The sequence below is a fragment of the Pseudoalteromonas sp. 13-15 genome (assembly GCF_001468205.2).
GTDB lineage: Bacteria > Pseudomonadota > Gammaproteobacteria > Enterobacterales > Alteromonadaceae > Pseudoalteromonas > Pseudoalteromonas marina.
In genome coordinates this window covers 1,844,672-1,902,342 of sequence record NZ_CP019162.1, presented here as the reverse complement: position 1 = coordinate 1,902,342, position 57,671 = coordinate 1,844,672, and the positions used below count along the sequence as shown (strand labels likewise).

48 protein-coding genes, 10 tRNA genes, 1 other RNA gene and 1 pseudogene (1 of these 60 cut by a window edge) are annotated in these 57,671 nt (G+C 40.5%); 42 read left to right on the top strand and 18 right to left on the bottom strand.

Annotation, left to right across the window (positions count from 1 at the left end; genetic code table 11):
- Positions 1-6: 6 nt before the first annotated feature.
- The 13 genes from dsbC (at position 7) to ATS72_RS08795 (ending at position 12,775) form a co-directional block, all read left to right on the top strand.
- Positions 7-735, top strand: a complete 729-nt coding sequence (gene dsbC, locus ATS72_RS08855) for a bifunctional protein-disulfide isomerase/oxidoreductase DsbC (protein WP_006793140.1) — start codon at positions 7-9, stop codon at positions 733-735.
- Positions 736-815: 80 nt separating this feature from the next.
- The gene (gene recJ / locus ATS72_RS08850; RefSeq protein ID WP_058429731.1) at positions 816-2,537 is read left to right on the top strand and encodes a single-stranded-DNA-specific exonuclease RecJ; all 1,722 of its coding nucleotides are present in this window, start codon (positions 816-818) and stop codon (positions 2,535-2,537) included.
- Between the two features lie 144 nt (positions 2,538-2,681).
- Positions 2,682-3,780, top strand: a protein-coding gene (prfB, locus tag ATS72_RS08845; protein ID WP_096801177.1) for a peptide chain release factor 2 whose coding sequence is annotated in 2 segments (ribosomal slippage) — positions 2,682-2,756 and positions 2,758-3,780 — 1,098 coding nt in all. Because the reading frame shifts where the segments join, the coding sequence is not laid out codon by codon here.
- Positions 3,781-3,806: 26 nt separating this feature from the next.
- A complete protein-coding gene (lysS, locus tag ATS72_RS08840; RefSeq protein WP_006793137.1) occupies positions 3,807-5,342 on the top strand; it encodes a lysine--tRNA ligase in 1,536 nt (511 codons plus the stop codon).
- 426 nt (positions 5,343-5,768) lie between these two features.
- A complete protein-coding gene (locus tag ATS72_RS08835; RefSeq protein WP_058429732.1) occupies positions 5,769-5,951 on the top strand; it encodes a hypothetical protein in 183 nt (60 codons plus the stop codon).
- Between the two features lie 128 nt (positions 5,952-6,079).
- A tRNA-Ser gene (locus ATS72_RS08830) sits at positions 6,080-6,172 on the top strand.
- 35 nt (positions 6,173-6,207) lie between these two features.
- Positions 6,208-6,284 (top strand) — tRNA-Arg (locus ATS72_RS08825).
- A 47-nt stretch (positions 6,285-6,331) separates the two neighbouring features.
- Positions 6,332-6,408 (top strand) — tRNA-Arg (locus ATS72_RS08820).
- 49 nt (positions 6,409-6,457) lie between these two features.
- Positions 6,458-6,534: transfer RNA gene (locus ATS72_RS08815), tRNA-Arg, on the top strand.
- Positions 6,535-7,041: 507 nt separating this feature from the next.
- Entirely contained in the window at positions 7,042-8,217 is a 1,176-nt protein-coding gene (locus ATS72_RS08810) for an exo-beta-N-acetylmuramidase NamZ family protein (protein ID WP_058429733.1), read from the top strand.
- A gap of 9 nt (positions 8,218-8,226) precedes the next feature.
- Positions 8,227-9,879, top strand: coding sequence for a penicillin binding protein PBP4B (gene pbp4b, locus ATS72_RS08805; protein WP_058429734.1), 1,653 nt, complete (start codon positions 8,227-8,229; stop codon positions 9,877-9,879).
- Positions 9,880-10,056: 177 nt separating this feature from the next.
- The gene (locus ATS72_RS08800; RefSeq protein ID WP_006794362.1) at positions 10,057-11,433 is read left to right on the top strand and encodes a Na+/H+ antiporter NhaC family protein; all 1,377 of its coding nucleotides are present in this window, start codon (positions 10,057-10,059) and stop codon (positions 11,431-11,433) included.
- A gap of 259 nt (positions 11,434-11,692) precedes the next feature.
- Positions 11,693-12,775: a hypothetical protein gene (locus tag ATS72_RS08795; RefSeq protein ID WP_058429735.1), complete on the top strand. Its 1,083-nt coding sequence runs from the start codon at positions 11,693-11,695 to the stop codon at positions 12,773-12,775.
- Positions 12,776-12,835: 60 nt separating this feature from the next.
- Here ATS72_RS08795 and ATS72_RS08790 read toward each other — a convergent pair whose 3' ends face one another.
- Genes ATS72_RS08790 through ATS72_RS08780 form a run of 3 tightly spaced genes read right to left on the bottom strand, consistent with a single transcriptional unit; the run spans position 12,836 to position 14,674 of the window.
- A complete protein-coding gene (locus tag ATS72_RS08790; RefSeq protein WP_058429736.1) occupies positions 12,836-13,447 on the bottom strand; it encodes a hypothetical protein in 612 nt (203 codons plus the stop codon).
- Entirely contained in the window at positions 13,434-14,024 is a 591-nt protein-coding gene (locus ATS72_RS08785; protein ID WP_058429737.1) for an RNA polymerase sigma factor, read from the bottom strand. Before ATS72_RS08785 ends, ATS72_RS08790 begins: the two co-directional genes overlap by 14 nt.
- A 14-nt stretch (positions 14,025-14,038) precedes the next feature.
- Positions 14,039-14,674: an energy transducer TonB gene (locus ATS72_RS08780; RefSeq protein WP_008129029.1), complete on the bottom strand. Its 636-nt coding sequence runs from the start codon at positions 14,672-14,674 to the stop codon at positions 14,039-14,041.
- 146 nt (positions 14,675-14,820) lie between these two features.
- Between ATS72_RS08780 and ATS72_RS08775 the strand changes: the two genes are divergently transcribed.
- The 3 genes from ATS72_RS08775 to ATS72_RS08765 all read left to right on the top strand — a co-directional run bounded on the left by ATS72_RS08775 (position 14,821) and on the right by ATS72_RS08765 (position 16,406).
- Positions 14,821-15,327, top strand: coding sequence for a DUF3087 domain-containing protein (locus tag ATS72_RS08775; protein WP_008129031.1), 507 nt, complete (start codon positions 14,821-14,823; stop codon positions 15,325-15,327).
- 21 nt (positions 15,328-15,348) lie between these two features.
- The gene (locus ATS72_RS08770; protein ID WP_010556543.1) at positions 15,349-15,798 is read left to right on the top strand and encodes a low molecular weight protein-tyrosine-phosphatase; all 450 of its coding nucleotides are present in this window, start codon (positions 15,349-15,351) and stop codon (positions 15,796-15,798) included.
- A gap of 95 nt (positions 15,799-15,893) precedes the next feature.
- Entirely contained in the window at positions 15,894-16,406 is a 513-nt protein-coding gene (locus tag ATS72_RS08765; RefSeq protein WP_008129036.1) for a hypothetical protein, read from the top strand.
- A gap of 59 nt (positions 16,407-16,465) precedes the next feature.
- On the opposite strand, the gene ATS72_RS08760 is transcribed toward ATS72_RS08765, so the two are convergent.
- A complete protein-coding gene (locus ATS72_RS08760) occupies positions 16,466-17,578 on the bottom strand; it encodes an energy transducer TonB (RefSeq protein ID WP_058429738.1) in 1,113 nt (370 codons plus the stop codon).
- 600 nt (positions 17,579-18,178) lie between these two features.
- On the opposite strand from ATS72_RS08760, the gene ATS72_RS08755 reads away from it, so the two are divergent.
- The 6 genes from ATS72_RS08755 (at position 18,179) to csrA (ending at position 24,247) form a co-directional block, all read left to right on the top strand.
- Positions 18,179-18,802 (top strand): GTP cyclohydrolase II, encoded by a 624-nt coding sequence (locus ATS72_RS08755; protein ID WP_006794352.1) that lies wholly within the window; start codon positions 18,179-18,181, stop codon positions 18,800-18,802.
- A 77-nt stretch (positions 18,803-18,879) separates the two neighbouring features.
- Positions 18,880-19,668 carry a BPSS1780 family membrane protein gene (locus ATS72_RS08750; protein WP_058429739.1) on the top strand — a complete coding sequence of 263 codons (789 nt, stop codon included), beginning with the start codon at positions 18,880-18,882 and terminating at the stop codon, positions 19,666-19,668.
- Positions 19,668-20,120: a regulatory protein RecX gene (locus tag ATS72_RS08745; RefSeq protein ID WP_058429740.1), complete on the top strand. Its 453-nt coding sequence runs from the start codon at positions 19,668-19,670 to the stop codon at positions 20,118-20,120. Before ATS72_RS08750 ends, ATS72_RS08745 begins: the two co-directional genes overlap by 1 nt.
- A gap of 19 nt (positions 20,121-20,139) precedes the next feature.
- The gene (gene alaS / locus ATS72_RS08740; RefSeq protein WP_058429741.1) at positions 20,140-22,740 is read left to right on the top strand and encodes an alanine--tRNA ligase; all 2,601 of its coding nucleotides are present in this window, start codon (positions 20,140-20,142) and stop codon (positions 22,738-22,740) included.
- A gap of 6 nt (positions 22,741-22,746) precedes the next feature.
- Entirely contained in the window at positions 22,747-23,964 is a 1,218-nt protein-coding gene (locus ATS72_RS08735) for an aspartate kinase (RefSeq protein WP_006794348.1), read from the top strand.
- Between the two features lie 91 nt (positions 23,965-24,055).
- Positions 24,056-24,247 carry a carbon storage regulator CsrA gene (gene csrA, locus ATS72_RS08730; protein WP_004587515.1) on the top strand — a complete coding sequence of 64 codons (192 nt, stop codon included), beginning with the start codon at positions 24,056-24,058 and terminating at the stop codon, positions 24,245-24,247.
- Between the two features lie 51 nt (positions 24,248-24,298).
- Here csrA and ATS72_RS08725 read toward each other — a convergent pair whose 3' ends face one another.
- The 3 genes from ATS72_RS08725 to ATS72_RS08715 all read right to left on the bottom strand — a co-directional run bounded on the left by ATS72_RS08725 (position 24,299) and on the right by ATS72_RS08715 (position 25,312).
- On the bottom strand, positions 24,299-24,766 hold the full coding sequence (locus ATS72_RS08725) for a YcxB family protein (protein ID WP_006794347.1): 468 nt from the start codon (positions 24,764-24,766) through the stop codon (positions 24,299-24,301).
- Between the two features lie 129 nt (positions 24,767-24,895).
- Complete coding sequence (locus tag ATS72_RS08720; protein ID WP_006794346.1) at positions 24,896-25,087, bottom strand: hypothetical protein; 192 nt, start codon at positions 25,085-25,087, stop codon at positions 24,896-24,898.
- A 51-nt stretch (positions 25,088-25,138) separates the two neighbouring features.
- Entirely contained in the window at positions 25,139-25,312 is a 174-nt protein-coding gene (locus tag ATS72_RS08715; RefSeq protein ID WP_006794345.1) for a DUF1328 family protein, read from the bottom strand.
- A 512-nt stretch (positions 25,313-25,824) separates the two neighbouring features.
- On the opposite strand from ATS72_RS08715, the gene ATS72_RS08710 reads away from it, so the two are divergent.
- The 5 genes from ATS72_RS08710 to ATS72_RS18845 all read left to right on the top strand — a co-directional run bounded on the left by ATS72_RS08710 (position 25,825) and on the right by ATS72_RS18845 (position 30,307).
- Positions 25,825-26,070: an OadG family protein gene (locus tag ATS72_RS08710; RefSeq protein WP_006794344.1), complete on the top strand. Its 246-nt coding sequence runs from the start codon at positions 25,825-25,827 to the stop codon at positions 26,068-26,070.
- Between the two features lie 11 nt (positions 26,071-26,081).
- Positions 26,082-27,863 (top strand): sodium-extruding oxaloacetate decarboxylase subunit alpha, encoded by a 1,782-nt coding sequence (gene oadA, locus ATS72_RS08705; RefSeq protein ID WP_006794343.1) that lies wholly within the window; start codon positions 26,082-26,084, stop codon positions 27,861-27,863.
- A 13-nt stretch (positions 27,864-27,876) separates the two neighbouring features.
- A complete protein-coding gene (locus tag ATS72_RS08700) occupies positions 27,877-29,007 on the top strand; it encodes a sodium ion-translocating decarboxylase subunit beta (protein ID WP_006794342.1) in 1,131 nt (376 codons plus the stop codon).
- Positions 29,008-29,146: 139 nt separating this feature from the next.
- Complete coding sequence (locus ATS72_RS08695; RefSeq protein ID WP_058429742.1) at positions 29,147-30,118, top strand: aldo/keto reductase; 972 nt, start codon at positions 29,147-29,149, stop codon at positions 30,116-30,118.
- A 12-nt stretch (positions 30,119-30,130) separates the two neighbouring features.
- Entirely contained in the window at positions 30,131-30,307 is a 177-nt protein-coding gene (locus ATS72_RS18845; protein ID WP_170865578.1) for a hypothetical protein, read from the top strand.
- Positions 30,308-30,454: 147 nt separating this feature from the next.
- On the opposite strand, the gene ATS72_RS08690 is transcribed toward ATS72_RS18845, so the two are convergent.
- Positions 30,455-31,768 carry a peptidoglycan DD-metalloendopeptidase family protein gene (locus tag ATS72_RS08690; protein WP_058429743.1) on the bottom strand — a complete coding sequence of 438 codons (1,314 nt, stop codon included), beginning with the start codon at positions 31,766-31,768 and terminating at the stop codon, positions 30,455-30,457.
- Between the two features lie 323 nt (positions 31,769-32,091).
- Between ATS72_RS08690 and tyrS the strand changes: the two genes are divergently transcribed.
- The gene (gene tyrS / locus ATS72_RS08685; RefSeq protein ID WP_006794338.1) at positions 32,092-33,291 is read left to right on the top strand and encodes a tyrosine--tRNA ligase; all 1,200 of its coding nucleotides are present in this window, start codon (positions 32,092-32,094) and stop codon (positions 33,289-33,291) included.
- Between the two features lie 64 nt (positions 33,292-33,355).
- On the opposite strand, the gene ATS72_RS08680 is transcribed toward tyrS, so the two are convergent.
- From ATS72_RS08680 to folE2, 4 genes are all read right to left on the bottom strand, one after another.
- Positions 33,356-34,300 carry a cobalamin biosynthesis protein CobD/CbiB gene (locus ATS72_RS08680; protein ID WP_058429744.1) on the bottom strand — a complete coding sequence of 315 codons (945 nt, stop codon included), beginning with the start codon at positions 34,298-34,300 and terminating at the stop codon, positions 33,356-33,358.
- Positions 34,301-35,008: a 5'-methylthioadenosine/S-adenosylhomocysteine nucleosidase gene (mtnN, locus tag ATS72_RS08675; RefSeq protein WP_006794336.1), complete on the bottom strand. Its 708-nt coding sequence runs from the start codon at positions 35,006-35,008 to the stop codon at positions 34,301-34,303. It lies immediately after the preceding gene.
- A gap of 113 nt (positions 35,009-35,121) precedes the next feature.
- On the bottom strand, positions 35,122-35,715 hold the full coding sequence (locus ATS72_RS08670; protein ID WP_006794335.1) for a DUF2726 domain-containing protein: 594 nt from the start codon (positions 35,713-35,715) through the stop codon (positions 35,122-35,124).
- Between the two features lie 106 nt (positions 35,716-35,821).
- A complete protein-coding gene (gene folE2 / locus ATS72_RS08665) occupies positions 35,822-36,742 on the bottom strand; it encodes a GTP cyclohydrolase FolE2 (RefSeq protein ID WP_058429745.1) in 921 nt (306 codons plus the stop codon).
- Positions 36,743-36,956: 214 nt separating this feature from the next.
- Between folE2 and arcB the strand changes: the two are divergent.
- Positions 36,957-39,274 (top strand): annotated as a pseudogene (arcB, locus tag ATS72_RS08660) (aerobic respiration two-component sensor histidine kinase ArcB).
- A 7-nt stretch (positions 39,275-39,281) separates the two neighbouring features.
- On the opposite strand, the gene arcA reads toward arcB, so the two are convergent.
- The 4 genes from arcA to trmB all read right to left on the bottom strand — a co-directional run bounded on the left by arcA (position 39,282) and on the right by trmB (position 43,999).
- Positions 39,282-39,998 (bottom strand): two-component system response regulator ArcA, encoded by a 717-nt coding sequence (gene arcA / locus ATS72_RS08655; RefSeq protein WP_006794331.1) that lies wholly within the window; start codon positions 39,996-39,998, stop codon positions 39,282-39,284.
- Positions 39,999-40,450: 452 nt separating this feature from the next.
- Positions 40,451-42,055: a sensor histidine kinase gene (locus ATS72_RS08650; protein ID WP_039038229.1), complete on the bottom strand. Its 1,605-nt coding sequence runs from the start codon at positions 42,053-42,055 to the stop codon at positions 40,451-40,453.
- A gap of 147 nt (positions 42,056-42,202) precedes the next feature.
- Positions 42,203-43,228: a methyltransferase gene (locus ATS72_RS08645; protein ID WP_058429746.1), complete on the bottom strand. Its 1,026-nt coding sequence runs from the start codon at positions 43,226-43,228 to the stop codon at positions 42,203-42,205.
- A gap of 45 nt (positions 43,229-43,273) precedes the next feature.
- On the bottom strand, positions 43,274-43,999 hold the full coding sequence (gene trmB, locus ATS72_RS08640) for a tRNA (guanosine(46)-N7)-methyltransferase TrmB (protein ID WP_006794328.1): 726 nt from the start codon (positions 43,997-43,999) through the stop codon (positions 43,274-43,276).
- A gap of 162 nt (positions 44,000-44,161) precedes the next feature.
- Here trmB and mutY point away from each other — a divergent pair, with 162 nt between their 5' ends.
- The gene (gene mutY / locus ATS72_RS08635) at positions 44,162-45,223 is read left to right on the top strand and encodes an A/G-specific adenine glycosylase (RefSeq protein ID WP_039038226.1); all 1,062 of its coding nucleotides are present in this window, start codon (positions 44,162-44,164) and stop codon (positions 45,221-45,223) included.
- Between the two features lie 34 nt (positions 45,224-45,257).
- Positions 45,258-45,530 carry an oxidative damage protection protein gene (locus ATS72_RS08630; RefSeq protein ID WP_006794326.1) on the top strand — a complete coding sequence of 91 codons (273 nt, stop codon included), beginning with the start codon at positions 45,258-45,260 and terminating at the stop codon, positions 45,528-45,530.
- Positions 45,531-45,592: 62 nt separating this feature from the next.
- Here ATS72_RS08630 and ATS72_RS08625 read toward each other — a convergent pair whose 3' ends face one another.
- Positions 45,593-48,367 carry an ATP-binding protein gene (locus ATS72_RS08625; protein WP_058429752.1) on the bottom strand — a complete coding sequence of 925 codons (2,775 nt, stop codon included), beginning with the start codon at positions 48,365-48,367 and terminating at the stop codon, positions 45,593-45,595.
- Between the two features lie 339 nt (positions 48,368-48,706).
- Between ATS72_RS08625 and ATS72_RS08620 the strand changes: the two genes are divergently transcribed.
- The 9 genes from ATS72_RS08620 (at position 48,707) to ATS72_RS08580 (ending at position 55,529) form a co-directional block, all read left to right on the top strand.
- Positions 48,707-48,782: transfer RNA gene (locus tag ATS72_RS08620), tRNA-Phe, on the top strand.
- Between the two features lie 57 nt (positions 48,783-48,839).
- Positions 48,840-48,915: transfer RNA gene (locus tag ATS72_RS08615), tRNA-Thr, on the top strand.
- Positions 48,916-48,964: 49 nt separating this feature from the next.
- A tRNA-Phe gene (locus ATS72_RS08610) sits at positions 48,965-49,040 on the top strand.
- A gap of 57 nt (positions 49,041-49,097) precedes the next feature.
- A tRNA-Thr gene (locus tag ATS72_RS08605) sits at positions 49,098-49,173 on the top strand.
- Between the two features lie 49 nt (positions 49,174-49,222).
- Positions 49,223-49,298 (top strand) — tRNA-Phe (locus ATS72_RS08600).
- Between the two features lie 57 nt (positions 49,299-49,355).
- Positions 49,356-49,431: transfer RNA gene (locus tag ATS72_RS08595), tRNA-Thr, on the top strand.
- A gap of 317 nt (positions 49,432-49,748) precedes the next feature.
- Positions 49,749-51,164: an efflux transporter outer membrane subunit gene (locus ATS72_RS08590; protein ID WP_058430213.1), complete on the top strand. Its 1,416-nt coding sequence runs from the start codon at positions 49,749-49,751 to the stop codon at positions 51,162-51,164.
- A complete protein-coding gene (locus ATS72_RS08585; RefSeq protein ID WP_058430214.1) occupies positions 51,154-52,449 on the top strand; it encodes an efflux RND transporter periplasmic adaptor subunit in 1,296 nt (431 codons plus the stop codon). The genes ATS72_RS08590 and ATS72_RS08585 overlap by 11 nt, the downstream gene beginning before the upstream one ends.
- Entirely contained in the window at positions 52,446-55,529 is a 3,084-nt protein-coding gene (locus ATS72_RS08580; RefSeq protein WP_010557864.1) for an efflux RND transporter permease subunit, read from the top strand. The genes ATS72_RS08585 and ATS72_RS08580 overlap by 4 nt, the downstream gene beginning before the upstream one ends.
- A gap of 159 nt (positions 55,530-55,688) precedes the next feature.
- Here the strand turns inward: ATS72_RS08580 and ssrS are convergent.
- Positions 55,689-55,871: non-coding RNA, 6S RNA (ssrS, locus tag ATS72_RS08575), on the bottom strand.
- Positions 55,872-56,064: 193 nt separating this feature from the next.
- Between ssrS and ATS72_RS08570 the strand changes: the two genes are divergently transcribed.
- Together ATS72_RS08570 and pepP are read left to right on the top strand one after the other, a co-directional pair.
- Positions 56,065-56,628 carry a UPF0149 family protein gene (locus ATS72_RS08570; RefSeq protein WP_008131954.1) on the top strand — a complete coding sequence of 188 codons (564 nt, stop codon included), beginning with the start codon at positions 56,065-56,067 and terminating at the stop codon, positions 56,626-56,628.
- Positions 56,629-56,661: 33 nt separating this feature from the next.
- Positions 56,662-57,671, top strand: the 5' portion of a protein-coding gene (gene pepP, locus ATS72_RS08565) for a Xaa-Pro aminopeptidase (RefSeq protein WP_058430215.1). It continues 313 nt past the right edge of the window; only the first 1,010 of its 1,323 coding nucleotides appear in the window; its start codon is at positions 56,662-56,664; the stop codon falls past the right edge of the window.

Below are 57,671 nucleotides of genomic sequence, written 5' to 3'. Positions count from 1 at the left end.
GAAGTTATGAAAAAATTAATGTTAGCAGGTGCCATGTTGTGCACAAGTATGAGTGCATTGGCAAATGACGTTGCAGTAACGCCAAATGCTAATGATCCTATTGTTACTAAGTTTGCGGCACTTGGCGTTACGGTTAAGCAAATAAATCCAAGCCCAGTAGCTGGTTTAAAAGAGCTAATTACAAATAAAGGCGTGTTATACGCAAGCCCAGACGGCCAGTTTTTAATGCAAGGCACGTTAATCGATTTAGACAACCGTAATAACCTAACAGAACAAGCTTTAAATAGCGTGCGTGCTGAAGGTATTACAGAATACGAAGAGTCGATGATTGTGTACAAAGCACCAAACGAAAAACACAGCATCACTGTATTTACCGATATTAGCTGTGGTTATTGTCGTAAATTACACCGTGAGCTAAACGATTTACTTGATGCGGGTATTACCGTTAAGTACTTAGCGTTTCCGCGTGGTGGCCTACAAGGTTCAGGCTATGCAGATTTAATGAATGTATGGTGTGCAAAAGATCAACAAGAGGCGTTAACAGAAGCTAAAGCTGGTGAGAGTACCACGGCAGTTGCAGGTTGTAGTGCACCCATTGCTGAACACTACCAGCTAGGCCAGAGCTTTGGTATTAGTGGTACGCCAGCCATTATTTTAGACGATGGCACAATGATCCCAGGTTACCAACCTGCTGCTGCATTAAAAGCAGCGTTAGATGCTAATAAAGCATCTTAATAACGTGTTTACGTTTACAAAAAGGCCTTAATGGCCTTTTTTTGTCTTTTTAATACGATTTAATAAGTTAAAAAAACTGCATGAAAAAACTGATCATTGCGCGCGAAAACGTTAACGACTCGCACTTACCGAGTCATTTGCATCCGGTAATAAAACAAATTTACGCGACTCGTCGTGTGGTTGATGCCCAAGAGCTCGATAACGGTGTTGCTACGCTTCACGATTATAAATTGTTTAAAGACATCGACAAAGCAAGTGCGTTACTAGTCGATGCGCTTAAGGCGCAAAGCCACATTTTAATTGTGGGCGACTTTGATGCCGATGGCGCAACCAGTACTGCAACCTTAATGCAGGGGTTGCAAATGTTTGGTTTTCAAAATTTAGATTACCTCATTCCAGACCGCTTTAGCTTAGGTTATGGCTTAAGCCCCGCACTGGCCGAACAAATAGTACAAATAAAGCCCGATTTAGTGATCACCGTAGATAACGGTATATCCTGTATTGCCGGTATTGATATTTTAAAATCGGTAGGTATAAAAGTGTTGGTTACAGATCACCATTTACAAGGTGAACAGCTTCCCAATGCCGATGCCATTGTAAATCCAAACAGACACGAGTGTAACTTTCCGTCAAAGTCTATTGCTGGTGTAGGCGTTGCGTTTTACTTATTAATTGCACTAAGAAGCCTAATGCGCGAACAAGGTTACTTTACGCAACAAACACCGCCTAACTTAGCAAACTTATTAGACATAGTTGCACTGGGCACAGTCGCTGATGTAGTTGCACTTGATGCAAATAACCGAACATTAGTACACCAAGGCTTAGCGCGTATTCGCAGTGGTAAAACACGCCCAGGTATTACAGCACTTATTGAAGTGGCCAACAGAAATGCAGCGCGTTTAAGCGCCAGCGATTTTGGTTTTTCACTTGCGCCACGTTTAAACGCAGCAGGGCGACTAGATGACATGAGTTTGGGCATAGCGTGTTTACTGAGTAACGATATAAACCAAGCAAGGCGTATCGCAAGCGAACTCGACAGCTTAAACCATGCAAGGCGTGAAATAGAGCAAGGTATGCAAGCTGAAGCACAAGCCGTGCTTGATAGGCTCGCCTTTACCGACGATAACATTCCTGATGCTATTTGTTTGTTTCAAGATGACTGGCACCAAGGCGTAATTGGTATTTTGGCTGGCCGTTTAAAAGAAAAGTACCACCGCCCAACCGTTATTTTTGCCGGTGGTGAAAATGGCGAAATTAAAGGCTCGTGCCGCTCTATTGAAGGGCTGCATATGCGTGACCTACTCGAAGGGTTAAATACCGCCACGCCCCATTTAATAAATAAGTTTGGTGGCCACGCAATGGCTGCGGGTTTAAGCATAGACGAGCAAAATTTTAACGACTTTAAAAACGCGTTTGATGCCGCAGTCAGTGCGCAATTAAGCGAAGAAAGTAAGCGTTGCATTGTATTTACCGACGGCGAGCTGCCAAACGACTGCTTTACCATGGAGTTTGCCCAATTATTAAAGCAATCAGGCCCATGGGGGCAGCAATTTCCAGAGCCTGTGTTTGAACATACCTTTGAATTAATTCAGCAACGTATTGTTGGTGAAAAGCATTTAAAACTGGTGCTTAAACATCAATCAGGGCGATTAGTTGACGCTATTGCTTTTGGTATAGACGTAAAAGAGTGGCCAGATACCGAAGCACGCTTTGTTAAAGTGGCTTATCAACTTGATATAAACGAGTTTAGAGGTAAATTTAGCTTGCAGCTAATTGTACGAGAGCTTGAAAAAGTGCACTAAAAAATATGCACAATACATGCATAAAAGGCTAATAAAGCGCGCGATTTTTTGTTAAAATCGGGCGTTTTTATCATTTGACGATAATTTATTGCGGATATTCCTCAAGTCGGGCCGTAATAATCTAGCCATTTTGGAGTAATGTACATGTTTGAAGTGAATCCTGTGATTAATCAAATCAAGGAAATTCGCGATCGTACTGAACTGCTTCGGGGGTACCTTTGACTACGCTCTTAAACAAGAGCGCCTAGAAGAAGTTAACGCCGAACTTGAAGATTCAGCTGTATGGAATGAACCTGAACGCGCACAGGCACTTGGCCGTGAAAAGTCAGCATTAGAGGCGGTTGTTGAAACAATCGACAACTTAGTTGCTGGCGCTGATGACGTTGAAGGCTTGCTTGAGCTTGCAATAGAAGCGGAAGACGAAGACACCTTTGACGAAGCAAATGCAGAGCTTGAAGGCCTAAACGAGCAATTAGAAGGTTTAGAGTTTCGTCGTATGTTTTCGGGCACTCACGATGCAAATGATGCATACCTTGATTTACAATCAGGTTCAGGCGGCACTGAAGCTCAAGACTGGTGTAACATGTTACTTCGCATGTACCTACGCTGGGGCGAAGCAAAAGGCTTTAAAGTTGAGTTAGTAGAAGCAACCGATGGCGATGTGGCCGGAATAAAAGGCGCAACAGTTCGCTTTGTTGGTGAATACGCTTACGGTTGGTTACGTACAGAAACAGGCGTACACCGTTTAGTTCGTAAAAGCCCATTTGACTCAAGTGGCCGTCGTCATACATCGTTTGCCTCTGCGTTTGTATACCCAGAAATAGACGACAACATTGAAATTGATATTAATCCGTCTGACTTACGTATAGACGTGTACCGTGCATCGGGCGCAGGTGGTCAGCACGTTAACACCACCGAATCGGCAGTACGTATTACTCACGTGCCTACAAACACGGTAGTGCAATGTCAAAATGAGCGTTCGCAGCATAAAAATAAAGCCCAAGCAATGAAGCAATTAAAAGCTAAATTATTTGAGCTTGAGCTACAGCAGCAAAATGCTGAAAAACAAACGCAAGAAGATGCAAAATCAGATATTGGTTGGGGCAGTCAAATTCGTTCATACGTTCTTGATGACTCGCGTATTAAAGATTTACGCACCGGCGTTGAAAACCGCAATACCCAATCGGTACTTGACGGTAACCTAGACAAATTTATTGAAGCCAGCCTTAAATCTGGCTTATAACCACCAAGCTAATAAAGAGCTAAAAAATGACTGATAAAATCCAAGACGAAAACAAGTTAATCGCTGAGCGTCGCGGCAAGTTAGATGCTATTCGCGAAAATTGCCCAGCCAACGGTCATCCAAACCAATTCCGTCGTGAACATTACACGGCTGATTTGCAAGCTGAGTTTGGTGATAAAACAAAAGAAGAATTAATTGAGCTACAGCACGTAGTATCAATTGCTGGTCGTATTCTTGCTAAGCGTGGTCCATTTATGTCTATTCAAGATATGAAAGGCCGTGTACAAGTTTACGCATCAAAAGACGTACAAAAAGACTTAAAAGCAAAATATGGTCAGCTTGATATTGGCGATATTATCGGTGTTAAAGGCCCACTTAATAAATCAGGTAAAGGCGATTTATACGTAGATATGGCCGAGTACGAATTACTTACTAAGTCACTACGCCCATTACCAGAAAAGTTTCATGGCCTTTCAGACCAAGAAACAAAATACCGCCAACGTTATGTTGATTTAATTACTAACGAAGCAACGCGCGAAACGTTCCGTATCCGTTCACAAGTAGTTGAAGGTATTCGCCGCTTTTTAGCAGATCGTGACTTTATGGAAGTAGAAACGCCAATGCTGCAGGTTATTCCTGGCGGTGCGTCTGCGCGTCCATTTGTGACTCATCATAACGCGCTTGATATCGACATGTATTTACGTATTGCGCCAGAGCTTTACTTAAAGCGTTTAGTGGTAGGTGGTTTTGACCGCGTATTTGAAATTAACCGTAACTTCCGTAACGAAGGGTTATCAACGCGTCACAACCCAGAATTCACTATGATTGAGTTCTACCAAGCATACGCCGATTACATCGACCTGATGAACATCACCGAAGACATGCTACGTACCGTTGCAACAAACGTTTTAGGCAGCCCAATTGTTGTTAATACAACGAAAGATGAAAACGGCGAAGTAATCGACTCAGTAGAGTACGACTTTGGTAAGCCGTTTGAGCGCCTAAGCATGGCTGATGCTATCTTAAAATATAACCCTGAGTTTGATGCTGCGGTATTTAATGACCCAGAAAACCACTTTGAAGAATTAAAAGCGTACGCGAAACAAGTGCACGTTAAAATTCCTGAAAATTGTGTTTGGGGCCCAGGCAAGTTTTTATGTGAAATATTTGAAGAAACGGCTGAGCACATGCTTATCCAACCTACATTTATTACAGGTTACCCATGGGAAGTGTCGCCACTTGCACGTCGTAACGACGACAATGCATTTGTTACCGACCGCTTTGAATTTTTTGTTGGCGGACGTGAGCTTGCAAATGGTTTCTCGGAGCTTAACGATGCACAAGACCAAGCAGAACGCTTTACTCGCCAAGTTGAAGAAAAAGACGCAGGCGATGATGAGGCAATGCATTACGATGAAGATTACATACGCGCACTAGAGTACGGTTTACCGCCTACTGCTGGTGAGGGTATTGGTATTGACCGATTAGTAATGTTGTTTACTGACTCATCTACAATTAAAGATGTTATTTTATTCCCGCATATGCGTCCGCAAGCTGACTAAGCTTAACGAAAATAACACCTTGAAACGCCGCTTAATTGCGGCGTTTTTGTTTTAAAAAATTAGTATGCTGGCTCGCTCTTAACTTGAGGTAATTAATTTATATTAAGCAGCTAACATTAGTGTTAACAGATCTGATTTTCCCGCGATAGGGAAGTTTATGCCATGTAGATTTTATTTGTTATTACCGTAAGTATTTTAACCCGTATTCTGGCGAATTAATGAGGCGAAGATGCACATTTTAAGCTGTTGATATTTAGTTGTAATTTTTTTATGAAAAATTTTATGTGTATATAACAAATTAATGGGTAACTTTTAAACATTATGTTGTATTTTTGTAACTTTATTAGCTACACTATGGCCAAATTTTAAACGGCCTAATTTCTTTAGGTGCTGTAAATAATAAAAACGGATTTACAAAATAATAAAATGACAGATAAAACTATCGAAGAGTCGGAAGAACTCAGTCAAACAGAGCGAGAGCGAGAAGCTTTTTACCGAGCATGCATTGCAGAGTTTCAACAACTAGGTTATCAAGAGCAGTACTTGGCTAGTTTAAAAGATAAATGCGTACCAACCGACGACACACTTACGCCTAACGAAGAGAGTTAATTAGCTTAAAAATTAGGCTTCTTTAATATAAAAACATAACATATGTGTGTTCTGTAACCATATAGACACTTTTGATAGAAAAGTGTTTGACATATTTTCTGAAATCTTTATTATACGCCCCACAAGACGGAGAGGTGTCCGAGTGGCCGAAGGAGCTCCCCTGCTAAGGGAGTATAGAGTTTGTAGCTCTATCGAGGGTTCGAATCCCTCCCTCTCCACCATTTTTTAAATGGCGAAATCTTGTAAACGTAAAGATGGGCGCATAGCTCAGCTGGATAGAGTACCTGGCTACGAACCAGGCGGTCGGAGGTTCGAATCCTCCTGCGCCCACCACTCTTTACACACTCTGCTTAGAGTATAAAAAAGCAAATAGTAAAAGTGGGCGCATAGCTCAGCTGGATAGAGTACCTGGCTACGAACCAGGCGGTCGGAGGTTCGAATCCTCCTGCGCCCACCACTTTTACACACTCTGCTTAGAGTATAAACAAGTAAAAAAGAATGAAAGTGGGCGCATAGCTCAGCTGGATAGAGTACCTGGCTACGAACCAGGCGGTCGGAGGTTCGAATCCTCCTGCGCCCACCACTTTCATACATAAGCCGACGCTAAGTCGGTTTTTTTGTGCCTGAAATAAAGTGAATATGGGAAAATAGCAAGCCACGAACCCGACGGTCAGAGGTTCACTCTTAGAAGGTACTTCCTGCGCCCACCATTTTCATAAATAAGCCGACATTAAGTCGGTTTTTTTGTGCCTGAAATTTGAGAAAGCTTTCAGATATCAGTTAAACCTAATGATACATACTGCCAAATCTTCCATTTAGTCACTTCTTTATAAGCACAGCGCCTGCAAATCTCCTTGTGGAAAATTTGTCTTAAAAAAGAACTGCACAAAGAGAAGTGAAAGAGGAGTAAATGAGTAGTTCAAAACCACTATGAGTAATTAAACGCTGAAGCTTAAATCGTCGTAGACGCAGAACTTGTTCGCGTGAGAAGCGTAGCTTCTAATTACTTATGTATCTACTCAAAAGCATTCGCTGCTCTTTAACTTAAGCTGTGGTATTTTAAACACCTTGTTTAAAAGGATCTTGCTGTATGTTTAAAACCGTATTTTTTATATTTTTATTGAGTTTAAGTGCGCTTTTTACTATTACCACACACGCGAATGAAGCAAAGCATTCAGTAACCGTAGGGGCTGAACAACCGGCAGTGTACTTACCGCAATTACAAAATAAACGTGTTGGGTTAGTGGTAAATCAAACATCTTTAGTAGGGCAAGCACACTTGGTTGACAGCCTGCTTAGTAAAAATATAAACATAACCAAAATTTTTGCACCCGAGCATGGTTTTAGAGGCGATCACGACGCCGGTGCTCATGTTAAAAACGCCATTGATAGCAAAACCGGTATCCCGCTTGTTTCTATTTATGGCAAAAACAAAAAGCCAAGCGCTGAAGCTCTTAGCGATGTAGATGTTATTGTTTTTGATATTCAAGATGTGGGTGTACGTTTTTATACTTACATAAGCTCTATGCATTACATGATGGAGGCTGCGGCTGAGCAAGGTGTTGAATTTATAGTGCTTGATAGGCCAAACCCCAATATTGCCTATATTGACGGGCCAATTCTTGAGCGCGAATTTAAATCGTTTGTAGGCATGCACCCAATCCCAGTATTGCATGGTATGACGGTAGGCGAGCTGGCTTACATGATCAAAGGCGAGGGCTGGATCAATAAAGCCACCGGTCTAAAGCTCACCGTGATCCCCGTTGATCGTTACACACGCACAACCCGTTATAGCTTACCTGTAAAACCCAGCCCTAATTTACCAAACGATCAATCAATCGCGCTTTACCCATCGCTGTGCTTTTTTGAAGCAACCCCTGTGAGCATTGGCCGCGGCACCGATTTTGCGTTTCAGGTTATTGGTTATTCGCCGGTAAAATTAGGGGATTTTAATTTTACACCGCGCGCTATTAAAGGCGCCGCTTTAAACCCTAAATTTAAAAATACAACGGTACATGGCCTTGATTTAAGGCAAGTAAACGCCACAGGACTAAATTTAACGTACTTAATAAGCGCCTACGCCACCCTTAATAAACATAACGTCGACTTTTTTGAACGCGCTGGTTTTATGGATAAATTGGCAGGTACTAATAAACTGCGTTTAGCTATAGAGGCAGGGCAGTCGGCTGCGCAAATAAAGCAAAGCTGGCAACGCGGCCTTACACAATTTAAAGCGCAACGAGCGCCTTATTTGTTATATGAGTAAGGCTTAACCATGTTATTTATTTTAAAAAATACTCGCTTCATAAAAAACGCATGGTTAGCCGCTTTGAGTTTAATTATTGTAGGCTGCAGTAGTACACATAACTCATTAAAATCGCAGCCAGTGCTGACTAAAAGTCAGCTAATAGAGCTGCCAAACGCACAAGTTGTAGCCAGCTTTCCTGAGCCAAATCCAAGTAGCCGGTTTTATGTAAACAACCGTGGCACATTTAAAGCGTATAAAGGACGCGGCCAATTATTAATACAAAACCACAGCGCCGAAAGTGCCGATATTTACATAAACAATCAAAAACTTGCTACCAATACGTTAACCACTAATACGCTTTATAATTACAGCTTAGCGGCGCATACTCATAATGGGGTAAACACATTTAAGGTAGAAAATATTTTACCTAAAGGCGCAAGCTTAACGCTGCGTTTTGCATTTCCTACATTAAATTTAACGCCTAACAAGCCAGTTGATTTTACTGACGTTGATGAACTTATTGAGCGTGATATTAAAGCGGGGTTTCCTGGTGCAGTGCTGGCGGTTGTTAAAAATGGCGAGCTAATAAAACTTACAGCTTATGGTGATGCAAAGCAGTACCAGCAAAACGATCTAATGCTACTGCGCCCAGAGCCTATGCAAACCAATACTCTATTCGACTTAGCCTCAAACACTAAAATATTTGCCACTAACTTTGCACTCATGAAACTAATAAGCGAAGGGCAACTCAATATAAACAACCCCGTGCAAACTTATTTAACAGAATACATCGGCGGTGGGCGAGAGCAACGCACAGTAAAAGAGTTACTTACTCACAGCGCAGGCTACCCACCCGTGTTTGATTTTCACCGAAAAGATACACAGCAAGGCGATGCATTTTATTCTCAAAATAGCCAAACCACTAAACAGCTTTTGCTCACCAAAGTGCCGCTTAATAACAAAAAGCCAATGCAACATGTGTATTCTGATATTGATTACATGATTTTAGGTGTATTGGTTGAGCGCATAACAGGGCAGCCACTAGACGAGTACTTAGAGCAGCACGTTTATAAACCCCTTGCACTGAGTAACACGCTATTTAACCCACTTAAAAAAGGCTTTGAGCGTAGTCAATTTGCAGCCACCGAACTTAGCGGCAATACCCGCGATGGGCGTATTACTTTTGATAATATTCGAACACATGTGTTGCAAGGCCAAGTTCATGACGAACGCGCATTTTACTCGTTTGGCGGCGTTGCTGGGCATGCCGGGTTATTTAGTAACGCCCACGATTTAGCTGTGCTTTGCCAGCTACTATTAAATAATGGTGGCTACGGCGACCAACAATTATTTAGTGCAAGTGCCTTAGCGCAGTTTTTAACGCCGCAAAGCACTAACGAAACGTACGGCCTAGGTTTTAGGCTTGCAGGCAATAACCAAGCACGGCGTTGGCACTTTGGCCCTTATGCCAGCTCACAAGCGTATGGCCATACCGGTTGGACAGGCACCGTAACAGTAATCGATCCTGCTTACGACTTGGCCATTGTTTTGCTTACTAACGCGCGCCACACTGCAATTAAAGGCACACAAAAACTTTATGAATTTACAGGCAAACAATTCGAAACCGCACAATACGGATCTGTGGTATCGCTTGTTTACGAAGCGCTGTTAAATCAATAAATTATCGTATAGGTTAAAATGGGCTAATACAGTTACGCCCAATGGCTTATTTGCAGGTGACTTGGCAACATCAATCCATTAAGCTAGGCGGTTTACTCCATTAAGCCACTTTTTAAGTTTTGGGCTTAACATATAAGCGTTTAAGCGCGGGTTGTTAATAATTAAGGTTAACTTTTTATGCATTGGTATTCTATTTTACCGCCGCTAATTGCGATTGCTATCGTGTTTTGGCGCAAAGAAGTCATTATGGCGCTGCTAGTTGCCGTGGCGTCTTCTGAGTTTTTACTTGCCCTACAAGGGGAAGGAAATAGCGTATTTACAACATTTTTAAATACCATAGAGCGTATTATTTCGGTGGCAAGTTCGCCGGGTAACAGCCGCATACTCATATTTAGTATTTTAATAGGTGCCTTACTTGCCTACATTCGCGAATCTGGCGGTGTGGCGGCAACGGTTAACTTATTAATGAACAAAGGGGTTGCAAAAGGTAAGCGCCAAGTTGGCTTTTTAACTATGTTTACTGGCGTTGCGGTGTTTATAGAGTCAAACCTAAGCGTGCTTACGTCGGGTATTTTGTCGCGTGGCCTGTTCGACAAATTTAAAATGAGCCGTGCACGCCTTGCCTACATTATAGATAGTACCAGTGCCCCTGTGTGTATTTTAATACTACTTAACGGCTGGGGGGCATTTGTACTGGGCTTATTAGGTAATTACGAATTGGGCGAATCCGCGGTATCGGTATTGTGGGGCAGCGTTGGGTATAACTTTTACGCCATAATTACCTTGGTTATTGTTTTTTACACCATTGCATTTGATAAAGTACACGGCCCAATGAAAGAGGCCGAACAAAAATTAGAGCTACAAACTAACGAGCTAAAAGAAGAAGTAAAAGGCTCTAAAGCGCGCTTTATGTTAGTGCCATTATTTACGCTAATTGCCAGCATGGTAGGCTTTATGTTTTACACTGGTAACGGTGTGTTGGCAGAAGGTAGCGGCTCTAAATCGGTATTATATGCAACTGTGCTCGCGATTGTGGTTGCTTACTTACTAATGATTAGTTCGCGCCAATTTACCCACCACCAATTGGTTGATACTGGCTTTAAAGGCATGGGTGAATTACTCCCGTTAGTAAGCATTGTTTTGCTTTCGCTTACGCTAGGTGCAAGCTTAAAAGAGCTAGGTACGGGTGTGTTTGTTGCGTCATTGGTGGGCGACTACTTACCTATTTACTTAATAGTGCCCGTGCTGTTTTTAACAGGGGCGGTTATGTCGTTTACTACGGGGACATCGTGGGGCACGTTTGCCATACTTATCCCCATTGGCGTACCGCTCATACAAGCACTGGGTCTACCACCTTCATTGGTTGTAGGCGCTATTTTGGGCGGCGGCATATTTGGCGATCACTGTTCGCCTATATCCGACACCAGCGCGGTATCGGCGCTTGCATCGGGGTGTGACTTACTCACTCACGTTAAAACGCAGCTACCGTATGCGTTATTTGGTGGCGCACTGACCTTTATTGCTTATTTGGTTATTAGCATTATTGTGCTGTAAAAACTCGGAACTCAAATATTTAAAAGCCTGCTTAATCGCAGGCTTTTTTGTTCTATATTGCAAACAATGCATAAGTTAAATAGGTTTATCACATCATTTACAATTATGTGTTGATAAAATTAAGCCCGATAATGTAAATCTGTATTTTATAAAGGCACAAATAAAGCCAGCCACTTATAAAATTTCCCTTATAAATTCCTGCTGAAACTGAAGCCTAGTTATATTATTATCAAATTTAACAACAGTATAAGGACTTACAATGCAAGCTGACCTTGAAGCCCAAAATAGTGCATTTCAAAAAATAAAAAATCAAACATCGCTGTCGGCAGCGTTAGGTGCGGCCTTTTGGAGTATGCCAATTTTAGTACTATGGGCATTTATTTATCAGTTAAAGCCGGGCGCGGGTATTGCCATGCTTATTATAAGCGGCGTGTTAATTGGCTTAGCTGTGCGAATTCATGGACGAGGCTATGAGCGTATATTTGCATTTATTGGAGTGTTGGCGCACTTTTGTGTGGTTTTTTCTGCATTGCAATTAGACATGCTATTAGGTGGTAATGTCCTTGCTGTTATTGTTGTCGGTGTATATATAGTGGGTGCGTGGTGTGCTATGTATTTTTCACGTATTAACATCTCTTTTCACGAATATAAAGCGTTTGATAGCGTGTTCGAATCAGACGAATACCAACAACAAAAACAGTTTAAAAACCGCTGGTTTGTGGTGCTTCCCTTAGTAACGGGGTTGTCTTTAGCAACTGGTTTTCTAACCGTTGTAAGCGTGATTATTTTTAAAGAAAATAAGGCCATAGAATTCGAACAAGCGTATTACGATGAACAAGCACAGCAGTTTAGAAACAAACACATCAATACTGACGATGAAACCCTTGCGGGTATGAGCATAAAAAAAGCACTAACATACGCTTATGCGTATTATTCAGGCCGTCACTTTGACGAGAAAGGACAATATCATGGTGATTTTCCGCAAGACAGCTTTCAGGCTGAAGTTATACTGCGTTACTTAGCTGATAAACAATCAGACCCGCGGGCTCAATTTATCCTTGGCCGTATTATTAATAACGACAGAGGACAAGCGCTGCTTTTACAAGCAGAAGAAGCAGGAGATAAATTTGCAAGGTTATTTGCAATTTATAATTTTGGTTGCCTTGTTGATGCTAAACAAGGCCGCCAGCTATTATTAAGCTTTGATAAACATGTTCAAGAGCAAGCGATTATAAACGACATTCAAATGATGCTCAGTGATGATTTTAAGAGTTATTGCGACGAGCTTGATAACAATACATTCGTCTATCGTTATATCCGACACTACAAGCCTGCGGAGTAGTAAGCTTTGTTAAATAACCACTTAAATATTGGCTAGGTTTTTGGCAAATTACCTTTAAACCTAAGCCTTACATTGCTTCGCCCCAACCCCGGCATGTTTAAGTCCTACAATCTGCCCTTTGCCGTTATGCGCCATGGCCAGCATATCGCCGGTGTTTATATTACTCTCTACTGCGTGCCTTCCCTTTAAATCACTTAAGAGCGACTGTTTAATTTGCACGAGTACCTCGTCATTACAGCTGGCTATGTACCAGTCGTTGTCGACCTTTACGAGCGTGCCGTATTCTATGTGGCGTTGCTGGTGGCGGCGTAAATCGTTTGCTAATTGGGTGTCGAGCGCGCGTTTTTGTTGCGTTATGGCGCTTGCATAGCTGCCTGTTTGATCTATTTCATGCGTTGTTATAAACGAGTAGTCGTGAATGTCTATGGTGTTTAATACGGTTTTAGGGGCGGTATTTATCACGTTGTTGCTGTCGAGCACTATAAAGGCCAGTAAGCCCAGAGCGCAGGTAAGGCTTGTGAGTTGCAGGGCAAAGCCTAACTTTTTAGGTTGTTTTTGAGCTAGGCTGTGTTTTAACGCCTGTTTTTGAGCATGCGAAAGGGTGGTACGTGCTTTACGCGCTTTAAAGTGGTTTGTAAGCTTTTCATCAAACTGCTCATCAGGCTTGTTCATTATAATCTCCTAATAATTGTTTTAGGTTTTGTTTGGCGTAGCGCAGTCTTGTTTTTATGGTTTGGGCGTTGCTTTGCGTTATAAGCTCTATGTCGGCAAGGCTAAAACCTTCTTGTTGTAAGGTGATGGCTTCGCGCTGCACAAAGCTCAGTTGCTTGAGCGCCGTGTTGAATGCTTCGTAACTAATATGTGTGTCACCTATGTGCGAGTCACTACGTGCTAATTCGCTTTGATTGCTACTTTGCAAAGGTTGTAGGCTGTTTTCGTCTAGCTCCACAAAGTGTTGCTGTTTACGGTATTCGTCTATTAGCGTGTTACGTGCGAGTTTAAACAACCACGCTTTAGGCGTGGTTTGCGCTTTGTAAAGGTGGCGCTTTTCAATTACTTTTAGCCACGTTTGCTGGCTTACGTCGTATGCTAAGTGAGTATTAGATTGCGTAACTAGGTAGTGGTATAAATCGTTACTGTAGAGGGCAATAAGCTGCTCTAAATGACGGTTTTCTCCACTTTTTGCATAACGCGCCATGCAGTCTTTGCTGGGCGTTTCAAATAACCAGGTTTTAATACTCATTAGCATAGGCGTTTAGTCCGTTAAATAGAGTTATCTAATTTAAAATCAAGTTGAACCGTTTGATCTGTTTGTAATTGTGCCACACCTTCAATTACTTTTGGGCGGTATTTCCAACGTTTAATAGCGCGTAGTGCTTCGCGGTTAAAAATACGTTTTGGTTCGGCGTTTAAAACTACCGCGTCAATTACTTCGCCAGTGGGCGAAATATTAAAGCTAAGTTGTACCCAGCCTTCTATTCCATCACGCGCAGCGGTGGTTGGGTACTTTGGATTTATGCGCACAATGGGTGAGGCATCTCCCGTTGGGCGGTTAAGGGTATTGTTAATGCCGTCACCAAAGTCATCCATTATTAATGGCGGCGCCGTGTTGATTGCCATAACGGGGTCGGCACTCGGTGTTACACGCGGTGGCGCTTTAGGCGGCATTTTTGGTGTAGGTGGTTCTGGCATTTTATCTATGTGTCTTACTTTTGAATCTTCAGGCACTTTAAATATTTCAACCGTTATTTCTTTGCCAGGGTCTAGTGGTGCGCGTTGGTCGCCACTGATTAGGTATTGCATAAATGCAAAGGCGGCAAAGGTCATTGCTGCACCACCAATTACGGCGGTTGATGTTTTTATAAATGTTGGGTTATTTGGGGTTTCAAGTGTGTGCATAAGCCGCTCCTAGTTAACTCATTATGTGGTTTTCAGAGCTATAACGGGTGGCAAATCAAAAAGGGGTGAAATATTTTTATAAAAAATGCGGGGTTTAGTTACAATAGCGTTTCGCATTCTTTTACTTATTAACTTTTTAGGCTGTTATGCAACTCATTGAAATAAATAAAGCGCGTTACCGTAAGCATTTAAATCGTGTCATTGTGGGCTGTGCGGCCTCGCTTGCGGCGGGAAGCTTAGCTATATCGCAAACGCTGATTGCGTTGTTTCCGGATGAAAGCGGAAGCCATTTTCATTGGAACTTAACTGGTGTGGTTATTACAAGTTTAGCCATAGGGTGGTTGTTAAATAAATACCGTACTCATCCTTATATGACCGAAGTGGTTTATGTATGGGAGCTAAAACAGGCACTTAATAAAATAACCCGTAAAATGCCAAAGTTAAAAGCGGCTGGGCGCGAAGGTAACCCTGCTGCACTATTAGCCATTCATTACAGTTATGCGGGATCGCGTTTATTGTGGCAGCTAGATGACAACCTCATAACAATGGAAGACCTAGCCATTAAACAAGCTGAGTTAGATTCGGTTGCCGCGCAGTTTAATTTAACGCTAAATGCTGACGATTACGAAGAGAGCATATTAAAACAGTTTTAAAGCCTAATTTAAGGAGCCGCTATGAAAAAGGTACTGATTGTATGTTTAGGTAATATTTGCCGTTCACCTACTGCTGAGGCGGTTTTAAAAGCGCGTGCAAAAGCCTTGGGTGTAAAGGTGGTGGTCGATTCTGCAGGTACAATTGGCTATCACGAAGGAAAATCGCCCGATAGCCGTTCAATGGCGGCGGGTGAAAAGCGCGGCTATAGCTTTAAAGGAATACACTCGCGTAAAGTTCGCACTAGCGACTTTACCGAGTTTGATTTAATTTTAGCAGCCGACAAACAAAATTTAACTGATTTAAAAGAGCAGTGCCCAACGCATTTACACTATAAGTTAGCGTTGTTTTTAGAGTATGGGGAGCAAAGCACAAGTGCCATACCTGATCCCTATTACGGTGGTGACGACGGCTTTGAAAACGTACTTGATTTAATAGAAGCGGCCAGCGATAACATACTTGCTAAAATGTAAGTGCCTCTTATCAGTTTGTTACATTACCGAACATTTGTTTTATTGCCCTTTGTTCCTTAATTGAGTACGATTTATCCTTACTCAAAAGGAATATTATGAATACAAAAATATTACTACTGGTTTTATCACTTGGTTCGGGTTCTGCTTTTGCTAATGATGTGAGCTTTTCGATTGGGGGTGGCTATCCTTACTTGGTTGTACCTGAAGTGTCGTTATCGGCAGATAACAATTCTCAGCGCTGGTACGCAAACTATAAAATTGGCCTAGATGATGGCTTTTCAGTGGGTTTTGAACACGCAGTTAGTGATAACAATAAACACGCATTGGGTGTGTTAGTTGGGGCTATTGGCGCACGTGATACCGACCAACCATGTGAAAGCACAAACACTGACGACATTGCTAGCGAGCTAGGTAATATTTTTGGATGTGCGCTAGGGCAAATATTTGATGATGAAACCACAAATGGTATTGGGCTTACATACAGTTATAACTTTAACGGCTTAAATAATAGTGGTTTTAGACTAATACTTGATGCAGGCTATGGTAAAACAAGTGACAGTAACGAAAAAAGAGCCGATGGTGCTATTCGTATTAGTTACGAATTTTAGGGCGTCGTGAATAAAAATAAAAAAGGCGCTAAATAGCGCCTTTTTTATTTGTAAAACCGCTAGCGATTTATTTTAAAATCTATTTGCACCTGGGTGCTTGCTACTACGGGGCTTCCGTTTTCAAATTTGGGTGCGTAACGCCATTTTTTAAGTGCCTCTAATGCTGACTTTTCAAATGCGTGGCCACCTTCTGAGCTTATTACTGATGAGTTTTTTACAAATCCGGCAGTGTCTACATCAAACTGAAGAACAACAATACCATCTGTATTTTGGCGTGCTTTATTTACTGGGTACTTAGGTGGTTGGCGGTATACCGGTGTTTGTTCTTGTGAGTCTTTCCATGGCACCATTTCGGCAATAGCTAAACAATGTTTAGTTGCTTGTTCGCTTTGACCTGTTTTTTCGTAAAGGTTTACAAGTTTTGAGTGCGCGGTAAGTTCGGCGTTATGATCAAAGCTTAGGTTGCTATCAAATACCGAAACAACATGATTTAAACGCTCAATCGCTTTTTTATATTTTCTCTTACTTTGCGCAAACGAGGCGACTAAAAAGTCTGTTTTGATTCGCTCAACCGTGTTTTCGTCTAAATTTTCACGGTAGTACTCATCGGCTTCGTTCAATAACTTTTGCGCTGCACGAAACTTTTTATGTGCAAACTTACTTGCTAACAACGACGCGGCTTCAAATTGCATATCGGCAACAAATTTTGGTTTATTTTGTGCTTTAGCAATATCGATTATACGTTCGAGATGATCTTCTGCCAAAGACGCTGATTTAGCATTTTCGGCTTTACCTAAAAGTGCGTCGAGCGTTTGTAATGCATTTTTGCCGTGGTTATCCGCTAAAATTGTATACGCTTGCGAGTAAAGGCTATAACGCTGCTGCCTTATGTTTTTTTTGTTGCCTGTTGTGCTTGGCGGTGTAATGGCTTTAGCATAATTAATAGCAAGGTTTGCTGTGTTGTCGCTTTTATCGCCGTAAAAAGTAAGGCCTGTAGTGTAAGCTCGTTTTGCGGCTTGCTCAATATCGTGTTTTGTTTCTACTGCGTTTAGGTAACTTTGATAGGCAGTTGAAAAAGCCGCTTTAGCGTTGTCAGTTTGGCTAGCAAGGGTATTATTTGTAAAGGCAGATAAGCTTAATCCAACAAATAGGGCTAGGTGTTGTGGCTTCATAATGATCCTTATTAATTGTGAACCTGAACTTTGAATAATAACTCTATGCTAAGTGGTAATTACAGCGCTAACTTTAAATTTTATTCACTAAAAGCGTTGGTTAAAAAGCAGTAGACTTAAATGTCATTACTCTCGTGATATTAAACGTTTTATTTAAAATTCAGATAAATTTAACTAAAAATAACTTACTACAGATGATAGTTATTGTCATTAAATAGGTACGAAAAGCCAATGTTATATGCTGATTTAATGTGTTTTTTACTTAACAAGAGCGCTGGTTAAGAGACTTGTTAAAATATTGAAAAGTAGTGATATTTTAGGTTTTTTCTCTAGCCAGATGTTTTCAATGAAAACAAGGCGAGTTTATGCGTCAATAGCTGGCCTATTGCAAGTAAATTCAACGCAGTTAGCGCTGAAAATAGCTGCTAGAGATAGGTTTATTATCCCGAGTTCGGGTTAATTAAGGTTAGTCATTGAAAACAGGCGCTGTCGTCGCCATATAATTGCGATAAACAATGTTGTACTACGATCTAATTTTACTCCTTTGTGATATTATCACTTTATTGTCGTGTCGTAGTTATTTAAATATTTGGATTTGTCGTGGCGCAAGTAAGAGCAAGAGTCCAACTTAATGTTGGCAAAAATAGTGATATCCCTGCAGAAATAGTGTCATTTACTGACCTAAAAGATGGCCAAGAGCATATTGCTATGGTGTTTAACAACGCCGATACCGAGCAAGATGTACCGCTTATTCGTATGCATTCGGAGTGTTTAACGGGGGATGTTTTTCATTCGTCACGCTGTGATTGCGGCGAACAGTTAAACGAATGTATTGAAATGATGCACGAGCAAGGCGGTATTTTGCTTTACTTACGCCAAGAAGGCCGCGGTATTGGTTTATACAATAAAATTGATGCTTACGTACTGCAATCGCAAGGTATGAATACTTACGAGGCCAATAACCATTTAGGCTTTGCAGACGACTTACGCGACTTTTCGGATGCGGTATTAATGCTTAATGCGCTTAACTTAAAGCACGTTAAATTAATGACCAACAATCCTAAAAAACTCAATGCTTTGAAAGATGCGGGTATTGAAGTTGATACAGTTATTGGTACACACGCACACATAAAGGCGGGTGTAGCAGGTAATAAAGCCTACTTAGAAACCAAAATAAAGCATGGCGCACATATGCTAGATATTAAAAAAATTAAAAAACCTTAATATTACTGGTCTGCCTCTGTGATCCCACCCAACGCCAAGTTATACTTGGCGTGTTTCGTTATAAATTAAGAGCAAGTATGTCTACACAATTACGAGTATTTAAAGCAGATGCCGGGCTAAAGTGGTTAAAAGCGGGATGGCTTATTTTTAAAACCCAGCCAATGACGTTTATTTTTATGCATTTATTTATTGGCATTGTGGGCTTACTGTCGTTGTTTTTACCTTTACTACAAGTGGTTGCTGCACTGGCTACGCCTTTTTTAACTGCCGGATTTTACCAAGCAGTGCTGACCAAACAGCAAGGCGGTAAAATAATGTTAGCTGATATTCTTAAGCCATTTTCAGCTAAAGGAAACCGTTTAGGTTTGGTGCGTTTGGCGTTATACCAAATGGGGGCGGGTATTTTAATGGCGTTATTAGCAAACGGTTTATTTGCCGATGCCGTGGCAATTATGAGCCAGCCAGGGCTTGAACCTCAAGCTGCACTTGAGCAAACTATTGCGAGTATTTCGGGTGCGAGTGTTATTTTATTTTTTATTGCCATGCTTATTTATTTAACGGCCTTTGCCTATGCGGTACCGCTTGTTTATTTTAATAAAGAGCAACGTATTTTAACGGCGCTTAAGCAATCGCTTATGGTTTTTTATCATAATTTGTTTCCGTTGAGTGTTTTTGGCGTTATTTGCGTACTATTTATGGCGGTTTCTATGTTCTTATCGTTCTTACCACTGTTGATTTTAATGCCGATTTGCTACATTAGTTTTTTTGTTTCTTATCAGGCGATTTTTATGCCGATTGTCCCGCCAAGTGACGACAAAAATGTTAAGCCACTAAGCAGTGAAACAAGCGGACGCTTTGACGCTTAATGGATGATAAGTTAAAACAAAAATTAAAAAATTATGTACTTTGGTTACTCGGGCGCCAAGAATACTCGCGTCGTGAGTTAACCTTTAAATTACAGCAAAAAGAAGCCACAGATGAGTTTATCGAAAACTTGCTTGATTGGTGCGAAAAGCACAATTTTATAAACGAGCAACGTTACTGTGAAGGCTTTGTAAGAAAACACATTTTTAAATGCCATGGGCTTAAGCGAATTCAAAGCGAGGCCATGGGTAAAGGGATTGACCGTTCGCTACTTGAAAGAGTAGTTGAAGAGCTTGAAATAGACTGGTTTGAGCTTGCGCAGGATGCGTATAACAAAAAATATTCAAATACACCGGCAAACCTCGATTACAAAGCCAAGGCTAAGCGCGTGCGCTACTTAATGTATCGAGGTTTTAGCTACGAACAAATCGATTTTGCAATGCAATCACAGTAAATACAGGTGAGATTTTCACATGCAGCACATGACTACCGCACAAATTAGGCAACAGTTTTTAGACTTTTTTGCCAGCAAGCAACACCAAGTTGTTCCTTCAAGCTCGCTTATTCCGGGTAACGATGCCACGTTATTGTTTAACAATGCCGGTATGGTGCAATTCAAAGATGTATTTTTAGGCGCAGAATCTCGCCCATATACACGTGCAACAAGCTCGCAGCGTTGTGTGCGTGCCGGTGGTAAACATAACGATTTAGAAAACGTGGGTTACACGGCGCGCCATCACACATTTTTTGAAATGTTAGGTAACTTCAGTTTTGGTGACTACTTTAAGCAAGAAGCAATTAAGTTTGCGTGGGAGTTTTTAACTGAGGTTGTTAAATTACCTCAGGAAAAACTGCTTGTTACTATTTACCATGATGATGAAGAAGCGTTTGAGTACTGGTCAAAAGATATTGGCTTAAGTGAAGATCGCATTATTCGTATTGCTACCTCTGATAACTTTTGGTCTATGGGTGATACAGGCCCGTGTGGTCCGTGTTCTGAAATATTTTACGATCACGGTGAGCATATTTGGGGTGGACCTCCAGGCTCTCCAGAGGAAGACGGCGACCGTTTTATCGAAATTTGGAACCTCGTATTTATGCAGTACAACCGTCAAAGCGACGGTACTATGCTGCCATTACCTAAGCAATCTGTTGATACGGGCATGGGCCTTGAGCGTATTTCTGCTATTTTGCAGGGCGTGCATTCAAACTACGAAATCGATTTATTCCAAGGCTTAATTGCGGCGGCGGCGAGTGTCACTAACGCGCAAGATATGGACGATAAGTCGCTTCGCGTAGTAGCGGATCATATTCGCTCATGTGCGTTTTTAATCTCCGACGGTGTTATGCCATCTAACGAAGGCCGTGGTTACGTACTTCGTCGTATTATTCGCCGTGCGGTACGCCATGGTAATAAGCTTGGCGCACAAGGCGCGTTTTTCTTTAAATTAGTTGCTGCACTTATTGAGCAAATGGGTCAAGCGTACCCAGAGCTTGCTAAGCAACAAGAAATTATCGAAAAAGTACTGCGTATTGAAGAAGAGCAATTTGGTAAAACACTTGAGCGTGGCTTAGCTATTTTAGAAGAAAGCTTAAGCGACCTTAAGGGCGATGTGATCCCAGGCGATTTAGTATTTAAACTTTACGATACGTATGGTTTCCCTGCCGATTTAACCGCCGATGTTGCGCGTGAGCGCCAAATGACCATTGATCATAAAGGCTTTGAAGAATGCATGGCTGTACAGCGTAAAACTGCGCAGCAAGCTGGTAAATTTGGTGCCGATTACAACGAGCAGTTAAAATCAGAAAAACACACTGACTTTAAAGGCTACGACAGCACGCATTACAGTGCAACAGTGGTTGAAGTGTTTGCTGGTGGTGAGGCCGTACAGTTATTAGAAGATGGCCAAGAAGGCATTGTAATACTAGATCGCACACCGTTTTACGCAGAATCTGGTGGCCAAACGGGTGATACCGGTACAATTACAGTGGCTGGTGGCGAGTTTAATGTGACTAACACTACTAAACTAGGTAATGCATTTGCGCACCACGGTACAGTACAAGGCCGTATTGGTGTTAACGATAAAGTGGATGCCACTATTGATGATGCTCGTCGTGAGAACATCAAGAAAAACCATACAGCTACGCATATTTTACACGAAGCATTACGTCAGTTATTAGGTGAACATGTAAGCCAAAAAGGCTCGTTAGTTCAAGCGGATCGTTTACGATTTGATTTCTCGCACTTTGAAGCCGTAACTAAAGACGAACTTCGTGACATTGAACGTGTAGTTAACGACGAAATTCGCCGTAACTTTGCACTTAACACTGAGCTTATGGCTATTGATGATGCTAAAGCGAAAGGTGCAATGGCGCTGTTTGGCGAAAAATACGACGACGAAGTACGCGTAGTAACCATTGGTGATTACTCAATTGAGCTTTGTGGTGGTACACACGTTGAACGCGCGGGCGATATTGGCTTATTCAAAATAGTATCTGAAAGCGGTATTGCTGCAGGTGTTCGCCGTATAGAAGCAGTAACTGGCGCAGATGCGGTTGCTTATGTAAGTGAGCAAGAGCAACAGCTTAGCGATGTAGCAGCGCTTGTGAAAGGCGATAGCGCATCGGTACTTGAAAAAGTATCAGCGCTTCTTGAGAAGTCTAAAGGCCTTGAAAAGCAAATTGCTCAGCTTAACGATAAGCTAGCGAGCGCAGCAGGTGCGTCGTTACTTGATTCGATTGTAGAAATTAATGGCGTTAAGTTATTGGTTGCAAATGTTGAAGGCACTGAGTCTAAAGCGCTTCGCGGTATGGTTGACGACCTTAAAAATAAGATTGGCTCAGGTGTTATTGCCCTCGGTGTTGCCAGCGGTGAAAAAGTAAGTCTAATTGCCGGTGTGACTAAAGACTTAACTGGTAAAGTAAAAGCCGGTGAGCTTGTAAACCACATGGCTTCTCAAGTAGGCGGTAAAGGTGGCGGTCGTCCTGATATGGCACAAGCGGGTGGTTCTGAGCCACAAAACCTTGCTGCTGCACTTGATAGTGTTACTGCTTGGTTAACTGAGCGTACTTAAGCCTAAGTGGCGTTAATTGTACAGAAGTATGGCGGCACGTCGGTTGGCTCAATAGAGCGAATAGAAGCGGTCGCCGACCTTGTTGTTAAAACTAGGCAACAAGGTCATCAAGTGGTTGTGGTGCTCTCGGCTATGTCGGGAGAAACCAACCGCTTAATTAATCTTGCCAAACAAATAGATTCTCGTCCTAGTAACCGCGAGCTCGACGTACTAATTAGTACCGGCGAGCAAGTATCGGTTTCGTTATTGGCTATGGCTATTATCAAACGCGGCCATTCAGCCGTTAGCCTATTAGCTGATCAAGTTAATATTCAAACCGATAATATGTTCGGTAAAGCCCGCATTACAGACATTGCAGCTACACGTTTAAAGCATGAACTTGAGCATAACCGTATTGCTATTATTGCCGGATTTCAGGGGCGTGATGTTGAAGGCAATATAACAACCCTTGGTAGAGGCGGTACTGATACGTCGGCTGTAGAAATAGCTGCGGCTATAAAAGCTGATGAATGTCAGATCTATACTGATGTTGACGGCGTATATACTACAGATCCTCGGGTTGAGCCTAACGCACGAAGAATGAGCCAAGTGACCTTTGCTGAAATGCTAGAGTTAGCAAGCTTAGGTGCTAAAGTATTGCATATTCGTTCTGTTGAGGCGGCAGGTAAACACAATGTTCCATTAAGGGTGCTTTCGAGCTTTAACCCCGATGAAGGAACATTGATTACGTTTGAGGAAGACGATATGCCAAGTAAAGTTGTTTCGGGTATTGCATTTAATGCTGATGAGTGCTTAATTAAGGTACAGGGTGTGCAAAGCGGCACTCAAAATCTTGTAAAAATATTGAAACTTTTTGCTGATAACGGCATCGAAATAGATATGATTAATCAAGTTAATCATATCTTTGAAAAAATAGACTATGCTTTTACTGTGCACTCGAACGACTACCCGCAAGCACTTGAGTTACTAACCGAGCAAAAGGTGTCTTTAGGTGCTGAAAATATAATCGGGCTAACAACCATTGCAAAAGTATCTGCTGTTGGTATGGGAATGAAATCGCACTGGGGTGTTGCTAGTTTATTTTTTGATGCCTTAGCAAATGAAAATATTAATGTAGTTTTAGTGTCTACATCAGAGATTAAAATTTCAGTTTTAATAGATGAAAAGTACCTCGAACTGGCTGTTCGTGCATTACATAAAGTATTTTTAACGGAAAGTAGATAGATAGTGAGTTTTTACTTACTTTTTAGTCTATTTTTCATTAATATGGATAAGCGGAATCATATAATTTTTATTGGAACATGGGAGCAAGAGAATGCTAATACTAACTCGTAGAGTAGGTGAAACCCTTATGATCGGTGACGAAGTAACAGTGACCGTTTTAGGAGTTAAAGGAAATCAAGTTCGAATTGGTGTAAATGCACCAAAAGACGTTTCAGTGCATCGTGAAGAGATTTACATGCGTATACAAGCTGAAAAGTCTAACCCTAATCCGGGCAATGCTTAATCAACACGTATACTTAACTAAATAATTTATTTAGCTAAGCCAAAAAGCCACTCATTGAGTGGCTTTTTTGTTTATAAAGTCGAGCATTTCATCTGTGAGTATTTGCTTAGAGATATATTGCATGTTGTTTTTATTTTTTATCAATAAGCCCTGTGGTGTTTCGATTACGTCAGTGATGTCTTGCCAAGCGAGCTGGTAGCTTTTGTAATGGTTTGCCGATTTAATGCCTTCATCATCAAAAGTGAGCGTAACCTCTGAGCCTGATGCTCTGCTAAACATTTGTCTGGTTACCCACCATGGCCTGCGATAATAAAAAGCAACGCATTCGAGTACAGCAACCATGATCAAAAATGTTCCTAAATAATGATCAGCTAAACCGTAAATGCTAAATAAACCAAGCGAAACTAATAGTACCAGTAAAAAATACTTAGGCTGCGCGCGTTTACTGTAAGGAAGTGACTCGTCAAAGCATTCATAAAAGTAGGGTTTATCAAGTGTGTAGGTAGTTGAAAATGACATAGTGCCTTGCTTTAAAAATCGTTTTGTATATTTTAGCAAGTTCGCTTATAAATGAGCAGCTTTATAATGCGTGCATTTATTTCGGGCACAAAAAAACGGCCAGGTGGCCGTTTTTTAATATACTAACTATTAACAGTTAGTTTCTTCAGCGTTTACGCCTTCTTTTACTTCTTCACACGTATCTTCAACAGAGTTTTGTACATCTGTTACTACTTCATCAATACGTTCACCGGCTTCTTCTGCGTTGTTATCTTGGCAACCCATGATGAAAAAACTTGCGAAAAGACCAATTAGTGCTGCTTTTAAAGTTGTAGAGTTCATAATGTAATTCCTTGCAAATAAATAAAATTGTAGTGTTAGTTGAGTATATGCCTACCTGGGCGATTTACCACGCAGCGCACCTGAAACTAACGAAATAACTAAAAGTACTATAAAAATAAAGAATATAATTTTTGCTATACCAGCTGCGGCACCCGCGATGCCACCAAAACCTAACACTGCAGCGATTAAAGCAATAACTAAAAATGTGATTGTCCAGCGTAACATTGTTTTCTCCTTGGTTATCAAATTTGTACACAATAGTTAATGCTAGTTGCGTGCCATGATATATTTTTGTTTAATATCAGTTGTTTACGTTTTTTCTCTGTGTTTTTGAGTTTGCTTGATTGGTAACTTTTACGTTGGGTTGTGTAACTTATTCACACACAAAAATATATCGCCACCGAAAAGCTATGTTTGGTAAGACCAATTAACAAATTTTATTTTCTCTACACTTTATGGCTCACAGTAGGTTTAGTAGAGTACGCAAAAATAGGCTTTGTTTAAACTTTACCTATAGCTTATAGATATAGTGAGTATTTTTTCTGTGTATTATGGGGTGTTGATGAGTAAGGGTTTTTACTGTGGTTAATAAATTTGGTTATATGTTATTTTTATTTTAATTGGTTTTACCAATTTACAATGGCTAGACAAAGGTATTTGTTTTGTTATTATCTAGTGAATAAATATTTAACTAAATCGACTTTTTATTTTTCGATATGGGTTTCAAGGGGAGAAGAATGGATATAGGTGCTGTACTTGCAACTGCTGGTAGCTTAATGCTAACAGGAATGGTTGGGGTGTTTGTCTTTCTTTCAATATTAATTGGCGCAGTTACAATTATGTCTAACTTGGTGGCGCGTTTTAGCCCTGCTGACGTTGCGGCTCCAGTTAAATCACCATCATTTAAATCTCAAGGTGTGCCAAATGAGCACATCGCTGCTATTAGTGCTGCCATTGCTCAGTACAAATCAAATAACAAATAAGGGGCTCACACATGGCTAAATTAAAATTAACAGAATTGGTTCTACGTGACGCTCATCAGTCATTACTTGCCACTCGTATGCGTTTAGACGACATGCTACCGATTGCCAGCAAACTAGATGATGCTGGTTATTGGTCAATTGAGTCGTGGGGTGGGGCAACATTTGATTCGTGTATTCGCTATTTAGGTGAAGATCCATGGGAACGTATTCGTGCGCTAAAAAAAGCGATGCCAAACACTAAACAGCAAATGCTATTACGCGGTCAAAACTTATTAGGTTACCGCCATTATGCTGATGATGTAGTTGAAAAGTTTGTAGAGCGCGCACATAAAAATGGCGTTGACGTGTTCCGTATTTTTGATGCAATGAATGATGTGCGTAACTTAGAAACTGCGATTAAAGCGGCTGTAAAAGTAGGTGCTCATGCTCAAGGTACTATTTCGTACACGGTAAGCCCTGTTCATACACTTGATATGTGGTTAACTTTAGCTAAGCAACTAGAAGAGCTTGGCTGTCATTCAATTTGTATTAAAGATATGGCGGGTTTATTAAAACCGTACGATGCAGAAGAGCTTATAAAAGCGCTTAAAGAAACGGTGTCTATTCCAATCGCTATGCAGTGCCATGCTACAACAGGTTTAAGCACCGCTACATATCAAAAAGCTATTGATGCCGGTATTGATATGCTTGATACCGCTATTTCTTCTATGAGTATGACTTACGGTCACTCAGCAACGGAAACAATTGTAGCGATTGTTGAAGGTACCGCACGCGATACCGAACTCGATTTAAACCAACTTGAAGAAATTGCTGCTTACTTTAGAGATGTACGTAAAAAATACGCTGCATTCGAAGGTAGCCTTAAAGGGGTTGATGGACGAATCTTATTGGCTCAAGTACCTGGTGGCATGTTAACTAACATGGAAAACCAGCTTAAAGAGCAAGGTGCAGCCGATAAGCTTAACGAAGTGTTGCTTGAAATACCGCGTGTACGCGAAGATTTAGGCTTTATTCCACTTGTTACGCCAACGTCGCAAATTGTAGGTACGCAGGCTGTGCTTAACGTGCTAACCGGTGAGCGTTACAAAACAATCACAAAAGAAACCGCAGGTGTATTAAAAGGTGAGTACGGTTTAACTCCAGCTCCAATGAATAAAGAGCTACAAGAGCGAGTACTCGATGGTAGCGACGTTATTACGTGTCGCCCAGCTGACAATATTGCGCCTGAACTTGAAACGCTTGAAGCTGAGCTATTAAAAGAAGCGCAAGAACAAGGTTTAACACTCGCTGATGATAAAATTGACGACGTACTTACTTATGCACTGTTCCCGCAAGTTGGTTTGAAGTTTATCAAAAACCGCAATAACCCAGATGCGTTCGAACCAGTCCCTAGCGTAGAAGATAATTCAAGTAAGTCACCAGCTAAGGTGTCAGCCAAAGGTAACAGTGTTAAGGCTGAGCAATATAGCGTTAAGGTAGACGGTAAGGTTTACGACGTTGTAGTAGCGCAAGGCGGTGAGCTTAAAGAGGTAACGTTAAAAGATTCTGAGCACTTACCTCAGTCTGCTTCAGTGGCTTCGGGTGAAACGTTAAATGCACCTTTAGCAGGTAATATTTTTAAAATAAAAGTAAAAGCCGGCCAAGTTGTAAACGAAGGTGATGTTGTTGTGATTATGGAAGCCATGAAAATGGAGACTGAAGTTCGCGCAATGCATACTGGTACCATTGCTGAAGTGCTTGTGTCTGAGGGTGACTCAGTGACCACGGGCGACGCAATTATTGCGCTGGCTTAAGGAGTAAATGTAAATGGAAGGTCTTTTAAACCTTTGGCAGGCTACTGGTCTTGCTAACTTTACGTTTCCTGGTTTGGTGATGATTGCAGTAGGCTGTTTGTTATTGTTTTTAGCGATATCTAAAAACTTTGAGCCACTGCTTTTATTACCAATTGGCTTTGGCGCGATATTAACTAATATTCCGGTTGCTGGACTATCAGATCCTGGTGGGCTTTTATACTCAGTTTACTATGTGGGTATAGATACCGGTATTTTTCCACTATTAATATTTATGGGGGTTGGTGCACTAACTGACTTTAGTGCGTTAATAGCAAACCCTCGTATGTTATTGCTGGGAGCTGCGGCTCAGTTTGGTATTTTTGCGACCTTATTTGGCGCAATTCTACTTAACTTTATTCCGGGTTTTGAGTTTACCCTTCAAGATGCATCGGCTATTGCTATTATTGGTGGCGCTGACGGCCCAACGGCAATATTTTTAGCCTCAAAATTAGCGCCTGATTTATTAGGTGCCATTGCGGTAGCTGCTTATTCATACATGGCGCTAGTTCCAATTATCCAGCCTCCTATTATGCGTGCACTCACAACACCAGAAGAGCGCCAAATTAAAATGCCTGAGCTACGTAAAGTATCTAAAAAGGAAAAAATTATTTTTCCACTTATGGTACTTACTGCAACAGCCATGTTTTTACCAGCGGCAATACCGCTAGTAGGTATGTTCTGTTTGGGTAACTTAATGCGTGAGTCGGGTGTTGTTGACCGCTTAAGTAACAGTGCGCAAAACGAAATTATCAATATAACCACTATATTTTTAGGATTGGCGGTTGGCTCTAAGCTCGCTGCAGATGACTTTTTGACAGTAGAGACAATTGGTATTTTAGTGCTGGGTGCGCTTGCTTTTGGTATTGGTACAGCATCAGGTGTGTTTATGGCTAAAGGCTTAAATAAAATATCAAAAACCCCTATCAACCCGTTAATTGGTGCCGCTGGTGTGTCAGCCGTTCCTATGGCTGCGCGTGTAGTTAATAAAGTAGGGCTTGAAAATAACCCACATAACTTTTTACTTATGCACGCAATGGGCCCTAATGTGGCGGGCGTTTTAGGCAGTGCTGTTGCCGCAGGTATTTTGTTGGCACTTGTTGGCTAAATTGAGATTTAATTTCAACCAACCATTGAGCGCAGTTTACTGCGCTTTTTTTTGTCCGAAACTTCTGTTCGTTAATGGTTTCTTGTTTTGAGGTTTTTGTTTAAAGTGGTGGCTCTTCGCAATTTTAAGGATAGTCATTATGCTTCACACTCCATTAGCTCACTACTTACCTAATGTTAGTAAACTTGTATTTGGATGTATGGGGTTGGGAGGTGGTTGGAATAAAGACCCGATTACCAGCACACACCTTAAACAAACCCACGAGTGCATTGATAACGCGATTGAAGGCGGTATTAATTTTTTTGATCACGCAGATATATACACTTTTGGCAAAGCAGAGCAGGTATTTGGTCAAGTACTCAGTGAGCGGCCAGAGCTTAGGGAGCACATATACATTCAGTCTAAATGCGGTATAAAGTTTGCTGATGAACAAGGGCCTAAGCGATATGACTTTTCAGCCGATTGGATTGAACAGTCTGTAGAAAACTCACTTAAGCGATTAAATACGCAATACCTTGATGTACTCATGTTACATCGCCCAGATCCTTTGATGGAAGTTGATGAAGTTGCACGTGTATTTAGCTGTTTAAAAGAAAGTGGCAAAGTAAAGCATTTTGCCGTATCAAACATGCAGCAACACCAAATGAACTTTTTGCAGCATGCTCTTGATATGCCTATTGTAGCTAACCAAATAGAGGCCAGCTTACAAAAACATCAATTTATAGATGAAGGCTTGTATGCTGGTAATAGCGACGGGAAAGACATTAACTTTACGCCTGGTAACATTGAATATTGCCGCAGCTTTGACATTCAAATACAAAGTTGGGGGAGCTTGTGCCAAGGTTTGTATACCGGCGGTGATTTATCAAATGCGTCGCAAGCCGATATCAATACAAGTATTTTAGTAAATAAACTTGCTGCAATTTATGGTACCTCTGCAGAGGCTATTGTACTTGCATGGCTACTGCGCCACCCAGCGTCGATTCAACCCATTATTGGCACTACTAACGCTAAGCGTATTAAGGCATCGTGTGAGGCTATAAATGTTCATTTAAGCCGAGAGCATTGGTATGCCTTATACGAAAGCGCTAAAGGCTGCGAAGTACCATAAAAAGGCTTTCCAATGAATGTAATTATTATTTTAGTTTGTTTATTTGTAGCATTGGCAATACTGATCCCATTACTTGAAAAATATCAAAGCAAAATGGGGCTGGAAGGGGCGACAAAATACAGCAAGTATATTTGGCCATTAGTGATGGGGTCTTTAGTTATTCAGCTTATTTATGTGTTAATGAATTAGGCATGTATCGCTATTGCAGGAAAATTAAGATCAGAAGCCTTTAATATAGAGCACCCTTGTGAGCTAACTATTGTTAATAAACAAAAAGCACAAAAAAGCCCTTGCAGGTTAAACCTGCAAGGGCTTTTTAATACAGTGATAGCCTGATTACTTAAGTGCCAGTTGTAACTCGCGGTTACGCTCTAACTGAGCAATAAAGTTATCAGCAATAGGTTTAAACTTAGCAAGCTCAGAGAGTGGTAAAGGCTCTGACTTTGGTAATTTAACTGTTTTAGGATTACGGTGAACACCATTAACCAAAAACTCATAATGTAGATGCGCGCCAGTTACGCGACCTGTAGCACCTACAGTACCAATTTTATCACCCTGTTTAACCTTTTGACCTGTTCTAACAAGCTTTTTATTAAGGTGTAAATACTTAGTGACATACTGTGTGCCATGGCTAATAAATACATAGTTTCCGTTGTATTTGCTGTAACCTGCCTTAACAACCTTACCATTACCCGATGCAACAACGGGCGTGCCAGTTCGTGCAGCGTAATCAATACCACGGTGTGCTTTTACTTGCCCAGTAACTGGGTGTAAGCGACGTGGATTAAAACTCGAGCTAATATACTTAAAATTAACGGGGGCACGTAAAAATGCTTTTTTCATACTGCGGCCTTCTGGGGTGTAGAAGTTTCCATCAGTATGTCTAATTGCTGTAAAGCGCTGTCCTTGGTTAATAAACTCAGCCGCTATAATTTTACCAGTACCTATAAATTCGCCTTCAACATAGTGCGACTCGTAAATTAAGCCAAATTGATCGTTTTTACGAATGTCGTTAGCAAAATCCACATCCCAGCCAAAAATGTCAGCAAAGTTCATAATTTGGCGTTCGCTTAAACCCGCTGCAATTGCAGAAGTCCAAAAGTTGCTAGAAATTTCGCCGCCAGCTGTTTTGGTCAGGGTTTCTATTTCTTTACTATCTATCGCTGTATTGTAGTTACCTTCGTCGTCTAAGGTTACATACAGCGTATCTGTTTTAGAAATAACGTAACGCAATTGTTCAAGTGCGCCGTCTTTACCTGTTGCAAAGCTCAGTACTTCGCCTGGGTGAATTTTAGTTAGCTTGCGGGTTTCTGCGTTTGTGTTGATTAGTTTATGAAGCGTTTGCGCTGAAAAGCCCGCGCGTTTAAATATAATTGCTAAGTTGTCACCCGTTTTTACTTTGTGGTCGACTAAATCGTACTCTGGAAGCTTTTCTGCTGCTTGCTCTGAGTTTAACTCGGTAAGTTTTTCGTTGTCATCGACTTTAACTTGAAGCTCGTAGCGTTTGCCAATCTCTAATGCATTTGCATTGTTGTCTTTGGACGCTGTTGCTTTCTCAGATGGAAGAAACGTTAAAGCGGCAATAGCAGAAACCAAACATAAGATAAGCAATTTGTGTTTTTTGGGGAGGGTATTAACCACGTGAACCATAACGTGCCTTTTTCTGCTGTCAAGATAATAAATACATAATATTGCAGGATATACCTAATATTGTGCGAATACCAGTGCTTTGTAGATTTTAAATCGCGCTGAATTACGCTAAAATCGGGCTTTATATGCCTTTTTAGCGCTTAATTTATCTCAGACTGTGCGCATTTTATTTAGTTGCATTAATCACTTAAAAAGTTGTTTTAATTAGGTAGAAATTTGTTATGTTAGTTGCACATATAAGTTTGATTTAGCCCTTGTTAAACTAAGGTTATACAAAACAACTAGTAGCCCTCTTTGTTGGCAGAATTTTGGAGTAATAGACTGTGGATTTACAAACCGCTCTTGCAGAGATAAAACGCGGTGCAGAAGAAATATTAATTGAAGACGAGTTAGTTGAAAAACTAAAGTCGGGCAAAAAGTTAAAAATCAAAGCGGGTTTCGATCCAACAGCGCCAGATTTACACTTAGGGCACACAGTACTAATTAATAAAATGAAAACTTTTCAAGACTTAGGTCATGAAGTTATTTTCTTAATTGGTGATTTTACAGGAATGATTGGTGATCCAACCGGTAAAAATGTGACGCGTAAACCGCTTACCCGCGAAGATGTTCTTGCCAATGCCGAAACGTATAAAGAACAAGTTTTCAAGATTCTAGATCCGGCAAAAACAACCGTTGCTTTTAATTCAACGTGGATGGAAAAGCTGGGTGCTGCAGGCATGATTAAATTAGCTGCAAACCAAACAGTTGCGCGTATGCTTGAACGTGATGACTTTAAAAAGCGTTACAATGGCGGGCAGCCAATTGCAATACATGAATTTTTATACCCGTTAGTGCAAGGTTGGGATTCGGTTGCATTAGAATCTGACGTAGAACTGGGTGGTACCGATCAGCGCTTTAATTTACTAATGGGTCGTGAGCTTCAAAAAGTTGAGGGCCAAAAGCCACAGACTGTTTTAATGATGCCATTACTTGAAGGTACTGACGGCGTTCAGAAAATGTCTAAATCTTTAGGTAACTATATCGGTATTACTGATGCACCAAATGACATGTTTGGTAAAGTTATGTCGATTAGTGATGTTTTAATGTGGCGCTACTACGATTTACTAAGTGGCCTTTCGATTGAGCAAATAGCAGCACAAAAAGAACGTGTAGAGCAGGGGACTAACCCGCGCGATATCAAAATTGAACTTGCTAAAGAGCTAATTGCACGTTTTCATAGTGAAGAAGATGCACAAGCTGCGCACAACGATTTTATTCAACGCTTTCAGAAAAAAGCGCTGCCAGATGAAATTCCTGAGCTGACAGTAACCATTGCAGAAGACACTATTTTAATCGCTAACTTATTAAAAGAAGCTAATTTAGTTGCAAGCACATCAGAAGCGATGCGCATGATAAAACAAGGTGCAGTTAAACTGAACGGTGAAGAAAAAATCACCGATACCAAACTAGAAATAGCAAAAGGCACAACCGCTATTTATCAAGTAGGTAAACGTAAGTTTGCAAACATTACCGTAGCTTAAGTGTGCGGGTAATAAAAAACCAGCTTAGGCTGGTTTTTTATGCTCAATTTTTACTAAGTAAAGCTCAAATGCTTTTTAGAATTTCAATACACACAATAACGAGTACCCAAAAGGCGCGCGCCTGATTAAGCCGATTTAAAACCGCTGGTACATCGTCAGCATTAGGTAGCCTATCTGTACCAACTCGCATTTTGTTATGCCGTTTATGAAAGTACATAGCGGGTCCACCTAGTTGCACGCCAAGTGATGCAGAGCATGCACTGAGTAACCAGCCTGTATTTGTTTGATAGAAGTGTTGGCCATAGTGTTTTATGTAGTGAACACTTTGTTTTGTGGCCTTACTCGCAGCAATTGTGAGTGTAAGTAAACGCACCGGAATATACTCAATAACAAATAAAACAAGCTTTAATGGTTTTAAAAATTCGCTGTTTGGTGAAATATCACCACGCCATGCTTGCTGCATTAAGGTAAGCAGTCGGTAACCAAGTGCTGCAACTGGCCCTAAAAGTAAAAAAACAAATATAACCACAAAGTAATAACGAGCAGTACGAAGTATTAAGCTTTCAATGAGGGCTTTAATAATTCCTGTGGTTGAAAGCTTGCTGACTTCACGAGCAAGCAGTGGTTTTAATAGCTCGCGTGCGGCTGACTTTTGGTTTTGTTTAGTGAGCTTTGCAATACGAAGGGCTTTTTTATTGAGGCTTTGGCTTTCAAGGCAAAGGTATAAAATAAGGCCCGCAAGTAGCTCTGGGTAAAATGCAAATTCAAGTAGCAAGGTAACAATTAGTAAAATAACACTGAGCACCAGCACGCTTGCAAGTATGGCTGCTAAATAGTGGTAGCTGTTTGTATTTTGTTTATTATAAATACGTTTGCCCATGGCGTTAAAAACAGCCACTAAAACGGTATTCGGGTGGTACCAACTAACAAGTGGTAAAAAGCGCTCAGCAAGGAGCGCTATTATAAATACAATAAAGTCCAAATGGTTTTGAACAATATTGCTAAGCATTTACAGTGTTACAGCTGTTAGCTTTTCAAGCAGAGCAACAACCATTTTAGATGAGTTGATTGATGCTGTTTCTAAGTATTCTTCAAACGACTGTGGCGATTCTTTGCCAGCAATATCAGACATTGAACGAATAACAACGAAAGGAGTTTCAAGCGTATGACAGGTTTGCGCAATAGACGCACCTTCCATTTCTACAGCAAGCATTGAAGGAAAGTCGCTGCGGGCTTTATCAATACGAACAGGGTCACACATAAAGGTATCGCCAGTACAAATAAGGCCCACTAACGTTTTAACTTCGCTAATTTGCGCAATAGTTTGCTCGGCTGCTTCAACTAATTTAGGGTGTGCAGCAAAACCTGCAGGCATTTGTGGTACTTGGCCAATTTCGTAACCAAATGCAGTTACGTCAACATCGTGGTGACGAACTTCTGACGATATAACGACATCGCCAACACTTAATGATGGATCAAAACCGCCAGCAGAGCCGGTGTTAATTACGCAATCAGGCTTAAAATTATCAATAAGTAATGTAGTTGCAATGCTTGATGCTACTTTACCAATACCTGATTGAACAAGAGTTACTGTGCAGCCCGCTAATTCACCAGTGTAAAATGTAAAACCTGCTTTAGTTAAAATAGCTGGGTTTTGCATTGCTTCACGCAAAATTTTCACTTCTGGCTCCATTGCGCCAATAATACCAACATTCATAGTGTTTGATTCCTGAGTTTGAATAGCTTGATTATACGTGAAGTTAGCAATAAAAAACAAAAAAGCGAGACATTTAAAATGCTCGCTTTAATGCAAATTTAGTCACCTGATAATTATATTTCGGCTAATGCTGTTGAGTGGGCTTTAGCTTGTGAGGGAGATAAAACAGCAGGTTTGTGAACTCGGTTACGTAATGGGCGCTGTGCTGTTGGTGCTGGTTTACCCAGTTTGAACATAATGGCATCGCGTACTTCTGATGGGCGATAGCCCGCTTTTACCTTCATGCGAATGTGTGGAATGCCTGCAGCTTCTAAGGCGCCATTTACAAACCAGTCGCGCTGGGCTTTGTGGCCATCTTTATTTGCGTTATTTACTAAATCAACAGCTGCTACGATGGTCATTTTTTCTTTGTCGATTAACACAAAATCAAGCTGCTTATTTTTGGCTTTAGCAATAGCGGCACGTTTTGATTTAGGTGATAAACCTTCTTTACAGTCGATCACATCAATAAGCTTAACTCGACTCACTATTTTATATTGATCGCCAATAGCGCGTTCTAACAGGTTTAAAAAGGCGCTTTCTACTTGCGTAAATACACTTTGTTTACGTTTAAAAGGATAAGGATTACCGCCGTCGTCACTAAATTTTGACGCGGCAATTGATGCACCTACCACTAATACTAAAATCGACAATAAAGCGAATTCCATACGGTAACTCCATAACAACAAATTGACACTGTTTTGTTAAAGCAAGTACCGTGCCCAAATATTGTATGTGATTTACCGAATGGTGATTTAAGTTAACGCAGGTGTTTTATGCCTTATACCCGCCATTAATACCTTTAACAGCAACCGCCACAGCATCGTGGGCGTGAAGCGATTCGTAATGGTTTATTTGTAGCCAGTAATCTGCGTAACCGTCTGTTTCTAATATTGCTTTAATTTTACGCGCAGCATCTTCGCAGAACATTAAATTTTGCCCATTCAAACGGGCAAATTCTTGTTCATCTTCACGCTTTACTGCCGCTTGCACTGGCGTCTTGAGCTCGCCTTCAAGGGTATTTATTAAGTTAACTACATCAAACTCATTAATGTTGCTATTGAGTTTAACTTTTACGTTAGCAATTGAGCGCTGCGAGTGAGGGGTTGCCACAATGCCTTGTGTTGTGCCAAGCCACTCAAGTACCTCTTTTTGGTTGAGCGTGTCTTGCTTAAATTTCTCGCTAAATGCGTTTTGTATTAGCTGGCGTGCAAGAGCCGCCGAGCAAGGGCAAGTTGATGAGTAGGTAACATCAACGGTTAGCTCGAAACTAATAATATTGTTTTCAATTGTACTTGTAAGTGTGATTGGATAGCTTTTCCAGCCAGCTTTGCCACTCAATAGAGACTTACGGCGAAGTGGTAGCTCAAATTTAAACTCAATCTGTGCCTTATTACTCAACCCTTCATGGCTAGATATAAACGTATTTAGTGCTTGGCTAATTGTTTGAGGATTTACTTGTTGCTCTGTTGAGAGTAAATCAAGCGCTAAAAATAAGCGCGACATATGAATGCCTTTGGCGTCTTCTTTGTGCAAGTTAACAAATGCGCGGGCTTTGGCATTAACAGTAACAGGGCTTAAATCACGCGATTCAAAAATAAATGGCAGTTCAATTTCACCCATGCCAACCCAGTCTAATTTACCTGTTTGTAATGCAGGAGCGGTGTCAGCTATATCGGGCATATTGGTTTGCATGCTATGTTACTCGTTATTGGCAATGATAAGGCGCATTATTTTACACGAAATAATCAATGGCTGAAACGAGGACTTTACTGTCCGCTAAAATTGCGTATGAATATTTTCTGTTTTTGTCGCACAACATGAAAATAGCGAATAGAAAAATGCTAAAATCTGTAAATAGCATTGCCTTTCTTATATTTAAGCAAACAGCAAAGAGATAAAACTACGTATGACCGATTATTCTTTGAGCCCTTGGGTTCGGGTGCTTTCAAGTTCAATAGCGCGATTTGGTGAGTTAAAAACAGCTGCCATTTGTTACGCTTTATTTTTAGCGGCGTCTCTTATTTTATCGAGCATGTTTTACTACGTAGCTATAGGCGAATTGTTTCTTGTAGATATTTTGGCCGTGGTGTTTTTTTCAGCTGTTGTGTCACCTTTAATTATAAGCGTACTTATTAATTCAATTCGTCAGTTAGATGCTTCCTACGCCTACTTAGATAGCGCAACTAAACAAGAAAAACTATTAAACCAAACACTTAAAGATAATATTAGTCGGCTTAATATTGAAATAGATGAACGTAAAATGGCTTTTCATGCTAAGCATCGCGCCATTGAAGAACTACGTAGAGAAATTGCCGAGCGTAAAAAAACACAGCAAGAGCTTGCTCAGCAAAGCATGTTGCAACGCTCAATTGTTGATTCATCCCCCGTCTATTTTATTACCGCGATAACAATGGGGTATTTGCTGGCTGCAATAAAATGTTTGAAGAAGTAATGGGTAAATCAAGCAGTGAGCTTATAGGTAAAACGGTTGAACAAATATTCCCAAACGACTTTTTATCTGAAGTATTACGCACAGATAAAGAGGTAGAGCAAACTCACAAAGCACTCACCATCGATGTAGGTTATGAAGTTGATGGTGCAACGCGCTGGTTTGAGCTACGAAAACTTCCCTTTATAAACGATGAAGGCGACTACATAGGTTTACTTGGTTTTGGGCGTGATATTACGAGCCGTAAAGAAGCGGCTGAGGCGCTTGAAACCGCATATAAAGATAAAGGGAAATTTATAGCCACATTGAGCCATGAGCTGCGTACCCCGCTTAACGGCATTGTGGGCTTAACACGTATGTTGCTCGATACCGATCTAAATAAGCAGCAACGCAGTTGGTGTAACACGGTTTTTTCAAGTGCTGAAACGCTCGGTAATATTTTTAACGACATTATAGATTTAGATAAAATAGACAGAGAACAGCTCGATATTGCCGCCAACTCTATTAATGTATCTGATTTTATAAACGATGTTGTGAATTTTGCAGGGTTAATAACTGAGCAAAAAGGGCTTGAGTTTGATATTGAGCGAAATGGCATGCTTGATATATATGCATTGCTTGATCCTACTCGTTTACGCCAAGTGGTTTGGAACCTGATAAACAACGCAGTGAAATTTACCCAGCATGGAAAAGTAGTTCTTGAGTGTAGCCGAGAAAACCGCCCTGAAGGCCCGTGGTTAGTTATTAAAATCTCAGATACAGGGCAAGGTATTCCACAAGAGCAGCTTTCTCGTATTTTTGATATGTACTATAAAGCACCTGATTTACAAGGCACTAATGCAATAGGTTCAGGTATTGGGCTTGCGGTAACTAAAGCGCTAGTCACGGCTATGAAAGGCAGTATTACAGTAAACAGTACAGAGGGTGAGGGCAGTTGCTTTACAGTGCAAATACCGCTGAGCTTATGTATTGCGCCTACAGAGCAAAGTTACGTTGGCCGAGAGCTTTATATTTTACTCGTTGAAGACGTACCACTTAACGCCGAAATAGCCACTAATTTATTGGAGCAACGCGGACATGAAGTGCTATGGGCTGAAACGGGCGAAGATGCACTTTCGTTTGTTGATACCGAAGACGACCTAGATTTAGTATTACTTGATATGCAGCTACCCGATATAAATGGCGATGAAGTTGCAAGGCAAATCCGTGCTGATAGCCACTTTGATAACCTGCCTATTGTTGCACTAACCGCTAATGTGAGAAGTGCAGAAGAAGAGCTTGAAGGTATTTCTATTCAAGGCGCTTTAGCTAAACCTATTAATACAGTAAAGCTTGATAAAATGCTCGCTGACTTATTTGATATTAAGCAAGCTCAATGCAACGAGCCACAGCTAAAAGTAACCGACGAAGCACTTAAAAATATCGATGCGCATTTGCTAGATGTTGAAACAATAGAAGACTTTGTTAATTCTATGGGGTTAGTTGTGTTTAGGCGCAGCAGTCAGTTGTTTGAAAAGCTAAATCCGCAATATCAACAAGAACTGCTTACGTCATTAAATACAGGCGACAGGGAAGAGTACAAATCGGTTGCGCATAAGCTTAAAGGTGCCGCAGGTTCTGTTGGTTTGAACGATGTTCAACTGCATGCAAAAGTAATGGAATATGGCGCGATAGATGAGAGTGATGAAGTGCTTAAGGAGTGGCTGCTGGTGTTGGCAGATAAAATAAATGAAGGACAACGTGCCCTTCATTTATTTCTACAGCAATTAGAATAAACGCTAATTAGCTGTCGATTTTACCAATAAAGCGGTAGCCTTCACCATGAATGGTGCTGATAAGCTCTGATGTAGAATTATCGCTTTCAAAATGCTTACGAATACGGCGAATAGTTACATCAACAGTACGGTCGTTTGCACGTAGCTCACGGCCTGTCATATGTTTAATTAGTTGTTCACGGCTAAAAATACGACCTGGAGAATCAAGCATTAATCGCAGTGCTCTGTACTCACCTTTAGGCAAGCGCTTAGCATCGCCATTAGGAGATGTTAAACAGCGGCTATTTTCATCTAATTCCCAACCGTTAAATGTAATAACACCATTAGTTTCAAGTGCTGATTCATCATCGCTTAGGCCTGTACGCGTAATAAGGTTACGCGCTCTAATAGTCAATTCACGAGGGTTAAATGGTTTAGTAATGTAATCATCAGCGCCAATTTCAAGCCCTAAAATACGATCAACATCGTTATCACGACCTGTTAAGAAGATAAGGCCTACTTTGCGTTTTTGGCGTAATTCACGGGCTAATATAAGGCCGTTTTTGCCTGGAAGATTGATATCCATAACTACGAGATTAACGTCGTCGTTATTTGTAAGCTTGTCATGCATGTCATCGCCATCAATGGCTTCAATAACTTTGTAACCTTCAGCTTCAAATAAACTAACGAGGTTTAGTCGAGTTACGTCTTCATCCTCTACGATTAGAATGACTGGCGTTTGCATTATTAATTAACCTTTTTGGAATATTTTATTTACAAAAAATCGGTATTTAGTATAAATCCGACTACTAGAGATTATAGGATTATATCCAATTGTTAACAAGAAAAAACAAGTTGGATAAAAATAAAACAGTAAGAGTTCAAAGTTTGCTCAAAAAGCCCGTGCAAAAACTACTGTTAAATCGATCAATACACGTATGAAGTTCATTTACTTTGATAATTTATGGACCGGCTGACTACGCAAAGCTGTTAAATAATCAGACTAATTCAAAGTTAAATTATATCACTATCTAATCTTTCATCAATGTATGTGATATCGCAAAAGTAATAAAGTTCAAAAAATTGCGCTATATAAACGATAACTATTACACTTGTTTACCACATGAAGCATAAATAGGGTCAATAAGTAGTAATTCAAGGAATATAAGTAAATATATGTGTTTGGTTACTTCACTTTTAAGGGATGGTTATGATGAATCGCGCACCGCGTTTTTTTTCTAAATCAATTAATATATGGCCGCCTAAAGCTTGGGTTACTAAATTGTAAACTAAGTGCATGCCCAAGCCACTTGCCCCTTGTCCTCTTTTTGAGGTTACAAATGGGTCGAATATTCTGTGTTTAATTTTTTTATCTACGCCTTGGCCGTTATCGCTGTAAATAATAGTGAGTTTTTTTCCTGTTAACTCTACATCAAATTGTATTTCATTATTTTCATTACCAACGAACCCGTGTAGTAGTGAGTTTGTTATTAGTTGTATAAGTACTTGTTGTAATGGTTCTGACTTGCTTTCTACGGTTAAATCGGTTGCACAATTTATGTTTATAACCGGTTTTTTCTCTTCAAGCTCCGAGCTTATTGATGTCAAAACATCTGTTATTAACTTATGAATATTGATGTAGGTAGTTACGTCATCATCTTGAAAAACAGCTACCTTTTTAAAGGTTGAAATTAAGTCGGCTGCACGGTTTAAGTTACGGTAAATCAAATCTAGGTTTTCAATACCGTCGTCAATAAAGCGTTTTAATTGATTTGAAGTCAGTTTTTTATCATCAAAGCTAATTTGTAAATCGGCTAACTTATCGCGCAGCAAAGTAGAGCTTGTAATACCAAGGCCTATTGGGGTGTTAACTTCATGTGCAACACCGGCAACCATTTGACCAAGCGATGCCATTTTTTCATTTTCAACAATCTGCGTTTGATACTGATGCATACGCTCAAGGGTTGATAATAACTCTTGATTTGCCTCTCGAAGGGCTATGGTTCGTTGGTTTACTTTTTCTTCTAGCCCTTGGTTAAGCTGTTTAATTTCTTCTTTGTCTTTTTCATGGCGAGTCAATTGTTTTTGGGTGCGTGTAAGCATGATGTTTAAACTGTTAGAAAGCGCTGATATTTCTTTTACGTCGGTTACTGGTGCGCGTACATCGTAGTTATGATTTTTTGATACGTCTTGTAATAGCATGCTAAGCCGCTCTATCGGTCGAGCTATTCTTTTTTGAACATTTATTGCGATAAAATACACAACAACAAGTATCAGTAAAGTCAGTAAGATATCTACAACTATTTTTTGTTTTATATAATCGTCTAAGCTTTCAAGACTTCCACGCATGTATACATGACCAACAAGCTTTTCATTATGAAAAATTGGCTTTATTAGTTCGATATCTTCGTGGGTTATACGTGGTGTTTTTAGTTCTTCAATGCTGTCGGTTCGAAGGGGGACTGGTGGCGTTTTTTTTGCATTAAAACTTATAAAAAAAACAGGTTTTTGAGATGCTTGCTCAATAGAATATACATGTATGTTTTTAACTAAAGGAGTTTTTTCAAAGTATTTAAGGCGTTTCTCTTCTGTTTCTCTGTCATCTTCAAAAACTGATTTTCCAGCGTCAAAAGCAACTATTTCCGCCAAAATAACGAGCTTACTCACTATTAATTGTTTTTGTTCTTTAACACTTAAATAAGTTGATATAGAAATCGATAATGACAAGCAAATAGCAGTTATAAGCATTATTAGATTTATGAGTGCTTTACGAATACTGCTTTGATGAACTTTTCTAGGCATTATTTGAGTGTCGCCTGAGTCATTGAGTTTTATTATTTTATTAGTCTAGCAAAGAAGAAACACTGTGGTGCAAAAAAATAAAAATAATAGGTAATATTTTATTGCTAAGTTGAGCACGCAGAATGCTCAACTTAAAATATAAAAAATTTAACTACTATAAACGGCAAATTTATTGTTTTTGAAAATAGTTTGATAAGTTTCAAATTGTGTTTCTAAAATTGGCGGATATTTTAAAAAGCTGTTTGCCACAATGGTTAGTTTTCCGTTTTTAGTTAAATGTTGTTTTGCGTTAGCTAAAAACGTTTCAGCAACGCTGTAGTCTGTTGCAATTCCTGTGTGAAACGGCGGGTTGCTCACTATCAAATCAAACTTACCACTAATATTTTTAAGGCCATCACTGAGAATTGCTTCACCAGTTACCCCGTTTAACTTTAAAGTTTGAGTTGTTGCGTAGGTTGCAAGTGCGCTTACGTCACTACATACAAATTCAAGAGCTGTATTTTTTAAACCCAGAAAGGTCGCAATTAAGCCAGCACCGCAACCAAAGTCGAGTACTTTACCTTGTTTGGTTGAAGGGGCATTTTCGAGTAGCATTTTGGTACCAGCGTCTAAACAGCCATGGTTAAACACGCCAGGTACGCTGATAGCTGAAAATGATGTATCGGCAATACTAACGGTAAATGTTTTATGGTAATGGCTAATATCAAATTGCGCATTAAGCTCAATTTGAGAAAATGAGTAAAGTACGCAGTGTTTAGCCGAATCAATCTTATTACTATATTGAGCTTTGCCTGCTAATTGTTTTTCAATCGATTTAACACCACTCTTATTTTCGCCAACCACTAATAACTCGGCATCGCTTGTTATTACCGCGCGTATGTTATCAAGCGCCATTAGCAATTCTGGTTTTGACTTAGGGTAATAAAGAATAACTAAGTCATAATCGCTACCGGTAATGGTGTGGTTAACGCTCACATCAACGCCATGAGTGTTTTTAGCAAATTCACCATTAGCATGGTTATAGCTAAACGCTGTAATTTTGCTATTTGGATTCAGCGTTTTAAGCTCAGCTAAAAAGCCATCTTGAACAAAGTTGACCACCAATATAGATTTACCCGTTAATGCCTCGCTATTTCGAAGTAACAGTAAACTTGGGTTGGTTAATACGCTCATAAATGGCTTTGCCTTACTATGTGTTAAATTAATATAAATGTGTAATTACTTGGTGCGCTCAAACATTAAGTCCCAAACGCCGTGACCTAATCGGTGGCCGCGTTGCTCAAACTTAGTAAGAGGGCGTAAATCTGGGCGAGGTACGTAGTCGTTTGTTTCTGATTGGTTTTTATAACCCGGAGCCGCTTGCATTACTTCTAGCATATGTTCTGCGTAGTTCTCCCAATCAGTAGCCATATGAAAAACACCGCCTATTTTTAATTTTGAGCGAAGCTTTTCAGCAAATTCAGTTTGCACAATACGGCGTTTATGGTGGCGCTTTTTGTGCCATGGATCTGGGAAGAATAATTGCAATGTAGTTAGGCTTTCATCGCTTAAGCAATCAGCAAGCACTTCTACAGCATCGTGTTCAAACACGCGTAAATTAGTTACGCCCGCTTCGTCGGCATCCATTAAACATGCACCAACGCCAGGGCGGTGTACTTCAATACCAATAAAGTTTAGGTGTGGAGCATTTTTAGCCATTTCTACAAGCGACTTGCCCATACCAAAGCCTATTTCTAGGACTACATCATTGTTGTTGCCGAATACTTGGCTTAAATCAAGCATGCCGTTTTTATGCTCTAAGCCCATTGTTGGCCAGCATTTTTCGATTGCAGCGGCTTGGCCTTTGGTTAATCGACCTTCGCGTTTTACAAAACTGCGAATGGTGCGGATGTATTTACCTTCTTGCTTAGCTTGCTCTAGGTTGGTATTGCTTGATTCACTCATATCTAATTGGCCTGACAAAACAATGTGTTTAAAAATGGTTGCATATTATCCCTGACGATGGCTTCAATCACAAGTATTAGCTGGTTTTACAGCCTCTATAGCTTGATCTTTTTACTCACTGCAATAGACTGACCCGCCATTGAGCATGAGTAAAAGTATAATATGTTGGACTTAAATAAAGAGCAGTCTCACTGGTTTTCAAAGCAAGTAGTTGATTGGTATCACCTTCATGGCAGAAAAACGCTGCCGTGGCAATTGGGTAAAACACCTTATAAAGTGTGGGTTTCTGAGGTTATGCTCCAGCAAACTCAAGTTGTTACTGTGATCCCATACTTTGAAAAGTTTATGAAAAGCTTTCCTGATATTATCGCTTTGGCGAATGCCGAAGAAGATCAGGTTCTTCACCACTGGACTGGTTTAGGTTATTACGCCCGCGCGCGAAACCTTCATAAAACAGCAAAGATAGTTCGCGATAAATACAACGGGCTGTTTCCTCAAACGCTTGAGGAAGTTATGGATTTGCCCGGTATTGGGCGCTCTACAGCAGGGGCTGTATTGTCATTGTCGCTTGGTCAGCATCACCCCATTTTAGATGGTAATGTAAAGCGAGTATTGGCACGCTATTTTATGGTGGAGGGCTGGTATGGGGTAAAAAAAGTAGAAAACCAGCTTTGGCATTTATCGTCGCAATTAACACCTAAAAATAATGTGACTGAATTCAACCAAGCTATGATGGATTTAGGTGCAAGCTTATGTTCACGTAGCCGCTTTGATTGTGAGCCGTGCCCGTTAAACAGCCGCTGCGGTGCGTTTAATGCTAGTAAGGTTAAAGAATTTCCTCATTCTAAGCCAAAAAAAGCAGTGCCTAAAAAAAGCTGTCATCAGCTAATTATAAAATGTGACGATAAGGTTCTTATGGAAAAACGCCCTAGCTCTGGTATTTGGGGGGGATTGTTTGGTTTTTTTGAGTTTGCTGAACGCCAACAGCTAGATGACTTTTTAGTTCAACATGGCTTTAAATCAGAACTTGAACCATTAGCACCATTTACCCATGTATTTTCTCACTTTGAGCTGACTATTAACCCACATATATTAAATCTTAGACAAATCCCGGATGTGATTAACGAACGCCAGCTAGTTTGGTACCCGCTAGATCAATCAGTAGAAGTGGGTTTGGCTGCACCAACTAAAAAGTTGGTTAAACAAATTGCACCAATAGGTTAAACTGTTTGCATTTAACGCTTAAGAGAAATTAATTATGGCACGTACTGTATTTTGTCAAAAGTTACAAAAAGAAGCCGAAGGCCTTGGTTTTCAACTTTACCCGGGTGAGCTTGGTGAAAAGATCTTTAATAACATCTCTAAAGAAGCTTTTGCTCAATGGCAACATAAACAAACTATGCTAATTAACGAAAAGCATTTAAATATGATGGATCCAGAGCATCGTACATTTTTAGAAGAGCAAATGGTTGGCTTTCTGTTTGAAGGTAAAGACGTAGAAATTGAAGGCTATAGACCGCCAGAAAAATAAATAATTTATTAAAAAAGGGGCTCAAAGCCCCTTTTTATTGCTAATTATTTAGCTATTAAGTGCTAAAACTCTTCGTTTTCTTCCTCTGCCTTTCTAACTTGCTCTTTTAAAAATTGAGCCGCTTTAGAATATTCAATTTCTAACTGGTCGCGTAAATCAATTAATTCATCAGTTGTTAGTTCGTCCGCTTTGCATTTATCTTCAAATGCACCGGCAAGCTTACCAACTGTTTCTGCCCCAATGGTTTTAGAAATAGATCTGAGTTGATGACAACCCTCAATTATTTCTGCTAGGTCGTTAACCATAACGCCTGAATTTATTGATTTAATTAAACTTTGACTTTGCTCTAAATACATTTTGAAAAAGCGAAGTTGTTTTGCTTTATCGCCATTTACGTATTTGGCGACTGCATCCATATCTATTGGCAATGCAGTGTTTTGTTGAGGAGCTAGCGTTTGCTTAGGAGCTTGCTTGTCGCTCCAGCGTTTTAAAGTATCTTCAAGCGCATTGAGTTCTATAGGCTTTGTAATAAAGTCATTAATACCTACTGCTAAACAGCGTTCTTTTTCGCCTTTGAGAGCGTTAGCGGTAACTGCAACTATATAAGGTTGTGCGTCTATAGCTTCTAGTAATTCAGCTTCGTTACGAATTTTTTCAACCATGTCGTATCCCGACATTTTTGGCATGTGTAGATCGGTTAAAATAAGTGAGAAATTGTTCTTTCTCCACATATCTAGGCCTTCTTCGCCATTGTTGGCAACCTCTACGCCATACCCCAATATATGCAATTGGTCAGTTAAAACTTGCTGGTTTAGAAGGTTGTCTTCAACAAGCAAAATTAATTTATTTGATTCTCGAGCTTGCTCAATATTTAAATAGTTATTTAGCGATTTTGCTTTTTTAATTTGTTTTGGTTGATGTAAGCCTGCTGCAACCAAAATAGAAAGCATAAAGTTTGACTTACAAAGCGGAGATGCATTTATGTAAAATATGTTTTTATGATTAATGGCCGCTTCATCTAGTTTGCTTAATACGACTACTTGCTGATTGTAATCCTCAAGTGAGTACAATAACCGCCTCAATAAAGAGTTAATATCATCAATATTATCTATGCCGTCAGCAACCCAAATAGCACCCTCTGTGTTTTGGTGTTGTTCAATTTCTTTTTCTGTGTGCGCATAAATAACTTTTGCACCCATAAACGATAAATAACGGTACATTATTTTTTCGCGTTGAAGGTTGTTACTTACAACAATAATTGGTTTGCCGTCTAAGGCATTTTTATGAGCATATTTTATTTTACCAGAGGTGCTAAAAGGCAGCTCAACGGTAAATTCACTGCCAATACCTGCATGGCTATTTACATGAATAGTACCTAACATTAACTCTGTTAGGCTCTTACAAATAGAAAGCCCTAACCCTGTGCCACCAAACTCTCTGGTTATTGAACTCTCAGCCTGAACAAATGGGCTAAATATGTCTCTTAGCTGAGCTTGTGTCATCCCTTTGCCGTTATCGGTTACGCAAAAGCGCAAGGTAAAGTGGTCGGCGGTGTTATGCGCAACCTCAACCGAAATTCTCACATGGCCTTGGGTTTTTTCATCGGTGCTTGTGAATTTAATTGCATTGCTGCATAAATTATAAAGTACTTGGCGCACACGTACGCTGTCACCGACTAAATTTACTGGAATATCTGGCGCAATTGATAGTTCTAAATCGAGTTCTCGTTTTTTAGCGACCGACGACAAAACGCGAGTTACTTCTTCTAGGGTGTCGCTCACTGAAAAGGGGATTGGGTCTATGTTAAGCTTACCAGCTTCAATTTTAGAAAAATCTAAAATATCATCCAAAATACTCAGTAGTGAGAATGCTGATTCGCGAATAATAGTACTTAAGCGATGCTGAGCACCATCAAGGTCTGTTTGACGAAGCAAATCGATAGTGCCAATAACACCATTCATAGGCGTTCTGATTTCGTGGCTCATAGTAGCCAAAAAGGTAGTTTTAGTTTCGCTAGCTCTTTGAGCTTTTAAGGTTTCTCGCTCGAGTGCAATAGTGCGGTTTTGCACCTCTGACTCTAAACCATTTTGTAGTTTTTTCAGTTCTTTTTGTACCGACTCGTTATCGCTAAGGGCTGTTTGCACTTGCTTAAGTAGTACATTTATACTTTGTGCTACAGAGCCTAAACCAATATCTAGCTGTTCATTAACATTACTATTGTAGTTACCTTGCTCTGTAATAGCCTGAAGTTCTTGCGAGAGTGAGTCAGTGCTTTTACGTAAACGGCCATTAATGTATACGTTAAAAAGTAACGCGAAGATAAATAAAGAAATAACAGTTGCGATTGCAACGCCATATGCAATTACCTGAGAGTCTTGCATGCTTAATGGTGGTGAAGCTAACTCTTGTTTTATAATTAGCTCACCAATTGGCTGATCGTTAAGCAAGAGAATATGATGCAACACACCTGTGTTCTCATTATATTGTGTGATTTTGATGGACTCAGGTGCGGTCTCGCTATTGCTATAAACGAGTTGTGTATCAGAAGTCGCGCTGAAACGATAAAGTGTGTATTCAAACTCATCATCTAAAGAGGATGTTAAGTCGAGTAATTGCTTAACCTTGTCTTGGCCATACATTGTTAGCGCGTCGATCATAGGCTGATTTAATGTAGATGCGAGTGTTTTAATATTGACCGATTGCTCAGGTTTAACTGTTTGTGTATCGTTTTTGATGTAGAACGAATAACCGAATACAGCAAGTGCGGTTATTGCAATATTAAATATAAAAAAAAGTGGTAATAACCCTTTTACCGGCGAAGAGAATTTACTCTGCATTGAATGTTCCCATTGATGTGTTTTTGCTACTTTAGCTATTAGCATAGGTATCTGAACTAATCGTACCATTTACCAAAAATAATTCACTACGGTTTTAGTCTGATTTAGTTATAATATTTCATATATATAGACTGGTTTGTGGTAAAAATGTACGTTATCAATAAAAAATGTACTGAGTTGCTTGAAAACCGTTCAAACAGTCGTAAAGGATAAAAAAAAAGTTGACTTGTAAGGGCAAAACTCGTTTAATACGCCGCACGCCCAGACAGCTGACTTAGTAGATGTTGTTGGGAGTTACATTAAAAATCGGTTGAGATTTTTAATTAGCACTGTTTAAGTGCCTCGATAGCTCAGTTGGTAGAGCAGAGGATTGAAAATCCTCGTGTCCCTGGTTCGATTCCGGGTCGAGGCACCATTTATAAGTTTATCAATCTTTAAAATTGATGAAGTGCCTTAGCACACAGTTTAGTGTGCCGACTTAGCTCAGCTGGTAGAGCAACTGACTTGTAATCAGTAGGTCAACCGTTCGACTCGGTTAGTCGGCACCATTTATTTTAGTTAAGTGTTTCTATAACATTTAATTAGCACTGTTTAAGTGCCTCGATAGCTCAGTTGGTAGAGCAGAGGATTGAAAATCCTCGTGTCCCTGGTTCGATTCCGGGTCGAGGCACCATTTATAAGTTTATCAATCTTTAAAATTGATGAAGTGCCTTAGCACACAGTTTAGTGTGCCGACTTAGCTCAGCTGGTAGAGCAACTGACTTGTAATCAGTAGGTCAACCGTTCGACTCGGTTAGTCGGCACCATTTATTTTAGTTAAGTGTTTCTATAACATTTAATTAGCACTGTTTAAGTGCCTCGATAGCTCAGTTGGTAGAGCAGAGGATTGAAAATCCTCGTGTCCCTGGTTCGATTCCGGGTCGAGGCACCATTTATAAGTTTATCAATCTTTAAAATTGATGAAGTGCCTTAGCACACAGTTTAGTGTGCCGACTTAGCTCAGCTGGTAGAGCAACTGACTTGTAATCAGTAGGTCAACCGTTCGACTCGGTTAGTCGGCACCATTCATCAACTTATTTCTATTATCAAAACACTAAATCAGTAGTCTGTACAAGTTACCCTTTCGATTTGGTTAGGCTGCACTACCTCGTTTACAACACTTTATTTTTTCCTGATAAATTAATTTTAATCTACATAAATAATGTTGTGATCTGATAGTGTTTATATTTACAAAGTTGCTGATCATTTAACTATACCTGCCGTATAACTTACTTATTAGTTCACTCATCGCTATCTATGTAATGTTATGTAAAGTAAGTTGAGCAAAATTAGTCAAGGTGCTTGAATTACATTCATAAATAGCAGTAATTTAGGTTAAATTATGATTTGGCAATGTAAGCCAACTTTATTGGCACTTAGTGTGATGCTGCTCAGTGGCTGTGCGAGTAATATAAATCCACAGGAGCGCCAACAAGCACCCAGTAATGTTCCTAAGCAGTGGCAACAACAAGCAGCAAGTTCAGTTTTGCAAGTGGATGATGAATGGTTAACGCAACTAAACACGCCATTGCTGAAAAAATATGTTAACCAAGCGCTTAAAAACAATCAGCAACTATTACAAACCAGCTACGATGTTGCCATTACTAAGCAGCAACTTATAGCGTCCGGGGCAGACCTTTGGCCTAGCTTAGATTTATCTACGCGTACTAGCCGAAGTAAAGATAATCGGCCTGTTAGTTATAATAATGCTAGCTCCGTAAGCTTAAACTTAAATTATGAAGTTGACTTATGGGGCAAACTGTCAGATTCAAAACGTGAAGCTAACCTTTCATATTTAGCTCAAAAAGCGCGTTTTGAACAGGCTAAACAGCAGCTTGTTTCGGATGTTGTTCAAGGATGGTTTGATGTTGTGTCTGCACAACAGCTACTCGATTTATATAAACGCCGTGAAGAAAATGCTAAGCAAAATCTCGATATAATTGAATCGGGTTACCGCCAAGGTATAAACGAAGCGCTCGATGTTTATTTAGCCCGCAATGAGCTAAATAACGAACGTTCACGCATAGCTACTCAAACAGCCAGCCTATCCAGTGCTGCAAGACTACTGGAGCGTTTATTAGGTGAGTACCCAAAAGGAGCAATTTCTGCAAGTAATGACTTACCGGTTATTAACACAGAAATTCCACTGGGAATTCCATCTGAACTTATTACCCGAAAGCCTGCATTACTTGCTAGTTGGTACGAACTATTGGCGACCGATGCGTCATTGGCTTACGCACATAAACAGCGCTTTCCTAGTTTAAATTTAACTGCAAGCTTAAGTGATAGCACAGACAGGGTGAGTGATTTGTTTTCTCCTTCAAGCCTTGCATGGTCTTTGCTAGGAAGTATTTCGGCACCTATTTTTGAGGGGGGACGTTTACAAGCCAATGAAGAAATTGCACGCCTAAATACACAAAAGCAAGAACAGCAATATCTGCAAACTCTGTACGATGCATTTGGTGATGTAGAAAACGCGATTTCGCAGCAGCAATCTTTAAAGGCTCAATATACAAGCACACTTGAAGCGCAAAAAAATGCACTTGCTGCCGAGCAGTTATCGTTTGAGCAATATCAAAGTGGCTTAGTCACTTACACCACAGTATTGGATGCACAAGATCGCTCATTCGATGCGCAAAGTTCATTAATACAAATTAAGAATCAATTAATTGCAAATAGAATCAACCTACATGTTGCCCTTGGTGGTGATTTTGAAAAACCATCAAGCGACCTAAAGAGTAACAACGATGAAAACTAAAACAGCTAAAATTATTATTCCAGCCGCGGTTGTTGTTACCGCTCTTTTAATTGTGTTTTTTATCAAAAGTAACCCGCCAGAAGCGAGGCGTTTTGGCTCTGCACCAAAAGCAGCTATTAGCGTGTCGGTATTAGAGGTTGTGCCTCAACGTTACCAAGTAATGATAGACAGCTACGGTACAGTAAAGCCTCGCACACAAAGTTTACTTGTTGCTCAAGCGTCAGGGCAAATCATCGACGTGAGTGACGAGTTTAGAGAAGGTGGTTTTTTTGAAAAAGGCGACGTGTTACTAAAGCTTGATGATAGAGATCATCAGGCAGAGGTTAAATCTGCACAAGCTAACTTACTCACAGCAGAGCAAAGCTTACTGGAAGAAAAAGCCCGCGGGCAACAAGCACTGACTGATTGGAAGCGCCTTGGTGGTTCAAGCCAAGCCAGCAGTCTTGTATTGCGTGAGCCACAATTAGCAGCGGCGCAGGCACAAGTGTTATCGGCTCAAGCTACACTTGAAAAAGCAGAGCTTGATTTAGAGCGTACAAAGGTTACTGCACCTTATGCTGGGCGCATACTGAGTCGCAGCGTCGATTTAGGCCAAGTAGTGAGTAACAATACCCAACTTGCCACGATTTACGCTATTGATAGCGTAGAAATTCGTTTACCAATAAAAAATAAAGACCTTTCGTTTGTAAACCTGCCAGAGCAATACCGTGATGGTGCTAAAAACCAAGCCGGTTCGTTAGTTAAATTTAGCTCTGATTTAGTTGGCGAACAAACATGGCAAGGCCAACTTGCACGCACTGAAGGCGCAATTGACGAAAACGCGCAGCAACTTTACGTGGTAGCAAAAATAGACGACCCATATAAATCAACCGAGAGTAACCAATACCCAATTAAAATAGGCCAATACATTAAGGCACAAATTGCAGGCAAAACGGTACAAAATGCGTTGATCATTCCCAACAGTACAATTTATCAAGGCACCTATGTTTACGTAGTTGAGGGTGATGTACTAAAACGTAAAGACGTTACTTTTGCATGGCAAAACGCAAACCAAGCAATGATCAAGACAGGATTAAAAGCAAACGACAAGTTGGTTATCACACCGCTAGGTCAAGTTAGTTCGGGCACTAAAGTGAGTATTTTAGGTGAAGAGCCAAAAGAAAAAAAACCTAAAGGTATGCGCCCGTCGCGAGAGCAACTTGAGCAAAAAGCAAAAGAGCTTGGTATCAGTGTCGAAGAGTTAATAAAAAAACGTCGCGCAGCCAAGCAAGGAGATAAAGCATGATTGCTTGGTTTACCAAAAACCATGTTGCTGCCAATTTATTGTTAGTAACTTTGTTGTTGTCGGGACTATTTAGTTTATCGAGTAAAATACCACTTGAGGTGTTTCCGTCTTTCGAAACAGACATGATAAGCGTAGGTGTTAGCCTGCGTGGTGCAACCCCTGAAGATGTAGAGCAGGGGGTAACAATTCGTATAGAAGAAGCGGTGCAAGACCTAGAGGGCATTAAACAAATATTTAGCCGCTCGTCAGAGGGGTCAGGCTCTGTAACCATTGAGGTTGAAAGTGGTTACGATCCTCGTGAGCTGTTGGCTGATATTAAAAGCCGAGTGGATGCGATTAATACGTTTCCTGGCGATGCCGAAAAACCAATTGTTGCGCTGGCTGAGCGCAAAAGAGAAGTAATAGCTGTTACTGTATCAAGTGATTACGGCGAAAAAGAAACGCGTGAATACGCTGAAACAGTGCGAGATCAAATACTGCGTTTACCTAATGTAACGCAGGTAGAGCTAAGTGGTGTACGAGACTACGAGTTAGCCATTGAAGTTAGCCAAGACACACTTCGCCAATATAACCTGAGCCTTGCGCAAATATCGAGTGCGATTGCTAATTCAAGTTCTGATATTTCTGCCGGTAACTTAAAAACAGAAGGTGGCGATGTACTGATCAGCTCAAAAGGGCAGGCTTACCGCAAAGACGAATTTGCTAGCATAGTAGTTAAAAACCAAGCCGACGGAACAATTATTCGCCTAGGTGATATTGCTACAATAAAAGACGACTTTGAAGAAACGCCAGTGCGTACCCGTTTTAATGGTAAGCAAGCGGCGTTTATAGACGTTTACCGAATTGGCCCGCAAAGCGCGATAACCGTGGCAGACGATGTTAAAAACTACATTGAAGAACAGCAGGCCACGCTACCACAAGGTTTTAAACTAAGCTATTGGGATGACGATTCAGAGTTAGTTAAAAGCCGTATCGCAACCTTAACCAGTAATGCTCTACAAGGTGGTATTTTAGTTTTGGCACTGCTCACGCTATTTTTGCGCCCAGCAATTGCATTTTGGGTATTTATTGGTATTCCAGTATCGTTTATGGGCGCATTTATCGCGATGCCAATTTTTGGTGTAACGCTAAATATAATGAGCTTATTTGGCTTTATTTTAGTGCTCGGTATTGTAGTAGATGACGCCATAGTAACCGGCGAAAACGTGTATACCCATTTAAAAACGGCAAAATCGGGTGAGCAGGCTGCTATATTGGGTACTCAAGAAGTGGCTACTCCCGTTACCTTTGGTGTGCTGACTACGGTTGCTGCCTTTTTACCTTTAGCATTTATTGAAGGGGCACGCGGCGCCTTATTTGCGCAAATTCCGGTAGTCGTTATTCCGGTGTTATTGTTCTCGCTAATTGAATCTAAATTTGTGTTGCCAGCACATTTAAAATACATAAAATTACGCCACCAAAAGGGTGAACCATCGAAGCTTGAAGCAATTCAACAACGCTTTGCAGATGGCTTTGAAAGTGCAATTTTAAAATATTACCAACCTATATTAAACACTGCTTTACGCCATAAATTAGCAACGGTCAGTTTATTTGTTGGGGTATTTTTTATTATTTTAACCATGATCACTAGCGGTTGGACTAAGTTTATCTTTTTCCCACGAATTCCTAGCGAAACCGTACGGGTTAACCTAACACTGCCAACGGGTACACCGTTTGAAGTAACCAATAAATACGTGATTGATATGTCTGAAAAGGCCCAGCAATTACAAGATAAATATCGCGACCCTGATACAGGCGAAAGCGTTATTTTAAACATACTCGCCACTACAGGCGGGCGCGGTGGTGTATCGAACTCTGGGGCGGTACGCTTTGAAATTACACCTGCAGAAAAGCGTGAATCAGACATAGGCTCACGCGAGCTTGCAAGTGAGTGGCGCGATTTAATAGGTGTGATCCCTGGCGCTGAAAGCTTAACATTTAGAGCTGAAATTGGTCGAAGTTCAGACCCAATAGACGTTCAATTAAGTGGCACCTCGCTTACAATACTCCAAGATGTGGCTGATAATATTAAAAACCGTTTAGCAACTTACCCAACGGTGTTTGATATTGCCGATAGTATGTCTGATGGTAAAGAAGAATTACGTATAGAGCTTACACAACAAGGTTTAGCGCTTGGTTTAAATCGTGTAAATGTGGCAGGCCAAGTGCGAAATTCGTTTTTTGGTTCGCAAGTTCAACGTATCCAACGCGGACGAGACGACGTGCGTGTAATGGTGCGTTTACCTATTGATGAGCGCCGCTCGATAGCTGATTTACAAAATATACTAATAAACACCCCCGATGGCGGTTCTGTACCATTGTCGCATGTGGCAACGCTTACGGCAGGGCAAAGCCCATCGACTATAAACCGTATTGATCGTTACCGCACACTAAACGTGACGGCTGATATAGAAAAAAACAACACCAACATGACGGTGCTTCAAGCCGACCTCGCACAATACTTAGACGAGCTAATGCAGCAATACCCGGGGGTTGATTATAAACTTGAAGGTGAAGCTAAAGAGCAAAGAGAGTCGTTTGGCTCATTGGCTTGGGCGCTAGTGTTTGTATTTTTTATAATTTATGCGCTATTAGCTATTCCGTTTAAGTCATACATGCAACCAATTATTGTTATGAGTGTTATTCCATTTGGCATGATTGGCGCAGTAGTAGGGCACTGGATAATGGGGATGGATTTAACCATTATGAGCCTACTAGGTATGCTTGCGTTAATAGGTGTCGTAGTGAACGATTCGCTTGTATTGGTTGATTTTATTAATAAAAAACGCAGCGAAGGTGGCGATTTAATAGAGGCAGTTAAACTTGCTGGTGCATCGCGCTTTCGCCCAGTTATGCTCACCAGTTTAACCACTTTTATAGGTTTAATGCCGCTGCTGTTTGAAAAAGCCACACAAGCGCAGTTTTTAATACCTATGGCCGTTAGTTTAGGGTTTGGGATAATTTTTGCGACCTTTATTACTTTATTGCTAGTACCAGTCAATTATATGTTGATGGAACGATTTCAAGGCTGGTTTAAATAATACACAAAACGTGTTGATACAAAAGCTGTAGGTATTCAATTGCCTGCAGCTTTTTTGTTTTTAGCTATGCAAAATTGAAAATTATTTAAGGCGTTAAATAGATAAAAGTGGATATATAAAGAGGTTTGAGTGTGCGTGTTAAAACGCGAGTAGATGATGGTGTTCCCCAAGATACGGTACTCGGTTTCAGTCCTGAAACCAGAAGGTTTCAGGGCGGGAATCTGCGGTTTACCGTAGGCTTCTCGGTACATGCCAAGCTTGCACAATAGTAAACGAACAGAAACCCTGGTATAAAATTTATCGGCTCAGGGACTTAACCCAGCTCCAGTATCCCAGGGAACAAATTAAGTATATAAGACATATGCCAATCCTTAAACCCAAAACGTAAAAAATTAAGTCGTTCGCTTAGTTTTCCCACACCTTTAACTCGCTGTTTACTTTATTGCGTAGTTTTTGAGCGTGATCATACAATTAATTGGAGTTGCTTTTTATCGAGTGGTAGCATTGCTTTAACTAGCAAAGCGAAGGCTTGATTATGAACGATTTACCAGATTACGAAAAAGCTCAACTACTTTTAGAAAAAAACGAAATATTTGTTTCCCCTGCCGAAGCGCATGGTGTTATTAGTGGTTTATTAGCATGTGGATTAAGTATTGACGACAAGGAGTACCTAGGCCTTTTAAGCGATGTATTCAACGATGGTGAATCGTTCGGTAATGGTTTAAAAGCATTTTTTGGCACTATTTATAAGCAAGTTGTTGCAAGCTTTAACGATGAAGAGTTTCAGTTTGATTTATTTTTACCAAGTGATGACGAGACACTCATCGATCAGGCTAATGGCCTCGTATCATGGGTATCGGGATTTATGCTTGGTTTTGGTTTAAAGCAAAAAGATTACGGTAAGCTGTCGGCTGACGTGAAAGAAGTAATTAGCGACTTTAGCGAAATAACACGCCTAGATACCACTTTTGAAGAAACCGAAGAAGATGCTAACGCACTTCACGAAGTTATTGAATATGTACGTGTATCGGCACTACTTTGTTTTGCCGAGCTTGGTAAAGAGCAAAGCAGCCAAAGTGATAAAAAAACGCTTCATTAAACTTAATTAAAAAGTACAACGGGTTAGCTAATAATGGTTGAAATAAAAAAGTCAGAGTTTAAAGCACGCAGAGAACGCTTACTTGCACAAATGGACGATAACAGCATTGCGCTTATTCCGGCTGCTAGCGAAGTAACGCGAAGCCGCGATACTGACTATGCTTTTAGACAAGACAGCGACTTTTTTTATTTAACCGGTTTTAACGAACCCGATGCTGTATTGGTGCTTTGTAACAACAGCGATACACCCAGCACCCTATTTTGCCTTGATAAAGACAAATTAGCCGAAACTTGGCATGGCCGACGTGTTGGTTTTGATAAAGCCAAAAGCGACTACTTATTTGACGAGGCCTACCCATTAAGTGATTTAGAAGAGCAACTGCTTGAGCTACTAAATGGTAAAAATGCGATTTATTTTGCACAAGGCGCTTATGATTCATTTGATAGTAAAGTGTTTACGCTTTTAGGCACACTTCGTGGCGGGGCTCGCAAAGGCCTTAAAGCACCGAGTACGTTAAAAGAAATTCGCGGCCTTATCCATGAAATGCGTTTGTTTAAATCGCCGAGTGAAATAGAGGTAATGCGCGAAGGCTGTGAAATTAGCGCCCGTGGCCACATGCGAGCTATGCGCTTTTCACATGCAGGAGCAACTGAGTTTCAATTAGAAGCAGAGCTTCATCATCATTATGCAATGAACGGCGCACCTCATCCGGCTTACGGCACAATTGTAGGTAGCGGCGATAACGCTAATATTCTGCATTACACGCAAAATAGCGATGTACTTAAAAATGGCGATCTAGTACTTATTGATTCAGGTTGTGAGCTACAAGGCTACGCAGCCGATATAACACGTACATTTCCGGTAAATGGCCAGTTTAGTGAAGAACAATCCGCGCTTTATAATATTGTTCTTAACGCACAACTGGCTGCCTTTGAAGAAATTAAACCCGGTGGTTACCTGTCCCACGCTAATAAATTAGCAATGGAAGTACTAACGCAAGGCTTACTTGACTTAGGTATTTTAACTGGCGACTTTACTGAACT

Excerpts from the sequence above, each read along its gene's own strand:
- oadA (WP_006794343.1), top strand. The coding sequence starts at position 26,082 with ATGGCTAAATTAAAATTAACAGAATTGGTTCTACGTGACGCTCATCAG.
- mutY (WP_039038226.1), top strand. The coding sequence starts at position 44,162 with ATGTTGGACTTAAATAAAGAGCAGTCTCACTGGTTTTCAAAGCAAGTA.
- dsbC (WP_006793140.1), top strand. The coding sequence starts at position 7 with ATGAAAAAATTAATGTTAGCAGGTGCCATGTTGTGCACAAGTATGAGT.
- ATS72_RS08650 (WP_039038229.1), bottom strand. The coding sequence starts at position 42,055 with ATGCCTAGAAAAGTTCATCAAAGCAGTATTCGTAAAGCACTCATAAAT.
- ATS72_RS08775 (WP_008129031.1), top strand. The coding sequence starts at position 14,821 with ATGCAACTCATTGAAATAAATAAAGCGCGTTACCGTAAGCATTTAAAT.
- recJ (WP_058429731.1), top strand. The coding sequence starts at position 816 with ATGAAAAAACTGATCATTGCGCGCGAAAACGTTAACGACTCGCACTTA.
- ATS72_RS08570 (WP_008131954.1), top strand. The coding sequence starts at position 56,065 with ATGAACGATTTACCAGATTACGAAAAAGCTCAACTACTTTTAGAAAAA.
- ATS72_RS08750 (WP_058429739.1), top strand. The coding sequence starts at position 18,880 with ATGTCTACACAATTACGAGTATTTAAAGCAGATGCCGGGCTAAAGTGG.
- ATS72_RS08720 (WP_006794346.1), bottom strand. The coding sequence starts at position 25,087 with ATGAACTCTACAACTTTAAAAGCAGCACTAATTGGTCTTTTCGCAAGT.
- arcA (WP_006794331.1), bottom strand. The coding sequence starts at position 39,998 with ATGCAAACGCCAGTCATTCTAATCGTAGAGGATGAAGACGTAACTCGA.
- ATS72_RS08760 (WP_058429738.1), bottom strand. The coding sequence starts at position 17,578 with ATGAAGCCACAACACCTAGCCCTATTTGTTGGATTAAGCTTATCTGCC.
- ATS72_RS08790 (WP_058429736.1), bottom strand. The coding sequence starts at position 13,447 with ATGAACAAGCCTGATGAGCAGTTTGATGAAAAGCTTACAAACCACTTT.
- trmB (WP_006794328.1), bottom strand. The coding sequence starts at position 43,999 with ATGAGTGAATCAAGCAATACCAACCTAGAGCAAGCTAAGCAAGAAGGT.
- ATS72_RS08780 (WP_008129029.1), bottom strand. The coding sequence starts at position 14,674 with ATGCACACACTTGAAACCCCAAATAACCCAACATTTATAAAAACATCA.
- ATS72_RS08700 (WP_006794342.1), top strand. The coding sequence starts at position 27,877 with ATGGAAGGTCTTTTAAACCTTTGGCAGGCTACTGGTCTTGCTAACTTT.
- ATS72_RS08785 (WP_058429737.1), bottom strand. The coding sequence starts at position 14,024 with ATGCTAATGAGTATTAAAACCTGGTTATTTGAAACGCCCAGCAAAGAC.
- pbp4b (WP_058429734.1), top strand. The coding sequence starts at position 8,227 with ATGTTATTTATTTTAAAAAATACTCGCTTCATAAAAAACGCATGGTTA.
- ATS72_RS08715 (WP_006794345.1), bottom strand. The coding sequence starts at position 25,312 with ATGTTACGCTGGACAATCACATTTTTAGTTATTGCTTTAATCGCTGCA.
- ATS72_RS08745 (WP_058429740.1), top strand. The coding sequence starts at position 19,668 with ATGGATGATAAGTTAAAACAAAAATTAAAAAATTATGTACTTTGGTTA.
- ATS72_RS08800 (WP_006794362.1), top strand. The coding sequence starts at position 10,057 with ATGCATTGGTATTCTATTTTACCGCCGCTAATTGCGATTGCTATCGTG.
- ATS72_RS08795 (WP_058429735.1), top strand. The coding sequence starts at position 11,693 with ATGCAAGCTGACCTTGAAGCCCAAAATAGTGCATTTCAAAAAATAAAA.
- ATS72_RS08580 (WP_010557864.1), top strand. The coding sequence starts at position 52,446 with ATGATTGCTTGGTTTACCAAAAACCATGTTGCTGCCAATTTATTGTTA.
- ATS72_RS18845 (WP_170865578.1), top strand. The coding sequence starts at position 30,131 with ATGAATGTAATTATTATTTTAGTTTGTTTATTTGTAGCATTGGCAATA.
- ATS72_RS08690 (WP_058429743.1), bottom strand. The coding sequence starts at position 31,768 with ATGGTTCACGTGGTTAATACCCTCCCCAAAAAACACAAATTGCTTATC.
- csrA (WP_004587515.1), top strand. The coding sequence starts at position 24,056 with ATGCTAATACTAACTCGTAGAGTAGGTGAAACCCTTATGATCGGTGAC.
- lysS (WP_006793137.1), top strand. The coding sequence starts at position 3,807 with ATGACTGATAAAATCCAAGACGAAAACAAGTTAATCGCTGAGCGTCGC.
- ATS72_RS08670 (WP_006794335.1), bottom strand. The coding sequence starts at position 35,715 with ATGGAATTCGCTTTATTGTCGATTTTAGTATTAGTGGTAGGTGCATCA.
- ATS72_RS08645 (WP_058429746.1), bottom strand. The coding sequence starts at position 43,228 with ATGAGCGTATTAACCAACCCAAGTTTACTGTTACTTCGAAATAGCGAG.
- ATS72_RS08835 (WP_058429732.1), top strand. The coding sequence starts at position 5,769 with ATGACAGATAAAACTATCGAAGAGTCGGAAGAACTCAGTCAAACAGAG.
- folE2 (WP_058429745.1), bottom strand. The coding sequence starts at position 36,742 with ATGCAAACCAATATGCCCGATATAGCTGACACCGCTCCTGCATTACAA.
- ATS72_RS08765 (WP_008129036.1), top strand. The coding sequence starts at position 15,894 with ATGAATACAAAAATATTACTACTGGTTTTATCACTTGGTTCGGGTTCT.
- ATS72_RS08625 (WP_058429752.1), bottom strand. The coding sequence starts at position 48,367 with ATGCAGAGTAAATTCTCTTCGCCGGTAAAAGGGTTATTACCACTTTTT.
- ATS72_RS08710 (WP_006794344.1), top strand. The coding sequence starts at position 25,825 with ATGGATATAGGTGCTGTACTTGCAACTGCTGGTAGCTTAATGCTAACA.
- ATS72_RS08695 (WP_058429742.1), top strand. The coding sequence starts at position 29,147 with ATGCTTCACACTCCATTAGCTCACTACTTACCTAATGTTAGTAAACTT.
- ATS72_RS08590 (WP_058430213.1), top strand. The coding sequence starts at position 49,749 with ATGATTTGGCAATGTAAGCCAACTTTATTGGCACTTAGTGTGATGCTG.
- ATS72_RS08725 (WP_006794347.1), bottom strand. The coding sequence starts at position 24,766 with ATGTCATTTTCAACTACCTACACACTTGATAAACCCTACTTTTATGAA.
- mtnN (WP_006794336.1), bottom strand. The coding sequence starts at position 35,008 with ATGAATGTTGGTATTATTGGCGCAATGGAGCCAGAAGTGAAAATTTTG.
- ATS72_RS08810 (WP_058429733.1), top strand. The coding sequence starts at position 7,042 with ATGTTTAAAACCGTATTTTTTATATTTTTATTGAGTTTAAGTGCGCTT.
- ATS72_RS08770 (WP_010556543.1), top strand. The coding sequence starts at position 15,349 with ATGAAAAAGGTACTGATTGTATGTTTAGGTAATATTTGCCGTTCACCT.
- ATS72_RS08680 (WP_058429744.1), bottom strand. The coding sequence starts at position 34,300 with ATGCTTAGCAATATTGTTCAAAACCATTTGGACTTTATTGTATTTATA.
- ATS72_RS08630 (WP_006794326.1), top strand. The coding sequence starts at position 45,258 with ATGGCACGTACTGTATTTTGTCAAAAGTTACAAAAAGAAGCCGAAGGC.
- ATS72_RS08585 (WP_058430214.1), top strand. The coding sequence starts at position 51,154 with ATGAAAACTAAAACAGCTAAAATTATTATTCCAGCCGCGGTTGTTGTT.
- alaS (WP_058429741.1), top strand. The coding sequence starts at position 20,140 with ATGCAGCACATGACTACCGCACAAATTAGGCAACAGTTTTTAGACTTT.